This is a genomic window from Pseudomonas jinjuensis, from assembly GCF_900103845.1.
Classification (GTDB): domain Bacteria; phylum Pseudomonadota; class Gammaproteobacteria; order Pseudomonadales; family Pseudomonadaceae; genus Pseudomonas; species Pseudomonas jinjuensis.
In genome coordinates, this window is the sequence record NZ_FNIJ01000005.1 from 287055 (window position 1) to 338389 (window position 51335).

A 51335-nucleotide genomic window follows, 5' to 3' on the forward strand; every position below is an offset into this window, starting at 1 on the left:
GCCCGAGGACCTCGGTGGACTCGACGGCGACGCCGTGGCCGTCGGCGCGCTGATGGAAGTGTCCGGCAGCCGCCTGCTGCTGGAGCCCCTGCTGTCCTGCGCGGTGCTGGCCACCGGTCTGCTGCGCCGGCTGGGTTCGGTCTGCCAGCAGGCGGAACTGCTGCCTGCGATCGCCGAAGGTCGCCTGAAGCTGGTGCTGGCCGGCGGCGCCACGAGCGCGCCGACCTGCAACTACCGCGCCGGCCGTCTGCACGGTCGCGTGCAGGCCGTGCTGCACGGTGATATCGCCGACCAGCTGCTGGTCCCGGCACGTGACGAGGACGGCATCCTGCGGGTGCTTCTGGTGGACGCCAATGCACCTGGCGTCGAGCGCCAGGTCTTCCGCCTGGTGGACGGTCGCGGCGCGGCGAATGTCCGCTTCAACGCGGCTGCAGCCCAGCCGCTGGGGCCGCCGGAGCGGGTCGAGGACGCCGCGTCGGCCCTCGGCGAAACCGCCGACGAAGCCAGCGTCGCGCTGTGCGCCGAGGCGCTGGGCATTGCCACCAGCCTGCTGCGCAGCACCAACGAATACCTGAAGGTGCGCAGGCAGTTCGGCAAGGCCCTGGCCGAGAACCAGGCGCTGCAGCACCGCATGTCCGAGCTGTACCTGCTGTGCGAGGAAATCCGCGCGCTGACCCGCGCCGCCCAGCGGTCCATGCCGCTGCCCGCCGCGCAACGCGCGCGCCTGCTCAGCGGCGCCCGCACCTATGTGCTGCAGGCCGCGCAGAAGATCGGCAACGAAGCCATCCAGCTGCACGGCGGCGTCGGCATCACCGAGGAGCTGGAAGTCAGCCACCATTTCCGCCGCCTGATGGTCAATGCGCAGCTGTTCGGCAATCGCGACGCGCACTTCCTGCGCTTCGTCGACCTGTCCCTGGAAAATGTTCGGGAGACCCACCATGCGTGACGACATCAGCGGCTGGCAGGTACGCCAGGACCCGGCGCTGCAGCAGCGCTACGCCGGCTGCAGCGAATGGATGGGGCGCAGCATCGCCGAGTCCGCGACCGAGATCGCCCGCGTCGATCCCGGCTGCATCACCCATGTCTTCGATGGCGAACCCTGCCGCGTCGACGAACTCCTGCGCGACGCCCGCCATCTCGCCGGCGCGCTGCACCGGCGCGGACTGCGGGCGGGCGATACCATCGCCTTCCAGCTGCCGAACTGGCGCGAGACGGCGGTCATCGACCTGGCCGCCAGCCTGCTCGGGCTGGTGATCGTGCCCATCGTGCCGATCTATCGCGACGCCGAAGTGGCCTACATGCTGGCCAACTGCGGCGCCAAGGCGGTGTTCTTCCCGGGGAGCTATCGCGGCTTCGACTTCGCCGAAATGATGTGGCGGATTTCCCGCGAACTGCCGCAGCTGCGTCTGCTGGTCAGCGTGCGCCTCGACGGTGGCGCGGGCAGCTACGAGCAGCTGCTGAGCGAACAGCAGGTCCTGCCGGAACTGCCGCCGGCCGACCCGGACGCGATCAAGCTGGTGCTCTACACCTCCGGCACCACCGGCCGGCCGAAGGCCGTGCTGCACTCGCACAACACCGGCCCGACGCGCCTCAAGCGTGCCTTCGAGCACTGGTCGGACGGCTCGCCGCAGGTGCTGCTGATGGCCTCGCCGGTCACCCACGTCACCGGTCTCAGCGCGCTCGAACTGCCGTTCTACCTGAACGCGCGCACGGTGTTCATGGACCGCTGGGACGCCCGCGCGGCGCTGGACATCATCGACCGGGAGCAGGTCACCATCAGCCTTGGCGCCACGCCGTTCCTCCAGGAACTGCTGGCCGAGGCGGAACAGCAGGGCCGCCGCCTGCCGAGCCTGAAGCGCTTCGCCTGCGGTGGCGCCGAGGTGCCGCCGGCGCTGATCCAGCGTGTCGGCGAAGTGCTGGAGAACTGCCGTGCCTTCCGCGTATTCGGTTCCAGCGAGGCGCCGCTGGTGACCCTCGGTTTCGTTGGCGCGGACCAGCTGGAGCAGGCCGCGACCACCGACGGCGAGATCAGGGACTACGAAGTCCGTTTCGTCGACGAGCAGGGCGCCGACGTGGAGGAGGGCGCCGAGGGTGAAATCCTCGTCCGCGGCCCGGCCATGTTCCTCGGTTATGCCGACCCCGAGCAGACCGCCGAATCCTTCGATGCGCAGGGCTATTTCGCCACCGGCGACCTCGGCCGCCGCATCGATAGCAACGCCATCGTCATCACCGGGCGCAAGAAGGACCTGATCAACCGCGGCGGCGAGAAGATCAGCGCCAAGGAAGTCGAGGACATCCTCCACCAGCACCCGGCCGTCGACGAGGCTGCCGTGGTCGCCATGCCGCATCCGCGTCTCGGCGAGACGCTGTGCGTCTACCTGATCCTGCATCCGGGCCAGGCCCTGCAGCTCGACCAGTTGCTGGAGCATGTGCAGCGCGCCGGTGTGGCGCGGCAGAAGTATCCCGAGCACCTGGTGGTGGTCGAAGAGTTTCCGCGTACGGCGTCCGGCAAGATCCGCAAGGACCGTCTGCGCGCCGATATCCGTGAGCGCCTGGCGGCGCAGTGTTGAGACCGCGAGAGGTAGCAGAGATGGAATCCACGTATCTGGATGTGCGCGTCGCCCGCAAGACGGCCGAGGCGCTGGATATAGTCTCCCTTGAACTCGAACCGCTCGCCGGCGGCGGCCTGCCGGCCTTCAGCGCCGGTTCCCACATCGACGTGGAAATTCGCCCGGGGCTGGTGCGCCAGTATTCGCTGTGCAACGACCCGACCGAGCAGCATCGCTATGTGATCGGCGTGCTGCGCGATCCCGCCTCGCGCGGCGGTTCCGTCGCGGTGCACGCCGACCTGCACGAAGGCCAGCAGATCCGCATCAGCCCGCCGCGCAACCACTTCCCGCTGGTGCAGAGCCGGCGCTCCCTGTTGCTGGCCGGCGGCATCGGCGTCACGCCGATCCTGTGCATGGCCGAGCGCCTGGCCAGCAGTGGCGCCGAGTTCGAGATGCATTACGGCGCGCGCAGTGCCGAGCGCATGGCGTTCCGCGAGCGCATCGAGCAATCGGGTTTTGCCGAACGCGTGCATTTCCACCTGGATGACGGCCCGGCCGAGCAGGCGCTGAACCTGCCCGCCGTGCTGGATGCCCAGGGGCCGGAGGCGCATCTGTATGTGTGCGGCCCGGGTGGCTTCATCGACTTCGTGCGTGCCAGCGCCCGCGCCGCCGGTTGGGCCGACGAGCGCGTGCACTTCGAGTTCTTCGCCGCCAGGGCGGTGGATACCTCCGCCGACAGCAGCTTCGAAGTGCAGGTCGCCAGTACCGGCAAGGTCTACACCGTCGGCGAGGATGACACCATCGCTTCGGTGCTCGAGGCCGCCGGCGTGGAGCTTCCGCTGTCGTGCCAGCAGGGCATCTGCGGTTCGTGCATCACCCGCGTACTGGACGGCCAGCCGGATCACCGTGACCAGGTGCTGACCGACAAGGAACGTAACGAGGAAAACTGGTTCACGCCGTGCTGCTCGCGGGCGAAGAGTCCGAGGCTGGTGCTGGATATCTGAGCTCCACCGGGCGGAGGCTGCTGCGGTCTTCGCCCACCCCGCAGGTTCCGGGCCCGGGTTTGCTTGTTCCCCTCTCGGGCAAGCCCGGTGCACGGATGCCGGATCGGCCCGGCATCCGCATGGAGCTGGCGGTTTTGCCCGGCGGTTCGAGGGGGCTCAGGCCCCCGAGAACTTCGCCGGGCGCTTTTCCAGGAAGGCGCTTACCGCTTCACGGAAGTCGGTGCTGGCGATGCAGCGACCGAACGCCTGCTTTTCCGCTTCCATCTGCTGCCCCATGTCGCGCTCGAAGGATTGTCGCAGCAGTTTCTTCAACTGCCCCTGCGCCAGTGGCGCGTTCTGCGCGAGACGCCCGGCCAGCGCGCGGGTGGCATCGGCCAGTTGATCCGCTGGCACCACGCGATTGAGCAGACCGAGTTGCAGCGCACCAGCCGCATCGACCGGTTCGCCGAGCAGGGCGATCTCCATGGCCCTGCGCTGGCCGACCAGCCGCGGAAGGCTCCACGAGGCACCGAGATCGCAGCTCGCGGCGAGGGCCAGATAGGCGAAGCTGAAGCGGCAGTTGTCGGCGCCGATGGTCAGGTCGCAGGCCAGCGCCATGCTCAGGCCCGCGCCGGCTACCGGACCGTGCAGGCTGCCCAGCACCGCTGCGTCTAGGCTGGCGAGCAGTTGCAGCGCCTCGTTCATCGGCTCGATCAGCGTGGCGCAGACCGTCTCCGGTGCATCGCGGAACTGCGCGATATCGCCGCCGGCCATGAAACCGCGGCCTTCGCCGGACAGCACCGCCACGCGCACATCCGGCCGCGCCGCCACCTCGCGGCAGGCGAGGAGGAAGTCGCGGGCAAGGCTGGTGTCGATGGCGTTGAGCGCCTGCGGGCGGTTGAAGCGGATGCTGCAGATCGGACCGTCGAAGTCGAGCAGGACGGGGGAATTGCTCATCGGATTCACTCCAGAAGAGGGAAGGGCAGTCAGGCGTAGTCGTAGAAACCGCGCCCGCTCTTGCGGCCCAGGTAGCCGGCAGCGACCATCTCGCGCAGCAGCGGGGCAGGGCGGTACTTGGAGTCGTTGAAGCCGTCGTAGAACACCTGCATCACCGCCAGCAGGGTATCCAGGCCGATCAGGTCGGCCAGGGCCAGCGGGCCGATGGGATGGTTGCAGCCCAGGCACATGCCCTGGTCGATTTCCTCGGCGCTGGCCAGCCCCTCCTGCAGGACGAACACCGCCTCGTTGAGCATTGGCACCAGGATGCGGTTGACCGCGAAGCCCGGGCTGTTGCGCACGCTGATGGCGGTCTTGTTGATCCGCTCGACGAAGGCCACCGCCTGCGCCTGGGTTTCATCGCTGGTCTGCAGGCCGCGGATCAGTTCGACCAGCGCCATCATCGGCACCGGGTTGAAGAAGTGCATGCCGATGAAGCGTTCCGGCCGGGGCACCGCTGCGGCCAGCTTGCTGATGGAAATCGACGAGGTGTTGCTGGCGATCAGCGCATCCGGGCGGACCACGCTGCCGAGGTCGGCGAGCAACCTGAGCTTCAACTCCTCGTTCTCGGTGGCCGCCTCGATGACCAGGTCGACGTCGGCCAACATCTGCCGGTCGGTGGTTGCGGTCAGCAGTTCCAGGGCATCCAGGCTTGCCTCGGCGCTGAGCAGGTTCTTCTTCGTCATCCGCTCCAGGCTGCCGCGAATGGTCTGCCTGCCGCGCTCCAGGGCGTTCTCGGAAATATCCAGCATGAACACCTGCAGCCCGGCCATCGCGCACACCTGCGCGATGCCGTTGCCCATGGTGCCCGCGCCGATCACTCCAACCTTGTTGATCTGCACAGTCTCTCTCCCTTGTTCAAACGCGTTCGAAGATCGCGGCGATGCCCTGGCCGCCACCGATGCACATGGTCGTCAGCGCATAGCGGCCACGGATGCGCTGCAGCTCGTGGATGGCCTTGGTGGCGATGATCGCGCCGGTGGCGCCGACCGGATGGCCGAGGGAAATGCCCGAGCCGTTGGGGTTCACCTTCGCCGGGTCCAGCCCCAGTTCGTTGATCACGGCGCAGGCCTGGGCGGCGAAGGCTTCGTTGGCCTCGATGACGTCGATCTGCTCCAGGGCGATGCCGGTCTTCTCCAGCACCAGGCGGGTGGCGGAAACCGGGCCCATGCCCATGTACGCCGGGTCGAGGCCGGTATGCGCGTAGCCGACCAGCCGCGCCAGCGGGGTCAGGCCGAGGGCGGCGGCCTTGCGTTCCTCGGCGAGGACCAGGGCGCCGGCGCCGTCGTTGAGGCCGGAAGCGTTGCCGGCGGTCACGCTGCCTTCCTGGTCGAACACCGGGCGCATCGCCGCGAGCTGTTCGGCGCTGACGTCGGCGCGTACGTGCTCGTCGGTGGCGAAGCTGAGGGTGCCCTTGCGGGTGCGGATCTCGATCGGGACGATCTGCTCCTGGAAGTAGCCCTTGGCGATGGCGCGGGCGGCGCGGCGCTGGCTTTCCAGGGCGAGGGCGTCCTGCATCTCGCGGGTGATGCCGTAGCGGCGGGCGATGTTCTCGGCGGTGATGCCCATGTGCGTGCGCGCCCAGGGGTCGTGCAGGATGCCGTTCATGTAGTCGATGCAGGCGCCGTCGCCCAGCCGACCGCCCCAGCGCATCGACGGGAGGATGAACGGGCCGCGGCTCATGCTCTCGGCACCGGCGCCGATGGCGATGTCGGTATCGCCGAGAAGGATGCTCTGCGCGGCGGAGACGATCGCCTGCAGGCCGGAACCGCACAGGCGGTTGACGTTGAACGCAGGGGTTTCCTGCGGGACGCCGGCATCCATCGCGGCGATGCGGCTGAGGTAGGCGTCGCGCGGTTCGGTGGGGATGACGTTGCCCATCACCACATGGCCGACGTCGGCCGGGGCGGTGCCGGCGCGCTCGATGGCGGCCTTGCAGGCGGCGGTGGCCAGGGTGGTCATGGGAGTGTCCTTCAGGGAGCCGCCGAAGGAGCCGATTGCGGTGCGCGCGGCACCTACCACGAGGATTTGACGTTGTGCCATTTGACCGTCCGATTGTTGTTGTCAGGTGGGTTGCAAGCGAGCCATGGCGCAGCTTGGTTGTGCGTCGATTAAAAAACAATATTGTTCGTTTGTAAAATGGCGCGCCTTCCTCTAGAGTGAAAACCGATCCCGGAACGATCCGCCAGAAACGTCCCGGCGATGCTCTGATCAACCTGCCCTCGACGGCAGGACGTGGTAGCTCGATGTTTTGACAAGCCGAAGAAGGGGCGAGTCGGCCCCGAGAGATGCAGAGATGAAAACAAGAACAATGATCACCTGTTTTGCCCTGGCCGGTTTCGTATCGCTGGTCATCATTCCTCCGCTTGCCCAACCCGCCTACAAGCGGACCGACTACCGGGCCTGCCCGGGAAGCTCCTTGCCGTGCGCATTGCCTGCGAGCTTCACCGGCTGGCCGCAATTCCCCTGAGACGCGCCTGATTTCGTGAGGCGGTCTCGCACCGCCTCCGATCCGGGTCCGTTTCGCTGGCCGACAGACGTCGGTAATCCATGCATTCGCCATATCCGCACTTTTACGCGGAGGCATCCGCACGCCTGATCGAGAGGAACCATGACTGCATTCCGATTCGCCCTGAACAGCGCCGACCTGCCGCCCGGCAAGAGCAAGGCCGTCGACCTCGACGGACAGAGCGTGCTGCTGTGCAACGTGGCCGGCGAAGTCTTCGCCGTGGAGAACCGCTGCACCCACCAGGGTGCGGAGCTGGAGGGCGGGCGCATCCGCAACGGGATGATCGCCTGCCCGCTGCATGGCGTGCTGTTCGACGTGCGCACCGGTTGCGGCAAGGGGCCGCTCGGCCGCGTGCCGCTGCGCACCTTCGCCGTGCAGGTGGTCGATGGCCGCATCGAAGTGGCCGGGCAGTCCGCCGTGGAAACGGCCTGAGCAACGCAGGACCAGAGGTAGGAAATGTCGAACTTGAACCAGCCCGGCGCCGTGACGGACCGGGTCAGCTTGGATGCCGCCGGTGAACGACTGGCGCAGTACCTGGAAGGGCAGACCGGTGCAGCGGTGTCGCTCGAGTCCATCGAGCGCCTGTCCGGCGGTGCGATCCAGGAGAACTGGCTGCTGCGCGCGCAGGTGAATGGCGAGGCGCGGCGCTGGGTACTGCGCACCGATTCGCCTTCCGCGGTGGCCAGCAGCATGACCCGTGCGCAGGAGTTCGCCGTGCTCGGCGCGGCGCATCGCGCCGGGGTCAAGGTGCCCGAGCCGCTCTGGCTGTGCCGGGACGATGCGCTGCTCGGCCGCGACTTCTTCATCATGCAGGCGTTGGCCGGCACGGCCAGCGGCTTCCGCCTGACCGGAGATCGTTCGCTGGACGACGCGCGCCCGCAGCTGTGCCGCGAACTGGGCGCCAACCTCGCACGTCTGCATCGCATCCAGCCGTCCGAGGCGTCGCTGGACTTCCTGCCGCCGCCGGCCAGCGAGCCGATCCAGCACGCCATCGACGAGTGCCGCGGATTCCTCGACGAGATTCCGGGGTGCTATCCGGCCCTCGAATGGGGCCTGCGCTGGTGCGAGGTGCACAAGCCGCAGGAACGTCCGGCCAACCTGATCCACCGCGATTACCGCACCGGCAACTACATGGTCGACCAGGGCCGCCTGAGCGGCGTGCTGGACTGGGAGTTCACCGGCTGGGGCGACGCCCGCGAAGACCTCGGCTGGTTCACCGCCCGCTGCTGGCGCTTCGCCCGGCATGACCGCGAAGCCGGCGGCATGGGTGAGCTGGAAGACTTCCTCGGTGGCTACCGCGAAGTCGCAGGCTGGGCGCCGACAGCGGTGGAGCTGGTCTACTGGCAGGTCCTCGCGCACTTGCGCTGGGCGGTGATCGCCCTGCAGCAGGCGCAGCGCCACCTGTCCGGCCAGCAATCCTCGCTGGAACTGGCGCTCACCGGGCGCATGGTCCCGGAACTGGAGCACGAAATCCTCGCCCTGACAGGAGCACCGCAATGAGCCGTTCCGATGCCCAGGACCTGCTGTCCACCGCGCGCCAAACGCTGTTGGAGCAGCTGCTGCCCGCGTTGCCCGCCGGCCTGCATTACGAAGCGCGCATGATCGCCAGCGCCATGGCCATGGCGGCGCGGGAGATGGCCCTGGAGCCGGAGCGCCGAGAGGTGGAAGCGGCGAGCCTGGCCCGCGCGCTTGGCCGTGAGGACTCCGCCATGCCGGTCGAGACCCGCGAGCACCTGTGCCGGCGAATTCGCCAGGGTGATTTCGACCGACCCGGCGTGGCCCGGGACGAACTGCTGGGCGCGCTGCGGGAGATGAACCGCGCCGACCTGCGCATCAGCAATCCCAAGGTGCTCGGTCATGTCTGATGCCGTTCCCATTGTGCGTCGCCGCTGCTATCTGGTCCGGCATGGCCATGTCGACTACTTCGATGCCGACGGCCGTCCGCTGGACCCGCGCTTCGTGCCGCTGTCGCTGCGCGGCAGGGAACAGGCCGCGGCCCTCGGCAAGGTGCTCGACGGAACGACCTTCGATCGTGCCCTGTGCTCCACCTATCCGCGCACCCGGCAGACCCTGGAACTGATGTTGGGCGAGCGCAGGATGCTGGTCGAGGAGCTGGCCTCCCTGCGGGAAATCCGTGCAGGCCGTCTGCGCGAGATTCCCGAGCAGAGCCGCCAGCGTGAAATAGCCGGGGCATATCGCCTGGCAGCCATGGAGGGGGCGGCCTTCCTGCGTGGCGAAGCCTGGGCCGACTTCCAGCAGCGCGTGCTCGGCACTTTCTTCGGCCTGCTCGACGATCCGCACTGGAACAGACTGCTGATGGTGACTCACGACGCCGTCAACCGCGTGCTGCTCGGCTGGGCCAGCGGCTCCGGGCTGGCCGGCATCGCCGCCTTCGAACAGGACAACGCCTGCCTCAACGTGCTCGACATCGACATGCGCGGCGGCGAAGTGCTCGGCGCGATCATCCGTACCCTCAACTACACGCCCTACGATCCGCACAAGAACGGCATCCATCACACCGTGATGGAGCACGTGCTGCAGCGCATCGGCCAACCGGCCCGCCATACCGAACCTTCCAGCCTGGAGTAGGAATGCCCATGAATTTCGCAATGTCCGAGGAACTGCTCGCCCTGCAAGCCAGGGTGCGCCGCTTCATCGCCGAAGAAGTCATCCCGATGGAGAACGACCCGCGCTGCGGCGCCCACGGTCCCTCCGCGGAGCTGCGCCAGGAACTGGTGGAGAAGGCCCGCCGCCATGGCCTGCTGACGCCCCATGCGTCCCGCGAGATGGGCGGCCTGGGTCTGTCCCATGTGGAAAAGGCGGTGGTCTTCGAAGAGGCCGGCTATTCCACCCTGGGGCCGATCGCACTGAACATCCATGCGCCGGACGAAGGCAACATCCACCTGCTGGAAGTGGTCGCCTCGCCTGAACAGAAGGACCGCTGGCTGCGCCCGATGGTGCAGGGCCACATCCGCTCCTGCTTCGCCATGACCGAGCCGGAAGGCGCCGGTTCCGATCCGTCGATGCTCAACACCACCGCCGTGCGCGATGGCGACGACTACCTCATCAACGGCAGCAAGTGGCTGATCACCGGCGCCCAGGGCGCGAGCGTCTGCATCATCATGGCGCGCATGGAGGACGGCAGCGCCACCATGTTCCTCACCGACACCGACCGCCCCGGCTTCATCCTCGAACGCATGATGGATTCGCTGGACAGCTGCTTCGCCGGCGGCCACGGCGTGCTGCGTTTCGAGAACCTGCGCATTCCCGCCAGCGACGTGCTCGGCGAGATCGGCAAGGGCTTCCGCTACGCCCAGGTGCGCCTGGCGCCGGCGCGGCTGACCCACTGCATGCGCTGGCTCGGCCAGGCCCGCCGCGCCCACGACGTGGCCTGCGCCTATGCGCGCAAGCGCGAATCCTTCGGCCGCAAGCTCGGCGAACACCAGGGCGTCGGCTTCATGCTGGCGGACAATGAGATGGACATGCACGCCACCCGCCTGGTCATCCAGCATTGCGCCTGGGTGCTGGACCAGGGCGATCGTGGCAGTAGCGAGTCGAGCATGGCCAAGGTGATCAGCGCCGACAGCATATGGCGGGTTATCGACCGCAGCGTGCAGGTGCTCGGCGGCCGTGGCATGACCAGCGAGACCATCGCCGAACGCATCTTCCGCGACGCCCGTGCGTTCCGTGTCTATGACGGCCCGAACGAGGTGCATCGCATGAGCCTGGCGAGGAAGATCCTCGCCCGCGAAGGCGACTGCTAGCGAACATGCCCGCCCGCGGATGGGCTATGCCGCTGGCTCCAGCCAATAGTTTTCATGCCTGAAAGCTGGCTGCAAGAAAATCAAGTGCTTATGGCCTCTGAGCTTTGCCATCGCGCGGATACCGCCAGGAAGCGCTGATAAGTAGAGAAAGAAGGAGAGCGGGGACAGGAGCCCCTGCGAGGAGCAGGGGTGCTAGGCGCTGGCCGTGCAGGCGGATGCCGGGTGCCGACGCGGATCGGCGCCTACACCGGCTTCTACATGTCACTCGACCACGCCGATCCCGACCATTTCAGTACGGTCCTGGATGATGAGTGCACCGACGTTCTCGGCTGCCATCATCATCTGGAGCGCTTCGAATATGGTGGCGTTCGGCGAAATGGAATGGATATCGGCTCGTGGTTTGTTGGCCAGAGTTTGTTTGACGGTTCTCATGCGGGGCCTGATTGCAATGGTGTTGCCCCCGCCCAGGCGGGCGAGGGCGCTGTTGGGTTGGATAGTTCGAGGTGTCAGCCTGAGGCTCAGAAGGCCTTGGTCAGAACAAGCCTTACCAGGTCCCCCTCGAAGTCGTTGTCGACCTTGTATTCCCGGTAGGCTGCCAGATTCAGACCGAGGCCCGCTTCCGGCCAGAAGCGGGCGACCTCCAGGCCGAGGGCATGTCGCTCTGCGTCGCCAGCGCCCTGTTGCCATTGGTCATGACCGACCACGCCGAACTCCACTCCGCTATCCAGGCGCTTACCCAATCCCCATTCGACGAGAAATTCGTCCTCGACGTCCGGGTCGTCGGCCAGCTCGTAGCGAGACAGGACGCTGAGGGAGACATCCTTGCGCTCCGTCAGATAGAGGTTGCCGCCAAGGGTCAGCATCAGTTCGGCAAAGCCGAGTCCCGGGTCGGCGGGCTCGTTGTCGCGCCCTGTTGGCGACCAGATGCCTGCACCCGCCACGGCATCCCAGCGTTCTCCGTGCCAGCCCAGTACGCTGCCGACGAAGACATCTCCGACACCCCAGGCCGAGTCATCGAGCGCTCCCGAGTTCAGCTGCAAGTCCTTGCGGATGATCGGGACGATGGCCTCGAAGGCCAGATCACCACCCAGCACTTGCTGTTCGGTGACCCAGACCAGACGGTTGGCCAGGGCGTCGACCCGGGCCTCGCTATCCGGGAGGGTGTCGTGATGGTCGGCCTGGTAGTGCACGGCATAGCCTCTGTAGTAGACGCCCGGGGGCGGAACGACCGCGCCATTCAGGCCTTCGACGCCGGGGCTGTAGTGACTGCCCGCGGATGCCAGGAGTGGAAGCAGGAGGCTGGCGGCAGCCAGAACGAGTGAGGAGTGAGTCGTGTGCATCGTGTTTTCCGTTATGTCAGCGGAAACCGCTGATGGAGTTGTTGTTGTGGCGGCGCATTTGCAGAGCGGCAGTGGTGGGACGTCAGCGACCGTCGACCTTGCGCTTGGAGACACCGCCGACCCCGTAGTGCTGTTTGGGCATGTCGTTGAGGATGATCCGCACCGAATCGCGGGGCGCATTCAGGGCGCGATGGCAGGCCTCCGTCACTTCGTGGATCAGTTGTTCCTTCTGCTCGTCCGAGCGGCCTTCGACGAGGTTGATGGTGATGATGGGCATGGAGTCTCCTTGCCATTTGCTTGCTGCGGGGAACAGTCCGGACGCGCGCCTTTCTGGAGGACATCGATTCCGGACGGAGGGTTTTCGTGGATGAGCGAAGCCGGAGGCCGTGCCCTGGTGCCGGGCACGGCCTCGTGTCGTGGTACCCGGATCAGGTGGCTTCGAGAGCGGACGCCATGCGTGCCGGTGCCGTCTCGCGAAGGGACAGGGTCACCAGCAACCCGGCGGACATGGCTGCCAGTGCGAGCAGCGGGGTGTACTGCACGCCGTGGTGGTGTGCGACGTAGCCGGCGAGGCCGGGGGCGATGCCGCCGCCGAAGATTTCACCGACGCCGACCACGAAGCCCGAGGCCGTGGACATCAGCGTGGCAGGCACCGACTCGGTGGTGGTGGGGCCCACGGTCAGGCAGATCAGGCCGAAATCGAAGAACACGGTGAAGAACAGCCAGAGGAAGAGGCGGGTGGTGTCGGCCCCGGTATTGATCAGCAGATAGAGCGATACCACGCCGCCAATGACCGAAAACACCATGACCGGCTTGCGTCCGATCCGGTCCGAGAGGCTCGGCAACAGGATGGTGCCGACGGCACCGCCGAAGCCGATGGCGGAAAGCACGTAGCCCATCTGCTCCAGATCGAGGCCCAGGTGATCCAGCAGGTAGTTGGGCAGGAAGGCGCCCAGTACCACCAGCACCGTCAGCCAGCACATCATGCCGAGGATGTTCAACGGCACGTTGCGGCTGCGGAACACCTCGGTCCAGTGGTGCTGCCCCGCATCGTGGGTGCTGGTATGCGCAGCCGCCGTGGCGGCATCGGTATTGCGCAGGACCCGGTACAGCAGATAGCCGACCAGGAGGCCCGGGGCCATCACCAGGGCGAAGACCCAGTGCCAGTCCATGTGATGCAACAGCTGGGTGGCGAGGATGGGCGCCAGGGCCAGGCCGAAGAGCGGCATCGCCGCCTGCTGGATGCCCAGGTTCAAGCCGTGGCGGCTCGGCCGGGAAGCTTCCAGGGTGGCGACGATGCTGGCTGGCGTGTAGGCGCCCTCGGCGGCACCGATGACTGCGCGAATCAGCAGCAGGCTGAGCAGTCCCGTGGCCAGGCCACTGCATCCCGCCAGCAGGGAGAAGAGTATGACGGCGGGAATGATGACCGCGCGATGGCCGAAGCGGTCGGACAGCTTGCCCATGAACAGGGACGAGATGCCCCAGGTCACGGCGAGGATGCCGGTGATCAACCCCAGGTCCTGATAATCCAGGCCTAGGTCCCGCATCATGACCGGGAACAGCGGCATGATCATGAAGCGGTCGATGCTGACAAGGCCGAAGCCGAGGGCGAGGAGGGTGACGGCCTTCCATTCGTAGGAGGCGTCAGCCGGACGAGCGACGTGCTGTTTCATCTTGGGTTCCACTCTTGTTCTTGTAGTAGGAGCGTGCCGGCACCTTGGGGCCGACACGGATGTCACGCTTTGGCTTGTGTCAGGCTGCGGCCATGACGAAGTCGAAATCGGCTATCCAGCGGGTCGCGCCCGTGGTGTTCGGCTCGAATGACTGGATCAGCGATGCCTTGACCCCGAACACGGTGTCGGATTCAAGGTACGGGTCGCCCTCGACGAAGGTGTGGGTGACGATGCGCTGGTAACCCTCGGCCTCGACCAGGAAATGCATGTGCGCCGGCCGCCACGGATGCCGGCCGAGCCGCGCCAGTAGCTGGCCTACCGGGCCGTCGTCGGGGATGGGGTAGGACACCGGCTTGATGCCGCGGAACTGGTAACGCCCATCGGCGCCGGTGATGAAGCGCCCACGGTTGTTCCATGGCGGCTGCACTTCGGGCTGCTGGACGTCGTAGTAGCCCTCGGCGTTGTCCGACCAAACGTCCAGTACGGCACCCGCGATGGGTTGGCCGTCGAGGTCGAGAATGCGTCCTTCGTAGAGGCAGCTTTCGCCTTTCTCATCCAGAGAGATCGTGTCGCCCATGTTGCGAGTAGGGGCTCCGTCCACATGGAAGGGCCCGAACACCGTATTTTCCGTAGCGCCCAGTGGGCGTCGGTGATTGATGGCGTCCACCAGCATGGAGACGCCCAGGGTGTCGCTGAGCAGGATGAACTCCTGCCGATGTTCGGAGCAGATCTGTCCGCAGCGGGTCAGGAAGTCGATGGCCGTGGCCCACTCGGCTTCGGTCAGTTCCACATCCCTGATGAACCCGTGGAGATGTTCGATCAGTGACGTCATGACAGTGCGCAGGCGCGGGTGGATGTCGTCCCCCATGCGCGCGTTCACGCTCTGGGCCGAGCCGGCTTCGGTGAAGTATTCGATCATGTGATGCACCTTGTGTTCTGCCTGTGGCTGCAATGTCAGGGCGGGGCACTGTCTTTCGGAGCGCCCCGGTCGCATCAGTCCGGGCGTGCGCCGGACCAGGCCCTCTGCAGCAGTTCGCGGATCGCCTCCCGTTCCACCGGTCGCGGATTCCAGTAGGGGTTGCGCACAGCCAGGTCGGCGGCACGATCCAGGTCGGCTTCGTCGAGCCCGAGGTCCTTCAGCGCCAGAGGGGCGCCCAGGGAGGCGGCGAAATCGTGAAGGCCGACTCCCAGGTTGCCGCCGAAGAGTTCGGCGACCGGGCGCAAGGCATCGGCCGCGGCGACCTGGTTGTAGGCAGCCGTGTGCGGCAGCATCACGGCATGGGTTTCGGCATGGGGCAGGTTGAAGCTGCCGCCCAGGGTGTGGCAGAGCTTGTGGTGCAGGGCCATGCCGACAGTGCCGAGCACCGTGCCGCACAGCCAGGCGCCGTAGAGTGCGGTGCTACGTGGCGCGAGTTGATCGGGCTGGCGTACGACGCCTGGCAGTGCTTCCTTCAATGCGCGAATGCCCTCCGTGGCCATCAGAGAGGTGATCGGATTGCGGTTGCGTGCATAGAGCCCTTCCACGGCGTGCGCCATGGCATTGAGGGCGCTGGTAACGCTCATGGGCACCGGCAATCCCAGGGTGAGTTCGGGGTCGTAGATCACCACCTCCGGCAGGATGCTCGGCGAACTCACGGTGGTCTTGAGGCCGTTCTCGGTCTGCCCGAGGATCGGCGTCACCTCGGAGCCGGCGTAGGTGGTCGGTATCACCACCTGGGGTGCGTCGTTGCGATAGGCGATGGCCTTGCCCAGGCCGATGGTCGAACCCCCGCCCAGGGCCACGACACAGTCCGCGCCGAGTTCGGCGAAGCGCGTCATCGCCGCTTCGGTTACCTCGACCGGGGTGTGCATGGTGGCGTGGGGGTATACGCCGACGCCCAGACCACCCAGGGCGTCGTTGAGGCATTCGGCCTCCGCCACCTGGGCTGGGGTGGAAAGCACCAGAGCGCGTCGGCAACCCAGTGAGGTGATCTCCTCTGCGACCTGTCGCGAGCTGCCCGCACCAAAAATGACGCGAGCGGGATGATTGGCATAAATGAAGTCATGCATGGAAAGAAACTCCGGAAAGTTCGGTCAGGCGCAGGCGGCGTTGCTTGCCAGGTCAGGAAGGGCTGAGGTCAGGTGCAGTTGCTGCAGCAGGCTGTCCACCTGGTGGCGGAGGGACTCGGCCGAGACCGCGCTGGCCGCGACATAGAAGTCCGGGCGAATCACCAGGAAGCGGGCATCGATGCTGGCCAGCCAGGCGGCATAGGTGCCTTCGACATCTGCCACCTCGCAGGCAGTGCCCACCGGGCCAAGGGTGACGAATCGGGCGTCCAGTCGTTCCAGGGCCTGTACCTGTTCGGTGCCGAGCGCCTGGCGCGGTGATTGGCCATAGCCGATCACCAGCCAGCCACGCCCGACGACTTCGTCGAAGCGGCCGCAGCGCTCACCAGCTCGAACGATGCCCTGTACCGAAAGCTCACCGGCATGGCCGGCATCAGGGAACCAGATGCCGGGCCCCAGCGAGGCCTTGTCGGTCGGCACCGGCTTCCGGCCGGATGCCTCCAGGTCGGCCTTCATCCGCTGGTCGCGCGCGGCGGCTTCCTCCGGGTCGGTGATGCAGATGATGCGGCCCAGTTCCATGGAGAACTCGATGTAATGCTTGGCGTGCTCGCGGCGCTCGCTGGTGTAGCTGTCGAGTACTTCTTCGCCCATGACCCCGGAGAGGATGGCGTCCAGGCGCCAGCCCAGGGCCACCGCATCCCGCAGTCCGGCGCACATGCCTTCGCCGGCGAAGGGCGGCATCAGGTGAGCCGCGTCGCCCGCGATCAGGCCGCGACCGTTGCGCCATGACTCCGCCCAGCGTGCCTGGAAGCGATAGACCGCACTGCGCTCGAGGGTCGAGTTCGCCGGGGTCAGACCCCAGGGGGACATCAGCTCCCAGGCCGTTTCGGGGGAGGACAGGGTCTCGGCGGATTCGCCGGGCAGGGCCATGAATTCCCAACGCAGCCGGCCCGGGCCGCCGGGGACGATGGTGGTGGGGCGCTTCGGATCGCACAGCTGCCAGTGCACCGGGTCGAGCACGCGCTCCTCGTGGGGGATCATGTCGAGGATCAGCCAGTCGTAGAAGAACCCGTGATCCGTGAAGCTGAGGTCCAGGGCCTGGCGGACGAAGCTGTTGGCGCCGTCGGCGCCGACCACGTAGCGGGCACGAATGCGCGTGGGATCGCCGGATTTTTCGCTGCTGCCTTGCAGCCAGATGCCATCTTCGTCCTGGCTAAGGGAATTGGCTTCCCAGCCACGAATCAGGCGAATGCTCGGGATACCCTGGGCAATGTCCAGCAGACGCTTTTCCAGGTCCGGTTGGTAGAACCAGTAGCGCACCCGCCAGCCGGACGCCGAGGTGCTCTTCCAGTCGACGATCTGCAGGTCTTCGCCGTCGGCATTGCGCCAGTAGTAGAGCTCGTCGTGGTAATTGATCGCCGGATCGTTGTCGGAGTCGATCCCGAGACAGGCGAGGATCCGCGCGATCTCATGGTCGAAGGTCACGGCACGCGGACGGTCATAGGGCTGCGGCCAGCGCTCCACCAGGCTGACCCGGTGGCCCTTCCTGCCCAGCAGAATTGCCAGCAGGGTTCCGACAGGACCGGCGCCGACGATCGCTACATCCGCGTCGTAGTCGGCGGTTTCGTGGCTGGTGTGGTTCGGCATCTTCATTGTCATTGTTGTCGTTCTCCGGATGCCGGACTGCCACGTCCGACATCGTCTTCTTGTTAGTGGGCAGTCCTTCCTGGACGCTGGGACGGTCTCCGTTCCATCCCTGGCGCTATGCGCTTGTCATGGAGATATCAAGCCTCGTGCCAACGTCTTTGAGTGATTTTTTTGTCTTTTAAAAACAAGTACTTAATATTTTTTTCAACGGCCAGGTCCACGCGGATCGATTGAGGGTAATCAACATATTTGTTAGTTTCAGGATGCCGAATAACAAATATGTGAATAGCTATGGGCGTACGTAACTTCCCCAAGGATCTGACCCGCCAATTCAGGATGGAGCCCGACAAGGGCAAGATCTGGCTCGGCCAGCAGCGCGCCTTCCTCATGCAATTGCCGGCCTTCGCCGCGTTCCGCCGCGAGTTGATCGCCGAGATCGGCGTGGCTCATGCACGTCGCCTTCTGGGGCGGATGGGCTATGCCGCTGGCTCCAGCGATGCCGAACTGGCGCGTGAGTTGCGCGGAGATGAAAGCGACCATGCGTTCATGGCCGGGCCGCTTCTGCATGCCATGGAAGGGGTGACGCGGGTGGAGACGCTGCGCATGGAGGTGGACGTGGAGTCCGGCCATCACGTCGTCGAGCAGATCTGGCACGACTCCATCGAAGCCAGCGCCCACCTGGCTCACCTGCCCGTGTCGGCGGAGCCGGTCTGCTGGATGCAGGTTGGCCATGCGTCCGGCTTCAACAGCGCCTTCTTCGGGCGCACGGTGCTGTTCCGCGAGGTGGAATGCCGGGGCATGGGCCACGCGCACTGCCGCATCATCGGCAAGCCCATCGAGGAGTGGGGCGCTGATGCGGACGAGCTGGGCCTCTTCGGCTCAACCGACTACGTCAACGCCTCGCTCATGGACCCGGTGCTGGATGAGGCCCTGGCGGTATCCGACCTGATCGGCGCCGATCCCAGTTTCCTCGCCACCTGCCGCCGCATCGAGAAGATCGCCATGCGGGATGTGACAGTGCTGTTCCAGGGCGAAACCGGCGTCGGCAAGGAACGTTTCGCTCGCCTCCTGCATCAGCTCAGCCATCGCGCGGACAAGCCGTTCGTGGCCGTCAACTGCGCGGCACTGCCGGAAACCCTGATCGAGTCGGAACTGTTCGGAGTGGAGAAGGGCGCCTTCACCGGCGCCAACCGCAGCCGCCCCGGACGCTTCGAACTGGCCAACGGCGGCACCCTTTTCCTCGACGAGATCGGGACCCTGACGCCGGTGGCCCAGGAAAAGCTGCTGCGCGTGCTGCAGGAACGGGAAGTGGACCGGCTGGGTGGCGACGCTCCGCGCCCGGTGGACATCCGGGTCATCGCCGCCACCAATGCGAATCTGGAGGACGATGTTCGCCAGGGCCGCTTCCGCGAAGACCTGTTCTACCGCATCAACGTGGTGCCCATTCACATTCCGGCCCTGCGCGAACGGCGCAATGACATCCCCCTGCTGATTCGTCACTTCATCAAGCGCTTCTCCACCCAGCACCAGCGCTCCATCAAGGGCCTTACCCGGGCGGCGGTCCGGGCTCTGCTCCAGTACGACTATCCGGGCAATGTTCGCGAGCTGGAGAACATCATCGAGCGGGGCGTGGTGCTGGCAGACGAGAATGAGCCGATCGGCCTCAGCGAATTGTTCCTGGCACCGCCGCGCGAGCCAGCCCCGATGCCCGCCGCCGACGCGCCGCCACGGCGCCAGGCGGTGATCGAAGAGTGGCTGGACGAGCACTCGCTGGAAGAGCTGATCGAAGCATCGGTGAATCGGTCCATGGGCCGCGCCGGCGGCAATGTCGCCGGAGCTGCTCGGCTGCTGGGCGTCACTCGCCGGCAGTTGGAGCACCGCCTGAAAAAACAGCAGGGGTAGCACTGCTTCCTGGGGCCATCTCAACGCCGGCCGCGGTGCCGCGAGACTCTAGGCGTCTTTGGGGCGATGGCTGCCGGTTACGATCGGCAGAATCGGCCAGAAGCTGCCGGCGGGCGGAGCAGTTAAGAGTCTGAGTCGTGTCGATCCCCTAAGCATGACAGTCCCGAATCGGCACCTGTTTCGGTTCTTCCTTCACCGCTCCTGTCATTAGAAATTCTAATTTTGTATTAGGTAAAATCATTAGGTCTGATAAGGCGTGACAGGTAGAAATACCAGGCGGGATCAACCAAGCGGTCTCTCGCAGCCTTGCGTAAATCGGCGTTTGCCGAGATCCAATCCAATGAGGAGAAAAACATGAAGTCCAGGATTCAACGACTATTCACCACCATGCGGGTGCTCTCTGTCGCATGGGGGGACTACAACAAAAGGAACCTGATTCGTCGTTAGACGCGCCTTGTTAGAACCTGCAAGAGGAAACGTTTTTGATGTTGTCCGTTGCCCCCGTTATCGACCCCCAAATTGCTGCGCTCGCCCCTGGCTTCAGGGCGCTGAGCCTGTGTGTCGAAGCCGCCCCGATCGTTAATCCGGACTTTGCCGCGAAGGCTCTGGCTGGTGCCTGTCAGGCGCTTGCTGCGGGGAGGCCTGCCTGGGCTGAAGCCCATCTTTCGGCATGGGACGAGGTATTTCGTCAGTTCGGTGCCAAGCCCCAGCGCACACCGTGTTCAGCCGCGGCATTGCGCAAACGGGCTCTGCGCGACGGCGGCCTGCCGAGCATCGATCCGATCGTCGATCTCTACAACGCGATCAGCCTGCAGTATGCGATTCCAGTCGGAGGTGAAAACCTCGCTGCCTATGTGGGTACGCCCAGGTTGGTAATCGCCGATGGAAGCGAGTCGTTCGACACCCTGAAGGATGGGCAACTGGTACATGAGCATCCAGAAGCGGGCGAAGTCATCTGGCGAGATGACCAGGGCGTTACCTGCCGTCGATGGAACTGGCGCCAAGGTGTCAGAACCCGCTTGGGGTCGGATGCCCTGCAGATGTGGTTCATCCTGGAAAGCCTTCCCGAAATGCCGCTCGAGGCGCTGCAGGAAGCAGGGGCGCGATTGATTGAAGGGTTGGAAGTGATGATGCCGGGAGCGGTTATCGAGCATTCGCTTTTAGCCCCGTGAGGGAGCGCTGCTTGGCTGGATCGCGACGATGACCCTTGGGTTGGGTGCGGATGCTTCGTCAGCGACCGTTACAATTACCTTCGCCAGTTGCGCGGTACTGAGCATCACAATCTTCTGTGGCTATGCGCTCGTCTTCTCTACCGCAACTATGGTGCGGGCATACCGCCACGCGCGCCGATGGATTGAAGGCACTCTTGCAATGGTCTTTGGAGCAGCCGGATTAAAGATGCTGCTCTCTCGCTCCTAATCTGTTGGTTTTGGGAAGTGCATTAACCTCAGTCGGAGAATGTCCGCTTCTGGCCGATTCTGTTGAAAAAGGAAGTCTTTGCTGGAGCCGCCTTTCAATCGTTCAAAAAACGCACGGCTTTGGCGTTGCTACGCGAAATCTGAAGCAGACCGGGCGGGCGCAGAACTGCTTCAGATTTCAACGTCCGCGGCCTACTTTCGCAGGCAGAAATCGCAGAGGGACTTTTTCAACACAATCTGCCAGCAGCAGTCATTCAGCTTGAGCTTCGGGAGGCTTGATTCGCGAAGTCTTCAGCTAGGTCGACATGGCCAGAAGACTGTTGCGAGTTCATGTATCGCAGGCTGGGCGACTGTCCGCAGTTTCGACGCCAGGCAGCGACGCCAAGAATCCTTTGCCCATCAGCATCGAGGGTGTGTAGTACCCGCGCGCCTGGCTCCCAATGCAGTGGCTGGAGATTGCCAGCGCGGTTTCGACCGTCAGGGTGTAGACGCTTGGTGCCGAAAAGGTCATGGCGACTTTTCTGCCATCGGCAGCAACCGCCTCGCCCCAGAACTGGGTCCGGTGAACGGCTCTCTGGGTTTCGTCAGGCCCGCCGGGGAAGATCTTTTCGGCCAGGCGCATGAGCCAGCGCTGAACCCTGGGTAACGTCAAGGCCCCTCTGAATGGCGAAGTCAGGCGCATCAGGATGCCCAGGCTCAGCGGCAGGGCCGTGTACACCATGCCATCCGGGGTGTTCGTCGATATTCCGGCCGTATAGACATCGGCCCACGGAATGGTCACGCCCCAGCGGCTGCGATCCCGAAACGGAATCCGCCGAATGCGATAGGCGTTGGCAACGGTCTTGAGCTGGTGTCCACGCCTTACCAGGCCGCCCATCTCGATGCCTTCCACCAGTGTCTTGATGGTGCCCACACTGGGGCGGGTGCCGAAGGAAAACGCCAGGTCGATGCGGGTCGCCTCAGGCAGTCGATCCTTGAGGCTCGCGGCCAGGCAGTCAGTGGGGACGATGTCGAAGCCGGCGCCGGGACAGAGAATGATGCCGGCTTCCCGGGCGCGCTCATCAAGTTGGTGGCACGCCTGGAAGACCGGGACTTCTCCGGTTATGTCCACGTAATGCACGCCGGCCGCCAGGCAGGCATTTACCAGTGCCTGCGCCGTCGACGAGAAGGGCCCCGCGCAGTTCAGCACGACACCGATGCCCTGAATGCTGGATGCGGCTTGCTGCACATCGAACGCGCGGTATTCAAGGTTCAGCTCGTCGGCCAGCGGGCGCAGTTTGGCTGCCGAGCGACCCGCGATGACGATATCCAGTCTGCGCCTTGCCGCTTCACGGACCATCAACTCACCGGTATAGCCATAGGCACCGTAGATCAAGATTCTTGCGTTCATGGATCATCTACCGTCGGTATCGCGGTTGTCGCGAAAAGAAGGCGTACCGCCCAGGGTCCGCCTGAAGAAAGCGATCTGGTCGGTCACCGCGGTTTCAAAACCTGCGCCGACATAGACAGCGAAATGCCCCATGCCCTCGTATCGGCGCAACTCGCCTTTGTTCGCGAGTTCGGCAACACGGACAGCCGCTTTGGGCGAAACGACCGAGTCCTCCATGCAGGCCTGAACCAGAATCGGACAGCGCAGTTGTTTCGCAAGCGTTATCGGGCGGTACAGGGAGAGCGTCAGGGCGAAACGCGCGCTCATCTGATTGCGCCAACCGGATGTGGCGATGGCCTGGTAACCGTCCCATGCCTCCGGTGAGCTCAAGGCCGCGAAGTCCCCGTGACGTCCCACCACGGGTATCAGCAGCGGGTCTTTGCCTATCAGGCCATGCAGCTGATCGACCAGCCCCAGGGCGCTCAGCTGAAGCAGGTTGCCCAGCCCTGCATAACCCAGGAACATGCCCACCGAGGCAAGGCCATCCATCATCGGATTCTGCGCTACGACGGCCGCGATCCTGTGGTCCCTGGCGGCGATGCTGGTGACATGGCCCCCCGAGAACGAAGTGCCCCACAGCGCGATGCGTGCAGGATCGACGCCGCCCTGGCAGCGAGCGAAAGCGATGGCGGCCCGCCAATCGGCGAGCTGGTTCGCTACCGTGAGCAACTGCCGGGGTTTGCCGCCGCTATCCCCGAAATAACGGTAGTCGAAGACCAGAACCCGATAGCCCTCGGCGACGAACCGCTCCGCGAACGGCGCCAGGCCCGAAGCTCGGGTGCCGCCCAGGCCATGGGCCATGACGATGCAGGGCAGGGCTTCCGAGCCTGCGTCCGCCGGGTGATAGAACCATGCCCTGCATTGAGTCTCCTGGCTGGCGAAGGAGACGTTCATGCGCTTGAACCGAGGCGACTTCATCGTTGCGCCTCCGCATCACGCCGAACGCAACCGGCTGACCGAGGCCACGCCAGTCGCTCGCTCGAACTGCAGGATGCCGTCCTCGATCGGCTGCTCTAGCAGCATCTGCGAGTCGCGCTCGTAGTGCATCAGCACCTTCCAGGGCAGCTTCCTGCCCTGGCGGGGCATGATCTCCTTGGCCCGTTGCACGTAGCCGGACTGCAGGGTGTCCAGCATGCCGATCCCGAGGGAGCAATCGTCCCGGTCCTTCGGTGTCACCACGGCGATGTCATGGGCTTCCATATGGCGCAGCAGGCGGCAGATGTATTCGCCGGCCAGGTCGGCCTTGAGGGTCCAGGGGGCATTGGTGTAGCCGAAGATCCAGGCCATGTTCGGTACGTTCTGGATCAGCAGCCCCTTGTACGTCATGGCATCGCGCAATTGTCTGGACTGCCCGTCGACCCGCATGTCGATGCCGCCGAGCATCAGCAGGTTGAGCCCTGTCGCCGTGACGATGATGTCGGCGTCGATCTGCTTCCCCGACTTCAGTCGGATGCCCGTTTCCGTCAGGGTATCGATGTGATCGGTGACGACCGACGCTCGCCCGTTCTTCAGGGCCTTGAAAAGATCGGCATCGGGAACGGCACACAGGCGTTCGTCCCAGGGCATGTATTTGGGCGTGAAGTGCGCCATGTCGACGCTCGGCCCCAGATGTCGGCGGGTCTGCCACAGGAAGAAACGGCGCATTGCCCTCGGCCAGCGGCGGCAGGCCTCGTAGAGCCAGCGCTGGAGCAGGATGTTGCGTTGACGGGCGAAGCCATAGACCCACTTCGACGGCAGGAAACGCTCAAGAACGGCGGAGATCCTGTCGAGTCCGGGGATGGAAAATATGTACGACGGGGAGCGTTGGAGCATGGTGACATGGGCCGCCTTGTCGGCCATGGCCGGCACAAGGGTTACCGCGGTCGCGCCGCTGCCGATGACCACGACCGTCTTGCCGCTGTAGTCGAGATCTTCCGGCCAGTGCTGAGGATGGATCCTGATGCCCTTGAACCTGTCTTCACCGGGAAACCTGGGCAGGAAGCCGGCATCGTGATCGTAATAACCGGTGCAACTGATGAAGAAGTCGCAGGTGTATTGGCGCGCTTCTCCGCTGGCCTCATCGATGGCGTCGAGCGTCCACTGGCGCTGCTGGCTGGACCAGTCGGCGCGCAGGATTTTCAACCCGTAGTGAATCTTCTTGTCCACACCGAACTGCTTGGCGGTATCGGCGATGTACTGGCGAATGGCAGGTCCATCGGCGAGCACCTTCAATTCGTTCCAGGGACGGAATTGATAGCCAAAACTGAACATGTCCGAATCCGAACGAATACCCGGATAGCGGAACAGGTCCCAGGTTCCGCCCAACTGCTTGCGCCGTTCCAGGATGGCCAGTTTCTTGTGGGGAAATGCACGCTGTACATGGCACGCCGTACCGATGCCGGAGAGGCCGGCGCCAACGATCAGGACGTCGAAATGCTGCGCTTTCATGGGAGTCTCCAAAGACCGTTCTTGTTCTGTGAAGGCCATACTGCACCGACCCTGTCGCCTTGCTCTTGATCCTGCGAGACATTCTTTTTACCCTGCGAGACATGTCAGAAATGGTCCGGTCCGCAGGTATGAAAGGCTTCTCCAGGCTCTTGCGCGAGCTTGGCGTGAACCCGCAGCCGTTGCTCGGCAAGCATGGCCTGCCGCAGGACCTGGGCGAGAATGACGATGAAATGGTGTCGCTGCGCGCGATCGTCGCCCTCATGGAGGACAGTGCGGCGGTAACCGGTTGCAGCGATCTGGGATTGAAGCTGGCCGCGCACCAGGACATCCAGGTACTGGGGCCACTGGCAACGGCCATCCAGCATTCGGCAAGCGTGCGCGAAGCCTTGAACACGGCATCGCACTACCTGTTCGTGCACAGTCCTGCCTTGGTGTTCAGCGTGCTCGAGTCCAGCAGCCTGGTTGCCGGCGCGGTAGAGCTGCGCATGGAGGTCGTGCTTTCGCGCCTGTCATCCAGGCGGCAAACGCTCGATCAGTGCCTGGGCGTAGTGCATCGCGTGGTCAAGTTCTTTGCGGGGAGCCAGTACCAACTGCTCGCCGTTGCGCTGCCGCATACCCCGCTGGCTGATCTCCAGGCCTACAAGAGCTTCTTCGGCGCGCCGGTTCATACAGATCAGGAATACGCCGCGTTGCATGTTTCGCCCAAAACGCTCAACAGCGGTCTGGCGGATGTGAATGCCGCACTCAGGACCGTTGCGCTGGACTACCTGGAGCGGCAATACGGTGATCCGAACCTGTCGATGACCGATCGGGTTCGGCGGGCACTCCGCTCCACATTGAGTTCGACGGGGGGAAGCAAGTCGGCCATCGCCGACCTGCTCTTCGTTCACCCGCGCACGCTGCAACGCAGGTTGGCGGCCGAGGATGCGACGTTCGACGCCATTCGCGATGAAGTCAGGCGCGAGGCCGCCGAGCGCTACCTCAACGAGACGCGCATTCCACTGGCCCAACTGGCCAGCCTGCTCGGCCTTGCGGATCAGTCCGTGCTGACCCGCCTGTGCCTGCGCTGGTTCGACACCACGCCCTCGGCGATGCGCAAGCGCAGCAGGGCACTTCAGGCCGGCGATTCCCAGCGGCTGAGATAGGCCTCGCTCGCTCTTACCGCTTCGGCACAGATTGCCTCGGAGATCATGCCGTCCTTGGCGTAGCCGTGCTTCATGCAGGCAAACGCGATCTCGACGGCCAGCGTGGCGACATCCGGCTCGGCGGGCAGCACCGGGCCATCGCCGAAGCCCGCCAGCCGCTCGCGAAGCAGCTTGCCCATGGCCTCGTTCTTGACGGCATGCGCGTGCCGGTCGTCCTCGGTGAACCCGCCCCTGAGCAGCAGGATGCTGGCCACCGGGAACCGGTTGTAGTAGCTCGCCACCGCCTCGATCAGTCGAGCCCCCCAGGTGCGCCAACTGTCGGCGGCGGCCAGATCCGTCCCCTCCATCACCTCTACCAGGCGCTCCATGTGCAGCGCCGCCAGACGAGAGAAGATGGCGTACTTGTCCGGGAAAAAGGGGTAGATCGCCGCGCGTGGAACCTCTGCGGCTTCCGCGATTGCGGGAATGGAGGTCTTCTCGGGACCTATCTCCTCCAAGAGCCGCTCCGCCACCTGCAGAACCTTGTTCATGCGGCTGGCGGAACGCTCCTGCCTGGGGCGGCGGGAACTCCGTTGAGCGCTATCGCTTGCTGGTAAATCCGACATAAGTTAGATTTTCCGTGTTTCTGACATTTGTCGGATTCTAGCAGCTGTCGCGGCTGCACCGCACATTCCACGAGGACAGAGCACCATGACCTACGCAGAGCAGCCCAACTGGCGCGAGATTCAGCGCTTCCTACCCGAGTCGTACCAGTTGCAGCCGGGAGATGAGCCGAGCGAGGAATGGTGGAATTGGCGGCAACACAGAATCCACCTGGACTGCTACCGCAATCCCGAGGCGCCACTGAAGGTGATCCTGCTCCATGGCGTGGGCACCAATGGCCGGCAGATGACGACGATACTCGGGGCCCCACTCGCCAGACGTGGCCTGGAGACCATCGCGGTGGACATGCCGGAATATGGCGTCACCCAGGTGGGGCGTGGCAAGCCCGTGCGCTACGACGACTGGGTGCAGGCCGGGTCCGACCTGGTCGACCGTGAGCTGGCAAGGGACTCGCGCCCCATCTTCCTCTATGGCCTGAGCGCTGGCGGGATGGAGGCCTACCACATCGCGGCGCTGAACCGGAAAGTGCAAGGCATCATCGGCATGACCTTCCTCGACCAGCGCATCCAGCAGGTGCGTGATGAAACCGCCCGCAACCTGATGATGAGCCGCCTGGGCGTTCCTCTGGCGAAGCTCAGCGCAGCGACGCCCCTTGCAGGGATGCGGATGCCGATGTCCCTCGCCAGCAAGATGTCGACCCTGGTGAACGACAAGGCGGCGCTGAACGCCTGCCTGGCGGACAAGACGTCGGCGGGCAAGTGGGTCACCATGGCTTTCCTTGCCTCCTATGGCAGCTACCGGCCAAGGCTGGAACCCGAAGACTTCGACGTTTGCCCTATCCTGCTGACCCAGCCCGCCGAAGACAAGTGGACGCCCCTGCACCTGAGCGAGCTGGTGCTGAAGCGAATCAACCGGGTGCCGGTAACGACCGTGATGCTGGAAAACGCCGGGCACTATCCCTTGGAACTGGCTGGGCTGGACCAGATGGTTGATGCGGTATTCGACTTCTGCAAAAGCAACATGCCGCTTCGCTGAGCAGCCCTCCCGGCGACAGATGATTCCCGTGTTATTGCGCTGAGTCATCGTTCAAGGTGAACGGCGGAGCTCTCACAGCCATTTGCATGTGGCAGCCTCCGCCTTGATGCGACAGGCAGTGTTTGACTGAAAGCGGACCGCTTCCCAATGTAAAAAGGCCGGTGAGCAAATGCTCGCCGGCCCTTTCGACTGCTTCTCTTCACCGCCATCCCTGGCGGCTCCGAGGTTCTCGCTTGTTACACTCCGCACTCGCTTGGTGCGTTCGTTTCACTTTGAAGTGAAAAAATTCCAATTCATCGTGAAAAATTCCGGTCAGTCCCAGCTCAGCGCACCGCCAGTCTGGTACTCGATAACGCGGGTCTCGAAGAAGTTCTTCTCCTTCTTCAAATCCATGATTTCGGACATCCACGGGAACGGGTTGGTCGCGCCCGGGTATTCCTCTTTCAGGCCGATCTGGGTCAGGCGGCGGTTGGCGATGAATTTGAGGTAGTCCTCCATCATCGCCGCGTTCATGCCCAGGACGCCGCGCGGCATGGTATCGCGGGCGTATTCGATCTCGAGCTGGGTGCCCTGCAGGATCATCTGGGTCGCTTCGTCCTTCATCGCGGCGTCCCACAGGTGCGGGTTTTCGATCTTGATCTGGTTGATCACGTCGATGCCGAAGTTCAGGTGCATGGATTCGTCGCGCAGGATGTACTGGAACTGCTCGGCGGTGCCGGTCATCTTGTTGCGACGGCCCATGGAGAGGATCTGGGTGAAGCCGCAGTAGAAGAAGATGCCTTCCAGCACGCAGTAGTAGGCGATCAGGTTGCGCAGGAACTGGCGGTCGGTTTCCGGGGTGCCGGTCTGGAACTGCGGATCGGAGATCGAGCGGGTGTACTTGAGACCCCAGGACGCCTTCTTCGCGACCGAAGGAATCTCGTGGTACATGTTGAAGATCTCGCCCTCGTCCATGCCCAGCGACTCGATGCAGTACTGGTAGGCGTGGGTGTGGATCGCTTCCTCGAAGGCCTGGCGCAGGATGTACTGGCGGCACTCGGGGTTGGTGATCAGGCGGTAGACGGCCAGCACCAGGTTGTTCGCCACCAGCGAGTCGGCGGTGGAGAAGAAGCCGAGGTTGCGCATGACGATGCGGCGCTCGTCTTCGGACAGGCCGTCCTTGCTCTTCCACAGGGCGATGTCCGCGTTCATGTTCACTTCCTGCGGCATCCAGTGGTTGGCACAACCATCCAGATACTTCTGCCAGGCCCAGTCGTACTTGAACGGCACGAGCTGGTTGAGGTCGGCGCGGGCGTTGATCATCTGCTTGTCGCCGACCTGTACGCGGGCGGCGGAGCCTTCGAGGTCGTCGAGGCCTTCCTGGATGTCCAGGTCGTTCAGGGCTTTCTTGGCGCGGGCCACGGCTTCGGAGTCGCCGGCCGCTACGGCGCGGGCGTCTTCGACGGAGCCGGCGGCTTCGTTGTCGAGCTTGTCGATGGCCTGGGCAGCGGCCTGTACTACGGTGGACGCCGGCTTGGCTTCGGCGGCGTCTTCCTTGTCGAATTCGTCCCAGCTGAGCATTGGTTCCTCTCCTGGTCTGGTAGACCGGTCCGGGCCGGTCTGGGTAACGGGTGGCGTGGGGGCACGCGAAAGCTTTGAAGTGGGGGAGGGGAAGAGCCCCTCACCCTAACCCTCTCCCGGAGGGAGAGGGGATTGTCCGTGCGTGCGGTGGGGTTCACCGCACGTGGCGAAGCCTTATTGGCAGGCTTCGCAGTCCGGATTGTCGATCGAGCAAGCCTGCGGGACCGGGGCCGGCTTCGGCTCTGCAGCCGCAGCGGCTTGCAGGCCGTCGTTGCCACCGGCCGACACGGCGTTCAGCTTGCCGGTGTTGATGGTCGACTTCTCGGTGCTGGTCGCGGCCAGGGCACGGAGGTAGTAGGTGGTCTTCAGACCGCGGTACCAGGCCATGCGGTAGGTCACGTCGAGCTTCTTGCCCGAGGCGCCGGCGATGTACAGGTTCAGCGACTGCGCCTGATCGATCCACTTCTGGCGGCGGCTGGCGGCGTCGACGATCCACTTGGTCTCGACTTCGAAGGCGGTGGCGTACAGGTCCTTCAGGTCTTGCGGGATACGCTCGATCTGCTGCACGGAGCCGTCGTAGTACTTCAGGTCGTTGACCATGACCGGGTCCCACAGGCCGCGCGCCTTCAGGTCGCGAACCAGGTAGGGGTTGATCACGGTGAACTCGCCGGAGAGGTTCGATTTCACGTACAGGTTCTGGTAGGTCGGCTCGATGGACTGCGATACGCCGGTGATGTTGGCGATGGTCGCGGTCGGCGCGATGGCCATGATGTTCGAGTTACGGATGCCTTTCTGTACGCGAGCACGGACCGGAGCCCAGTCGAGGGATTCGGTCAGGTCGACGTCGATGTACTTCTGGCCACGGGCTTCGATGAGGATCTGCTGGGAGTCCAGCGGCAGGATGCCCTTGGACCAAAGCGAGCCGTCGAAGGTCTCGTAGGCGCCACGCTCGTCGGCCAGGTCACAGGAAGCCTGGATGGCGAAGTAGCTCACCGCTTCCATGGACTTGTCGGCGAACTCGATGGCCGCGTCGGAGCCGTAGGCGATGTGCTGCAGGTACAGCGCGTCCTGGAAGCCCATGATGCCGAGGCCGACCGGACGGTGCTTGAGGTTCGAGTTGCGCGCCTGCGGGACCGAGTAGTAGTTGATGTCGATGACGTTATCGAGCATGCGCACGGCGGTCTTCACGGTCTTCTCGAGCTTGGCGGTGTCCAGCTTGCCGTCGACGATGTGGTTGACCAGGTTGATCGAGCCCAGGTTGCAGACCGCGATCTCGTCCTTGTTGGTGTTCAGGGTGATCTCGGTGCACAGGTTCGAGCTGTGCACCACGCCCACGTGCTGCTGCGGGCTGCGCAGGTTGCACGGGTCCTTGAAGGTCAGCCACGGGTGGCCGGTCTCGAACAGCATGGAGAGCATCTTGCGCCACAGGTCCTTGGCCTGGACGACCTTGAACACCTTGATCTTGTTGTACTCGGTCAGGGCTTCGTAATACTCGTAGCGCTCTTCGAAGGCCTTGCCGGTCAGATCGTGCAGGTCCGGTACTTCGGACGGGGAGAACAGGGTCCACTTGCCGTCGTCGAACACGCGCTTCATGAACAGGTCCGGAATCCAGTTCGCGGTGTTCATGTCGTGGGTGCGGCGGCGGTCGTCACCGGTGTTCTTGCGCAGTTCGAGGAATTCCTCGATGTCCAGGTGCCAGGTTTCCAGGTAGGCGCAGACGGCGCCCTTGCGCTTGCCGCCCTGGTTCACGGCGACGGCGGTGTCGTTCACCACTTTCAGGAACGGAACCACGCCCTGGGACTTGCCGTTGGTGCCCTTGATGTAGGAGCCCAGCGCGCGCACCGGCGTCCAGTCGTTGCCCAGGCCGCCGGCGAATTTCGACAGCATGGCGTTGTCGTGGATGGCGCTGTAGATGCCAGACAGGTCGTCCGGAACGGTGGTCAGGTAGCAGCTGGAGAGCTGCGGACGCAGGGTGCCGGCGTTGAACAGGGTCGGGGTGGACGACATGTAGTCGAACGAGGACAGCAGGTTGTAGAACTCGATGGCGCGTTCTTCCTTCTGCGGCTCCTCGATGGCCAGGCCCATGGCCACGCGCATGAAGAAGACCTGCGGCAGTTCGAAGCGGATGCCGTCCTTGTGAATGAAGTAGCGGTCGTACAGGGTCTGCAGGCCGAGGTAGGTGAACTGCTGGTCGCGCTCGTGGTTGATGGCGCGGCCGAGTTTCTCCAGGTCGAATTCCTTCAGCTTGGGATCGAGCAGCTCGAACTCGGCGCCTTTTTCCACGTAGGCCGGCAGGGCTTGGGCATAGAGGTCGGCCATCTCGTGGTGGGTGGCGCTTTCGGCGACGCCGAGGAAGCCCAGGGCTTCGGCGCGCAGGGTGTCCATCAGCAGGCGGGCGGTGACGTAGGAGTAGTTCGGCTCGCGCTCGACCAGGGTGCGGGCGGTCATCACCAGGGCGGTGTTGACGTCCTTCTCGGCCACGCCGTCGTAGAGGTTCTTCAGGGTCTCGCGCTGGATCAGGTCGCCATCGACTTCGGCCAGGCCTTCGCAGGCTTCGCTGATGATGGTGTTCAGGCGGCCCATGTCGAGCGGCTGCAGGTTGCCGTCGGCGCGGGTGATGCGGATGCTCGGGTGCGGCTGGGCGATCTCGCCGGCGCCACGCTTGCGCTCCTGCGCGCGGGCTTCGCGGTAGATCACGTAGTCGCGGGCGACCTTCTGCTCGCCGGCGCGCATCAGCGCCAGTTCGACCTGGTCCTGGATTTCCTCGATGTGGATGGTGCCACCCGACGGCATGCGGCGCTTGAAGGTCGCGGTGACCTGCTCGGTCAGGCGGGCGACGGTTTCATGGATGCGCGACGAGGCGGCGGCGGTGCCGCCTTCCACGGCGAGGAACGCCTTGGTGATGGCTACGGTGATCTTGTCATCGGTGTAGGGGACTACGGTGCCGTTGCGCTTGATCACGCGCAGCTGGCCCGGCGCGGTGGCGGCCAGATCCTGGGAGGATTCGGCGCCCTGCGGCACGGCTGCCTGCGGGTTCTCGCGAGTGGTGTCGGTCTGCATGGGTGGTTGTCTCCACATTCTCGTAATGGTGTGTTGCCGGCGCCGGGGCGCCTTCCTTTAACAAACAGCGAAACAAAAAAAGCCTGAGCAGCCGGCGCGATGCCGGACGCGGGAACTGAAACAAAGGGGAAAGGACTCGAATGCCTCCCTGGCCAAGTCGGGTTCGGCTTTACGGGCCGGGACCACAATACCTAGTGGTTTTGAATGACTGATTGCAACCTCTGTACCGCATTTCCATCGACATGGATCGCTCCTTGCGGTCTGTGCCGCGCGGGACCTCGATACGTCTGGAACTACGTTGTGAGCGGACCGGAGGAGCCGTTGAACAGGCTCGGGAAATTCGACTTCTTATAGTGTCCGGTCTGTAGTGGCAACCCCAAGATATAGGGGTGGGCCGCAACGGGGATACAAGATAATGCGCTTGGGCGGGCTTTGCAAGGCAGGTTTCCGGGGAAAACCTGTGGATAAAATGTGGGTGAAATGTGTGTGACTGGCTGGGCACGGCGAATGATCGAAGGATCAGGTTTTTCTGCCCGTTCGTCGTTACCGGGCGGGCCACCACGGTGCTTGCGGGGTACCGCGGCGGGGCAGGACCCTAACACAATATCTTGTGGTTTTGCCTCATTTCTGGCACGCCGGTGCGATAGGCGAGGCGGTTGGCTACAATGCTGCGGTTTCGTGGGGATTCGGTTGTTCCCCGGTTTGCGTGCAGGAGAGGGTATGGAGCAAGAAGCGCGGATTCTCATCGTCGAGGACGACCAGCGCCTGGCGGAGCTGACCCAGGACTATCTGGAAAGCAACGGCCTGCAGGTGTCGGTCGAATCCAATGGTGCGCTGGCGGTCGAGCGGGTGCTGGCCGAGCGGCCGGACCTGGTGGTGCTCGACCTGATGCTGCCGGGCGAGGACGGCCTGTCGATCTGCCGGCGCGTCCGTCCGGAATACGACGGCCCGATCCTGATGCTCACCGCGCGTACCGACGACATGGACCAGGTGCAGGGCCTGGAAATGGGTGCCGACGACTACGTCTGCAAGCCGGTGCGCCCGCGCCTGCTGCTGGCGCGCATCCGCGCCCTGCTGCGGCGCAAGGAGTCCGCCGAACCGGCACAGGGCGCTGTGGCGAGCAAGCGCCTGACCTTCGGCCAGCTGACCATCGACAACGCCATGCGCGAGGCCTGGCTCGGCGAGCAGACCATCGAACTGACCAGCGCCGAATTCGACCTGCTCTGGCTGCTGGCCTCCAACGCCGGGCGCATCCTGTCCCGCGAGGAAATCTTCAATTCCCTGCGCGGCATCGAGTACGACGGCCAGGACCGCTCCATCGACGTGCGCATCTCGCGCATCCGCCCGAAGATCGGCGACGACCCGATGCACCCGCGGCAGATCAAGACGGTGCGCAGCAAGGGCTACCTGTTCGTGGGTGAGGTGTGAGTTGTCTGCCGGACCTTTGCGTTCGCGGGGATGACGCCCGCATGAGGCCAGTCACCGCCATCTTCCCCGCGCACGCGGGGACCCAGTAAACAAATGAAATCGATCTTCCTGCGCATCTATGGCGGCGTGCTGCTGGCGCTGGTGCTGGTCGGCGCGCTGGGCGTGCTGACCCTGCACATCGTCAACGAGGTGCGCAGCGAGCGCTACCGCGAGGACCTGGCGCGCGGCACCTTCCGCCTGATGGCCGACGACCTGCGCACCATGAGCGAGTCCGAGCGGCGCCGCATGCTGACGCAGTGGAGCCGGCTGATGGGCATTCCGCTGAAGCTGGTGCCCCTCGACTCGCTGACGGTTTCCGGCCGCGACCGGGCACGGCTGGTCAACGACCAGGTACTGGTGCGCGAGGGCGGCCCGCACGATTTCCGCGTGATGACCCAGGTCAGCGCGCCGGAGGGGCTGGTCCTCCAGGGCGAGGTCGAGCAGATCAGCGAGCAGCTGGCGCGCGCCACCATCTACCTGCTGATGGACGACCTGCAGGGCTATCCGGCCAGCCAGCAGCCCTATCACCTGGCGCGGATCGTCCGCGACAAGCGCTTCGGCTTCGACGTGCACCTGCGCGACCTCAAGGACGTCGACCTCGACGACGACCAGAGCCGCCGCGTGGAGGAGGGCGACACGGTGCTGGCGCTGGGCAAGGACGGCGATTCGATCCGCGTGCTGGCGGGCATCCTCAATACGCCCTGGACCCTGCAGCTGGGCCCGATCTTCCAGATGAACCCCTATCCGCCGCAGTTGCTGGCGCTGATCGCCGCGGCGGCGCTGAGCCTGATCGGCTTCATCGTCTACCTGCTGGTCAGCCGCCTGGAGACGCGCCTGAGCGGCCTGGAAAGCGCGGCGGCGCGGATCGCCCGCGGCAGCCTCGACGCCCGGGTGGAAGTGCGCGGCGCGGATGCGGTGAGCCGGCTGGCCGGCTCGTTCAACCACATGGCCGAGCAGATCCACAACCTCGTCAGCATCCAGCGCGAGCTGGTGCGCGCGGTGTCCCACGAACTGCGCACGCCGGTGGCGCGCCTGCGCTTCGGCCTGGAGATGGTCGAATCGGCGGAGTCGGACGACACCCGGCGCAAGTACATGGAAGGCATGGACGGAGACATCCAGGAACTCGATACCCTGGTCGACGAGATGCTGACCTACGCGCGCCTGGAGCAGGGCTCGCCGCCGATGACCTTCGAGAGCCTGGAGCTGGGCGTGCTGGTCGAGCGGGTCGCCGCGGAGGTCGCCCCGCTGCGCCGGGAAGTGCAGATCACCTGCGAGGCCGGCGTGCTGGTGCCCTACGACCAGGGCAGCTGGATCGAGGCGGAGCCGCGCTACCTGCAGCGCGCCCTGCAGAACCTGATCGGCAACGCCCTGCGCTACGCCGACGGGCGGGTGCGGGTGAGCTACCGGGTGAGCATCGACCGCTGCCGGGTGGACGTCGAGGACGACGGGCCGGGGGTGCCGGAAGAGCGCTGGGAGCGCCTGTTCACGCCGTTCTTCCGCGTCGACGACAGCCGCACCCGGGTCACCGGCGGCCACGGCCTCGGGCTTTCCATCGTGCGGCGGATCATGCGCTGGCATGGCGGGCGGGCGCACATCAGCCGCAGCCAGGCGCTGGGCGGGGCGTGCTTCAGCCTGGTGTGGCCGCGGCGGCAGAGGAAGGCGGACTAGGTCCCGGTCGACTCTTCCCGCCCGGCCCGCCTCACCCCGAAGCGCATCCGATACTCCTTCGGCGCCAACCCGACGATGCGCTGGAACACCTTCCGGAACGCCCCGGGGTCCTGGTAGCCCACTTCCCAGGCGATCTGGTCGACGCTGCGCTGGGTGAACTCCAGCAGTTCGCGGCCCCTGGCAACGCGCAGCTGCTGGCAGTACTCGGTCGGCTTCAACCCGGTGGCCTGCTGGAAGCGGCGCAGGAAGGTGCGCTCGCCGAGGCCCGCCTGCGCCGCCATGGCGCCCAGCGAGACTTCCCGCCCGCCCTGTTTCTGCAGCCAGTGCTGGACCTTGAGCACCGCCGCGTCGCCGTGGGTCAGTGGCGGCGCGAAGCGGCTGAAATAGCGCTGCGACTGGCGGCTGAGGTCGACCACCAGGAAATGCGCGGTGGCCGAGGCGATCGACGGCGACAGCAGGCGGCCGACCAGCGCCAGGCCGAGATCGGTCCAGGCCATCAGACCGCCGGCGGTGATGATGTCGCCGTCGTCGACGATCAACTGGTCGGCGTCCACCTCGACGGCCGGGAAGCGTTCGGCCAGCGCCCTGGCCGAGCCCCAGTGGGTGGTGGCGCGGCGTCCGTCGAGCAGGCCGGTCTGCGCCAGCACGAAGGCGCCGGCGCAGACCGAGCCGAGCGTCGCCCCGGCGGCATGCTGCCGGCGCAGCCACTGGCTGAACGGCTGCAGGGCCCCGGCCTCAGGCAGGGCGTCGAGGCTGGGCGGCAGGATCACCACGCTCATCCGGCCGGCGCTTTGCGGATGACTGTCGAACACGCAGCGGATTTCCCCGGACTGCGCGTCCGCCGCCCAGTGCCGCACCCGCAGGACCGGCAGTGGGGTATCGGAGTGTTCGGCGGCCATGCGGTTGGCCACGCCGAACAGATCGGTCAGGCCGTGCACCGCGGCGAGCTGCGCGCCGGGGTAGAGGAGCAGGCCGATTTCCAGCGTATCGTTGCGCGCGCCCATGTCAGTTTTCGCCTCGAATATGTCGATCCCGCCAATCCTCGGCCAGTCGCCCCGGGGTTATCAATAGGCGCATGGGACGACCGCTCCCCCAACCAGAGGAAAACGACATGACCAGGCAAGCGCTCATCGTGGTGGACATCCAGAACGACTACTTCCCCGGCGGCAAGTGGACCCTCAGCGGCATCGACGCGGCCTCCGACAACGCCGCCCGCCTGATCGCCGCGGCCCGCCAGGCCGGCGACATGGTGGTGCACATCCGCCACGAGTTCGCCAGCAGCGATGCGCCGTTCTTCGCCCCCGGCACGCCGGGCGCGGAAATCCACCCCAAGGTACGCAACCAGGGCGACGAGCCGGTGATCCTGAAGAACTTCGTCAACTCCTTCCACCAGACCGACCTGAAGCCGCTGCTCGACAGCCACGGCATCGAGGAAGTGGTAATCGTCGGAAATATGAGTCACATGTGCGTCGACGCCGTCACGCGCGCCGCAGTCGACTACGGTTACAGGGCCACGGTGATTCACGATGCCTGTGCTTCGCGTGACCTCGAGTTCAACGGGGTGGTGGTGCCGGCGGAGCAGGTCCATGCAGCCTTCATGGCCTCTCTCGCCTTCGCCTACGCGCAGGTGCTCTCCACCGAGCAGTACCTGGGAACGCAGCGCTAGCGCCCTGCACGGGCCATCACCGGGCGAACCCGTGGACGCAGTTCGCCGCCGCATGCCGACCGGCGGCGCCACGCCATAGTGGCGGCTGGGCCCGGTTCTGGGCCTGCCGCCATGTTCCGTGCATGCGACGGGCCACCGGCCACGGCCGGCCGCCCGCACTCCCTGGAAGAGGAGGGCGCAAGATGAGCTACATCACCACCCGGGACGGCACAGAGATCTACTACAAGGACTGGGGCTCCGGTCAGCCGATCGTGTTCAGTCATGGCTGGCCGCTGTGCTCCGACAGCTGGGAATCGCAGATGCTGTTCCTCGCTGACCACGGCTTCCGCTGCATTGCCCACGACCGCCGCGGACATGGCCGTTCCAGCCAGCCCTGGTACGGCAACGAAATGAACACCTACGCCGACGACCTGGCGCAACTCATCGAAACCCTGGAACTGAAGAACGTCGTGCTGGTCGGTTTTTCCACCGGTGGCGGCGAGGTCAGCCGCTACATCGGCCGCCACGGCAGCCGGCGGGTGGCCAGGGTCGGGCTGATTTCCGCCGTGCCGCCGCTGATGCTGCTGACCGAGCAGAATCCCAAGGGCCTGCCGCTCAAGGTCTTCGACGAACTGCGCAGCGCCTCGCTGGCCGACCGCTCGCAGCTCTACCGGGACATCGCCAGCGGCCCGTTCTTCGGCTACAACCGCCCGGGAGCCAGGCCTTCCCAGGGCGTCATCGATGCGTTCTGGATGCAGGGCATGATGGCCGGACACAAGAGCGCCTACGACTGCATCAGGGCCTTCTCGGAAACCGACTTCAGCGAGGACCTGAAGAAGTTCGACATCCCGACCCTGGTGCTGCACGGCGACGACGACCAGATCGTGCCGATCCAGGCCGCCGGGCTGGAGTCCGCCAGGCTGGTGCCGAACGCCCGGCTGATCGTCTACCAGGGCGCGCCGCACGGGCTGGCCGAGACCCACAAGGACCGGCTGAACGTGGATCTGCTGGAGTTCATCAAGAGCTAGGAGGAATCCGATGAGTACCACCCAGGGCGTGCGCGACAGCGCACTGACGGTCACCACACCGGACGGCGAGTTCCATGCCTTCGTCGCGCTGCCGGCCGCCACGCCGGCGCCGGTGGTGGTGGTGATCCAGGAAATCTTCGGCATCAACGACGACCTCAAGGAAACCTGCCGCACGCTCGCCGGCCAGGGCTACCTCGCGGTATGCCCGGACCTGTTCTGGCGCCAGGAGCCGGGCGTCAGCATCACCGACAAGACCCAGGCCGAATGGGACAAGGCGATCAAGCTGTACCAGGGCTTCGACGTCGACAACGGCGTGTCCGACATCATCGCCAGCATCGCCACCGCGCTGAAGCGGCCCGACGCGGTCACCCGGGTCGGTGTCGTGGGCTTCTGCCTGGGCGGCCTGCTGTCCTACCTGACCGCCACCCGCACCAAGGTGGATGGCGCCGTGTCGTACTACGGCGTGGGCATCGACCAGCACCTGGACGAGGCCTCGAACATCAAGCACGGCCTGCTCATGCACATCGCCGAGGAGGACGAGTTCGTGCCCCCGGCGGCGCGGCAGAAGATAGTCGCGAAACTGGGCGGCAACCGGCAGATCGAGATCCACACCTATCCCGGCTGCAACCACGCCTTCGCCCGCAACGGCGGGGTGCACTACGACGATGCCGCGGCGAAGCTGGCCAACGGGCGCACGGCGAAGTTCTTCGAGCAGCACCTGAAGGGGGCGTGAAGCCCGTTCACAGGGATGACGTAGGGCGGGCGAAGCCCGCCACCAATGCATAATTGCGGGTTGCACCCGCCCTACGGGTTTCCGCTGTTTCCGGGATCACTCCCGCGTCGGAAACGGGTGGATGAGGCTTCTTTCATCCACCATTGCGGGGCCGCCGGCGCGGCCATGGTGGATCGGTGGAGCGTGATCCACCATACGCCCTGGCCTTGCCCACGGGGCCAAGATTTCCCGAGCTCACTCCCGCGTCAGGTAATGCACGCTGAACCAGCGGTTCGGGTCGGTCCAGTGCGCCGCCGGGCGGAAGCCCGAAGAGGCGGCCAGTTCGCGGAAGGTCTCCGGGGCGTACTTGCAGGAGTTCTCCGTGTGCAGGCTTTCGCCCTCGCGGAACATGAAGCGCCGGCCTTCCAGGCGCAGCGTCTGCGCGCGGCGGCTGACCAGGTGCATCTCGATGCGCGATTCGGCTTCGTTGTAGAAGGCGTGGTGGCGGAAGCGCGCGGGGTCCAGATCGGTGTCCAGCTCGCGGCGGATGCGTTCCAGCAGGTTCAGGTTGAAGGCGGCGGTGACCCCGGCGCTGTCGTTGTAGGCGGCTTCCAGCACGCTGCGCTCCTTCGGCTGGTCGACGCCGATCAGCAGCCCGCCGCTGCGCGGCAGCAGGCGGTGCAGGTTGCGCAGGAAGATGCGCGCCTCGGCGGGGGTGAAGTTGCCGATGCTGGAGCCGGGGAAGAAGGCCACCGGCCGGCCGCCGTCCAGCGCTCCGGGCAGCGCCAGCGGTCGGGAGAAGTCGGCGTGCAGCGCGTGCACGCTGAGCCAGGGATAGTCGTCGGCCAGGCGCTGCGTGCTGCTGAGCAGGAAGTCGCGGGAGATGTCGATGCCCAGGTAGCGCGCCGGGCGCAGCGCCTCCAGCAGCAGGCGGACCTTGCGGCTGGCGCCGCTGCCCAGTTCCACCAGGGTGACGCCCGGGCCGAGGCGGTCGGCGATTTCATCGGCGTTGGCGGCGAGGATGCCTTCCTCGGTGCGCGTCAGGTAGTACTCGGGCAGGTGGGTGATCTCCTCGAACAGCTCGGAGCCGCGCCGGTCATAGAAGAATTTCGGCGCCAGGCGCTTGGGTTCGGCAGCGAAACCGGCCAGGACTTCGTCGCGCAACGAGGCGCAGTCGTCCTGCGCAAGACGGTCGTGAAAGCTGATCGCGAGTGCCATTCAGGCCTCCTTGGCCAGGCGCAGTCCGGCGAATTGCCAGCGCATGGCGGGGTAGAAGAAGTTGCGATAGGTACTGCGGATGTGGTCTCGGGGTGTGGCGCAACAGCCGCCGCGCAGCACCATCTGTCCGGACATGAACTTGCCGTTGTACTCGCCCAGGCTGCCGGACAGCGGCTTGAAGCGCGGGTAGGGGCGGAAGGCGCTGCCGGTCCATTCCCAGACGTCGCCGAACATCTGCTGCAGGGCATCGGGGGCGTCCATCGCGGCGACCGGCTGCAGGTGGTCGTTCTCGACGAAATTGCCCCCGGGCGGCAGGTGCGCCGCCGCCACTTCCCATTCCGCCTCGCTGGGCAGCCGCGCGCCGGCCCAGCTGGCGTAGGCGTCGGCCTCGTAGAAGCTGAGGTGGCAGACCGGCGCTTCCAGGTCGAGCGGGCGCAGGCCGCCGAGGGTCATCTCGTACCAGGCCTCGTCCTCGTGCAGCCAGTACAGCGGCGCGCGCCAGCCATCCTGGCGCACCAGGTTCCAGCCGTCGGAGAGCCACAGCTCGCTGCGCGCGTAGCCGCCGTCGATGATGAAGTCGAGGTACTCGGCGTTGCTCACCGGCCGGCTGGCCAGTTGGAAGTCGCCGACGAACTCGCGGTGGCGCGGCGACTCGCAATCGAAGGCGAAACCGTCGCCGCCGTGGCCGATGCTCTGCACGCCGCCGGCGAAGCCATGCCAGCGCAGCGGCGCGGCCGGGATCGTCGGCGCCGGCGCCAGGTCGCCGCGATAGACCGGGTGCAACGGGTTCTGCGCGAGGATGTGCTTGATGTCCATGAACAGCAGCTCCTGGTGCTGCTGCTCGTGCTGCAGGCCCAGCTCGACGCGGCGCGCGATCTCCCGCGCGTGCTCGGCCGGCGGCGCGGCGAGCAGTTCGCCCATGGCCCGGTCGACATGCGCGCGGAAGGCCATCACCTCGGCCACCCCGGGTCGCGAGATCAGCCCCCGCCGCGCGCGGGTGAAGGGCGTGCCGTGGGTTTCGTAGTAGGAGTTGAACAGGTGGTCGTAGAGCGGTTCCGGCGTGCGGTAGCCGGGCAGGAAGGGCTTGAGGACGAAGGCCTCGAAGAACCAGGTGACATGCGCCAGGTGCCATTTCGGCGGGCTGACGTCGGGCATGCTCTGGACCACATGGTCCTCGGCGCTGAGCGGGGCGCAGATCGCCTCGCTGGCCGCGCGTACGCGCTGGTAGCGCTGCGGCAGCGGCTCCCGGGAATGGGCATCTTCCTGTTCCGATATCGCGCTTGCGAGATGGCGCATGGCGCTTCTCCTTTGCGGGACGCGGTGATCGCGTCTATTTGGAACCGACACGGCGGCATATCGAAAGTTGCAATTGGAATGAGGCGACGGCCGGTAGGGGGGGCGTCGGCCGTTCGTGGGTGGATGGTGCTTTTCCATCCACCCTTGGCGAGGTCTGCGGCCTCGATGGTTTCATGGTTCCCGCGCTCCCGCGTAGGAACGATAAACGCGGGGATCCAATGAACCGTGTAGGAGCGGGCCATGCCCGCGACCGGTCGCGCCCAGGTGCGCTCCTGCTGGCGATCCGATCTCCATCCACATGCAAAGCCCTCAGCAGCTCAATCCCAGTCGCTCATGCCATTCGGCGATGGATTCCTCCGGATAACCATCGAACAACTGGTCGCCCGGCCGCGCGCTCACCTCGACCCAGGGCGCCTTCGAATCCAGCAGCAGGTGGGTGTGCTCCGGCGGCACCGGCAGCGGCGTGTCGATGGCCGAGGCGAAGGGGTGGACCAGTTCCGGCCAGGTCGGGTCGTAGAGCCACAGGGCGCTGCCGCAGACCTTGCAGAAATGCCGCTGCGCGCTGCTGGTGATGGCCCGGCTGGAGCCCTCGCGGCGGATCTTCGCCTGGTAGACGGTGAGGTTCTTCGCACCGCGTACCTTCAGGCTGCGGTAGTCGCCGCCGAGGTTGATGGCGTAGCCGCCTCCGCCCTGGGTCTTGCGGCAGATCGAGCAGTAGCAGCGCTGGTAGGGGTAGGGATGGGCGCTCTCCAAGGTGAAGCTGACGGCGCCGCAGTGGCAGGAGCCTTCGAGAAGCATGGCGCATTCTCCGCGTATCCAGCCCGGATCGGACATGAAGACGATAGTCGCGTCTGCCGGCTGGAATTCTGCAGCTCGTCATTATATATTTTCATATATTGTATTTTTGTAGAGTGATCACGATGTCAGCCATCGAACAACCGGATCTCGCGCGTCTGCACCAGTCCGCGGATGAGGCCGCGCGCCTGCTCAAGGCGCTGGGCAATCCCGACCGCCTGCTGCTGCTGTGCATGCTGTCGCAGGAGGAAAGCCACGTCGGCGGGCTGGAGGAGCGCACGGGCATCGGTCAGCCGACGCTGTCCCAGCAGTTGGCCGTGCTGCGTCGCGAAGGGCTGGTGGACACCCGCAAGGAAGGCAAGCAGGTCTACTACCGGATCAGCAGTCCCCAGGCACTGGCGGTGATCCAGACGCTGTACCGGCTGTTCTGTGCGGAGGAGGCCCGATGAGCATCGACTGGAATGCCTTCACGCCATGGAGCGCGCTGGCGGGTGGTGTGCTGATCGGCCTGGCCGCCGGGGCGTTCGCCCTGCTCAATGGGCGCGTGGCGGGCATCAGCGGCCTGCTCGGCGGTCTGCTCGCGCGCGGCGGGGAAGGACGCGGGGAGCGCCTGTTCTTCCTTCTCGGCCTGTTGGCTGCGCCGCTGCTCTGGCTGGCCTGGCGGCCGCTGCCGACGCTGCGCTTCGACGCTGCCTGGCCTGCTCTGCTCGCTGCCGGACTGCTGGTCGGGCTCGGCAGCCGCCTCGGCGCCGGCTGCACCAGTGGCCATGGCGTCTGTGGCCTGGCCCGGCTGTCGCCGCGTTCGCTGCTGGCGACCCTGTGCTTCATGGGCAGCGGTTTCGCCAGCGTATTCGTCATCCGCCATCTGCTGGGGAGCTGAGCGCATGAACCGTCTGACAGCCTTTCTCTGCGGCCTGCTCTTCGGCCTTGGCCTGTTGCTGGCCGGCATGGCCGACCCGGCCAAGGTGCTGGCGTTCCTCGACCTCGCCGGCGCCTGGGACCCCTCGCTGGCGCTGGTGATGGCGGGCGCCATCGGCGCGGCGCTGCTGCCTTTCGCCTGGGCGCGGCGGCGTTCGCGCAATTTCCTGGGCGGGGCGATGCAGCTGCCGCAGACGCGGCGGCTGGACACCCGCCTGGTCCTGGGAAGCATGGTATTCGGCGTCGGCTGGGGCATCGCGGGCATCTGCCCGGGGCCGGCACTGGTCGGCCTTGGCGCCGGTTACTGGCAGTCGGCGCTGTTCTGCCTGGCGATGCTGGGCGGGATGGGCATCCATGAATGGCTGCAGCGGCAAGCAGGAGGCAGGGCATGAACGCTCAGATCGAGGCTTTCTTCGACCCGCGGACATACACCTACAGCTACGTGGTGCGCGATCCGGCGAGCGACGCCTGCGCCATCGTCGATCCGGTGCTGGACTACGATGCCGCCGCCGGGCGCATCGGCCATGCCAGCGCCGACCCGGTGATCGCCCATGTCCGCGAGCAGGGCCTGCGCGTCGAATGGCTGCTGGAAACCCATGCCCACGCCGATCATCTGTCGGCTGCCGCCTACCTCCAGCGGCAGTTGGGCGGGCGTGTCGCCATCGGAGCGGGAATCACCCGCGTGCAGCGTACCTTCGCCGGATTGTTCAACTGGGGGGAGGAATTCCGTACCGATGGCAGCCAGTTCGACCGCCTGCTGGAGGATGGCGAGGAACTGCGGATCGGCAACCTGACGCTGCGCGTGTGGCATACCCCTGGACACACGCCGTCCTGCGTGAGCTATCTGGTGGGGGATGCGGCCTTCGTCGGCGATACGCTGTTCATGCCCGACTACGGTACCGCGCGCTGCGACTTCCCCGGCGGCGATGCGCGCATGCTGTATCGCTCGATCCAGCGCCTGTTCAGCCTGCCGGACAGCACCCGGCTGTTCATGTGCCACGACTACAAGGCACCGGGGCGGGAGCATTTCCGCCACGAAACCAGCGTGGCCGAACAGCGCCGCGACAACCTGCACGTGCGCGCGGGTATCGACGAGGAAACCTTCGTCGCCATGCGCCAGGCACGCGATGCCACCCTTGCGATGCCGGCGCTGATGCTGCCGGCGATCCAGGTGAACATGCGCGCCGGCCACCGTCCTCCGGCCGAGAGCAATGGCGTGCACTATCTGAAGATTCCGCTCGACCAGCTCTGAGTCGGTCCGGAGGAGGTATTCCCTCCAGCCTCGATTTTCCCGTTCCGCATGTATTGACCTCGCGGTCAATGAATGCAGAATGTCGCGGCGCTCATCGTTATGTAATTTTTGCTATAACGGGTGGCGAGCAGGATTTTCTCAAGCTGGAACACCGAGGATCACATGGGACTACCTGGCAATCAGATGAAACACCGTTTCGCCCGCCTCACGCTGGCCATCGCCTCCTGCCTGGCTTTCCATTCCGCCCTGGCCGACGAGGTGCAGGTCGCCGTGGCGGCCAACTTCACCGCGCCGATCCAGGCCATCGCCAGGGACTTCGAGAAGGACACCGGGCACAAGCTGGTTGCGGCCTACGGCGCCACCGGGCAGTTCTACGCGCAGATCAAGAACGGCGCTCCGTTCGAGGTGTTCCTGGCGGCCGACGACAGCACCCCGGCGAAGCTGGAGCAGGAGAAGGAAATCGTCCCCGGCTCGCGCTTCACCTATGCCACGGGCAGCCTGGCGCTGTGGTCGCCGAAGGAGGGCTACGTCGATGACCAGGGTGCGGTGCTGAAGAAGAACGAGTTCCGCCACCTCTCCATCGCCAACCCGAAGACCGCGCCCTACGGCCTGGCAGCGACCCAGGTGCTGGACAAGCTGGGCCTGAAGGACAAGCTCGCCGGCAAGATCGTCGAGGGGCAGAACATCAGCCAGGCCTACCAGTTCGTTTCCAGCGGCAACGCCGAGCTGGGCTTCGTGGCCTTGTCGCAGATCTACAAGGATGGCAAGGTCAGCGGCGGTTCGGCCTGGATCGTGCCGGCCGACATGCACGAGCCGATCCGCCAGGATGCGGTGATCCTCAACAAGGGCAAGGACAACGCCGCGGCCAAGGCTCTGGTGGAATACCTGAAAGGACCGAAGGCAGCCGAGGTCATCAAGTCCTACGGCTATCAGTTGTAAGGCAGGGAACACTCGATGCCACTCACCTCGGCGGATATCTCGGCCATCGTTCTCACCCTCGAGCTGGCGTCGCTGACCACCCTGATCCTGCTGCTGATCGGCACGCCGATCGCCTGGTGGCTGGCGCGCACCCGTTCCTGGCTGAAAGGCCCGCTGGGGGCAGTGGTGGCGTTGCCGCTGGTGCTGCCGCCGACGGTGATCGGCTTCTACCTGCTCGTCGCCATGGGGCCGGACGGATTCATCGGCCAGCTCACCCAGGGCATGGGCATCGGCCTGCTGCCGTTCAGCTTCGCCGGGCTGGTGGTGGGTTCGGTGTTCTACTCGCTGCCCTTCGTGGTACAGCCGCTGCAGAACGCCTTCGAGGCCATCGGCACGCGCCCGCTGGAGGCCGCCGCGACGCTGCGGGCGAGCCCGCTGGACTGCTTCTTCAGCGTGGTCCTGCCGCTGGCGCGGCCGGGCTTCGTCACCGCCGCGATCCTCGGCTTCGCCCATACGGTGGGCGAGTTCGGCGTGGTGCTGATGATCGGCGGCAACATCCCGGGGAAGACCCGCGTGGTCTCGGTGCAGATTTTCGACCACGTCGAGGCCATGGAGTACGCCCAGGCGCACTGGCTGGCCGGCGGCATGGTGGTGTTCTCCTTCTTCGTGCTGCTGGCGGTGTATGCCAGTCGCCGTTCCCAGTCATGGACCTGACATGAGCATCGAGGCGCGTTTTCGTCTGGACTACCAGGGCTTCGGCCTGGACGTCGACCTGCAGCTGCCCGGGCGCGGGGTGAGCGCGCTGTTCGGCCATTCCGGCTCGGGCAAGACCACCTGCCTGCGCTGCGTGGCCGGCCTTGAGCGAGCCGCCAGCGGCTATCTGGCGGTGAACGGCGAGGTCTGGCAGGACAGCGCCCGGCGCCTGTTCCTGCCGCCGCACAAACGCGCCATCGGCTACGTGTTCCAGGACGCCAATCTGTTCGAGCACCTGTCGGTGCGGCGCAACCTCACCTACGGCATGAAGCGCGTGCCGCGCGACTGGCACCGCGTCGAACTGGAGCAGGCCACCGAACTGCTCGGCATCGGCCACCTGCTGCAGCGCATGCCGCGCAATCTTTCCGGTGGCGAACGGCAGCGCGTCGGCATGGCCCGGGCGCTGCTGACCAGCCCGCGCCTGCTGCTGATGGACGAACCGCTGGCGGCGCTGGACCTCAAGCGCAAGGCGGAAATCCTGCCGTACCTGGAGCGCCTGCACGACGAACTGGATATCCCGATCCTCTACGTCAGCCACTCGCCGGACGAGGTGGCGCGGCTGGCCGACCACCTGGTGCTGCTGGAAGAGGGCCGCGTGCGCGCCAGCGGTCCGGTCGGCGCGACCCTGGCGCGTACCGACCTGCCGATCTCCCTGCTGGAGGACGCTGGCGTGGTGGTGGAAGGCCGGGTGCTCGGCCACGACGCCGTCTACGGCCTGCTCGACCTCGGCCTGCCCGGCAGCGACCAGCGCATCCGCCTGGCCCACGCCGCGCTGGAGCCGGGCAGGGCGCTGCGGATCAAGGTGCAGGCGCGGGACGTCAGCCTGGGCCTGGAACGCCAGGCGCACAGCAGCATCCTCAACGTGCTGCCGGCGACGGTGACGGAGATCGCCGCCACCGATACGCCGGCGCATCTGCTGGTGAAGCTGGACGTGGCCGGCACGCCGCTGCTGGCGCGGATCACCCGCTATTCCCATGACCAGCTGGGAGTACGCGCGGGGCTGGCGGTCTGGGCGCAGATCAAGTCGGTGGCGGTGCTGGCGTAGGGGAGGCTCCGCGTCCTGTGTAGGAGCAACTGTCTTCGCACCATGGCGAGCCGCTGGCGTAGGGCGAATGAAGCGGAACGCTTCATCCGCCGATAAGGCCGCGCCGATGGGATGGCGGATAGCGCTGGCGCGCTATGCCCTACGTGGCTGTTCAGGGCCCGCTGGACGCCATACCTGTAGGAGCCAGGGGGACGCCTAGTTCTTGCTGGCGAACCAGGTTTTCCCTCAACGTCGGCGTGGAAGGAGAACACGGCAATCGCCAGCAAGCTGGCTCCTACAGGTTCTGTGCGTGCCTCAGGAGCGACGCGACTCCATGTAGGAGCGGGCCATGCCCGCGAGTCGCACGCATGGCGTGCTCCTACACGTAGGGAGAATGATGTGGAATGCTTCATCCGCCGGTAGTCCGCGGCGGATAACGCTGGCGCGTTATGCGCCCTACCCACAACGGTCTCCGCCGACCTGTAGGCGGGCCATGTCCGCGACATCGCGCGTTCCCGCAGAAATAAAAAAAGGGCGACTTTCGTCGCCCCGTCCCAAGTGTGAAACCGTTCGGCTCAGCGTGCGTTGCGCAGGGCCTCGATGCGTTCTTCCAGCGGCGGGTGGCTCATGAACAGGCCGGCTAGGCCGTGCTTCAGGTTGCCGTTGATGCCGAAGGCCTGCAGGGTGTCCGGCATCTGCACCGGCACGCCCTGTTCGGCGCGCAGGCGCTGCAGCGCGGCGATCATCGCGCCGGTACCGGCCAGGTGGGCGCCGGCGGCGTCGGCGCGGTATTCGCGCTTGCGCGAGAACCACATGACGATGATGCTCGCCAGGATGCCCAGCACCAGTTCCGCGAAGATGGTCGCGACGAAGTAGCCGATGCCCGGGCCGTCCTCGTTCTTCAGGATCGCCTTGTCGACGAAGTTGCCGAAGATGCGTGCGAAGAACATCACGAAGGTGTTCACCACACCCTGGATCAGCGCCAGGGTGACCATGTCGCCGTTGGCCACGTGGCCGATCTCGTGGGCCAGCACGGCCTTCACTTCTTCCGGCGAGAAGCGTTCCAGCAGGCCCTGGCTGACGGCCACCAGGGCGTCGTTCCGGTTCCAGCCGGTGGCGAAGGCGTTGGCCTCGTAGGCAGGGAAGATGCCCACTTCCGGCATCTTGATGCCGGCTTCGCGGGAGAGTTCTTCCACGGTCTGCAGCAGCCATTGTTCATGGCGGGTGCGCGGCTGGCTGATGATTTCGGTGCCGGTGCTCATCTTCGCCATCCACTTGGAGATGAACAGCGAGACCAGCGACCCGGCGAAGCCGAATACGGCACAGAAGATCAGGAGGCTGCCGTAGTTCTGGCCGGTGAACCGGTCCACGCCGAGCAGTTTCAGGGTGATGCTGGCGATCACCAGAACTGCCAGGTTGGTGGCCAGGAACAGCAGAATGCGCATCATGGTGTAAAGCTTCTCCTCGACTAAGGGATTTCCGGGCGCACGGACGCTCCGGAGAGTGGCTGAAAGTATGCGGCTATATAGGGTTCGCCCCCCAGCCGATTCAACCCGGGGACTATTTCAAACTGTGTCTCTATGCCGGCCCGGAGCCACTTTCGAAGAATAGCCGGGTCAGGCGCGCGATGCGTTCGCCGTGGCGACTGGCCAGCGCCTCGCGCAACTGATAGGCGAGGGTGGCGCGGTCGCGTTGCACGCTGGGCGGCAGGCCTTCCTCGGTGTGCGCGGCATGGGGCAGGACGCGGGTCAGGCGCAGGAAGGCCTTTTCGGTGAGGACCGCCTGGTCCAGCGCCTCGTAGCGGATGGTCGACTCGTAGCGCAGGTAGCCTTCCTCGGCCAGCCACAGCAGGGCGCCGAGGCAGCTCTGGTGGCGGGCGCTGGGCAGGCCAAATTCGTCGGGTTCCTCGCGGCCGATCAGGTCCTCGACATAGAGGGTCATCCGCCGCGGGAACGCCTGGTAGAGGGAAAGCAGCCCGGCAGCGGCGTCCCGGTAGAAGTCGTCGATCTGCAGATCCATGGGCACGCTGCCGGGTGTCGATTACTGGCGGTAGGTCTTGAGGAAGTTGCCGATGCGGCCGATGGCCTGTTCCAGGTCGTCGACGCGGGGCAGGGTGACTACCCGGAAGTGATCCGGCCATGGCCAGTTGAAGGCGGTGCCCTGGACGATCAGCAGTTTCTCGGAGAGCAGCAGATCGAGGACGAACTTCTCGTCGTTGTGGATCGGGCAGACCTTCGGGTCGATCTTCGGGAAGGCGTAGAGCGCGCCCATCGGCTTGACGCAACTGACCCCGGGGATGTCGTTGAGCAGTTCCCAGGCGCGGTTGCGCTGCTCGAACAGGCGGCCGTGCGGCAGCACCAGGTCGTTGATGCTCTGGTAGCCGCCGAGCGCGGTCTGGATCGCGTGCTGCGCCGGCACGTTGGCGCACAGGCGCATGTTGGCGAGGATGTCGAGGCCCTCGATGTAGCCCTGCGCCTTGTGCTTCGGCCCGGAGATCGCCACCCAGCCGGAGCGGAAGCCGGCCACGCGGTAGGACTTGGACAGGCCGTTGAAGGTCAGGCAGAGCACGTCCGGCGCCAGGGAGGCGGTGGAGATGTGCTGGGCCTCGTCGTAGAGGATCTTGTCGTAGATCTCGTCGGAGAACAGCACCAGGTTGTGCTGGCGGGCCAGCTCGACGATGTCCTGCAGGACTTCCTTCGAGTACACCGCGCCGGTCGGGTTGTTCGGGTTGATCAGCACCAGCGCCTTGGTGTTGGCGGTGATCTTCGCCTTCATGTCGTCGACGTCGGGGAACCAGCCGGCCTGCTCGTCGCACAGGTAGTGCACCGGCTTGCCGCCGGCGAGGGCCACGGCGGCGGTCCACAGCGGATAGTCCGGCGCCGGGATCAGCACCTCGTCACCGTTGTTCAGCAGCGCCTGCATGGCCATCACGATCAGTTCGGACACGCCGTTGCCGAGGTAGATGTCCTCGATGCCGACGCCTTCCACCTGCTTCTGCTGGTAGTACTGCATCACCGCCTTGCGCGCGCTGAACAGGCCCTTGGAGTCGCTGTAGCCCTGGGCGGTCGGCAGGTTGCGGATGACGTCCTGGAGGATTTCGTCCGGGGCCTCGAAACCGAACGGCGCCGGGTTGCCGATGTTCAGCTTGAGGATGCGGTGGCCTTCCTCTTCCAGGCGTTTGGCGTGCTTGAGCACGGGCCCGCGGATGTCGTAGCAGACGTTGGCGAGCTTGTTCGATTTGCTGACCTGCATGATGTGGAGTTCCCGAAGTGGACGAACCCCGCGAACAGCGAAGGAGCGCATGCGGCGCTCGACTTGGCAGGCTGTGACGCGGGTGACAGACTGGCTGCGATGAACTGCTCGGAAATTGCCTGCGCTTTGTGTCCTGTAAACTGAAAATCCCCAGGAAAACGGAGATATGAACGGAAAAACGCCTTTTTTCAGGCGTTTTTATCGTTGAGAGCTCCTTGCGCGGCAGATTCTGAATCAGCCCCTGAAGCCACGCATCATACGTGCGGCCCGGTCCCGGGAAAAGAGAGCGATCGGGCTTTTTTCCGCTAGCGAGGTACAGCGATGGACAAGACCGAAAAACCCCTGGAAGCCTGGCGCGAGGAACTCACCGACCAGCAGTTCCATGTCTGCCGCCTGGGCGGTACCGAACGCGCCTTCACCGGCGAGTATTACGCCACCAAGACGCCCGGCATCTACCACTGCGTCTGCTGCGGCGCGGCGCTGTTCGATTCCGATGCCAAGTACGATTCCGGCAGCGGCTGGCCGAGCTATTTCCAGCCGGTCTCGGCGGAGGCCATCGCCGAATACGAGGATTCCAGCCACGGCTTGCAGCGCATCGAGGTGCGCTGCAAGCAGTGTGAGGCGCACCTGGGCCATGTGTTCCCCGACGGCCCGCGTCCCACCGGGCTGCGCTACTGCATCAACTCGGCGTCGCTGAAGCTGGTGCCGAAAGAGTGACCTCAAGGGCCCGCCACCGAGCGGGCCTTTGCTTTTCTGCTCTTCGTAGGAGCGAGCTTGCTCGCGAAAGTGTTCGGCAGCGGGTTCATTGGTTCGCGAGCAAGCTCGCTCCTACAGTGGACTGCGGCATTCCCACGCGGGAGCGTGGAAACCATGAAATATGTCGCGGGCATGGCCCTCTCCTACAGGTTTCGGCACTCGCTATACGCACGGCACGAACTGTAGGGTGGATCACGCTCCATCGATCCACCATGGCCGCGCATGCGGCCCCGCAATGGTGGATGGAAAAGCGCCATCCACCCTCATCCCCGCAGCACACCGAACCTGTAGGAGCCAGCTTGCTGGCGATCCGAGGTACCAGCCGGCAACGCTGTGCACAGGGAAACCAATTGATCGCCAGCAAGCTGGCTCCTACGAAAACAGAGCCGTACCCCGACCGGTAGAAGCGCGCCATGCGCGCGATTCGCGGGCATGGCCCGCTCCTACACGGCCCATTGGATCCCCGCGTTCGCGAGGACGACGGGGGTTGGGAGTCGCACGGAGTTACCCGAGAAATCCGTCATTACTCGCTGCGCTCGCCCTTCGG

The 51335-nt window shown here is 65.4% G+C and carries 49 protein-coding genes (1 of these 49 only partly in view); 26 read left to right on the forward strand and 23 right to left on the reverse strand.

Translation table 11 applies throughout. The features are described 5' to 3' along the window. The 3 genes in view from BLR75_RS09415 to BLR75_RS09425 are tightly spaced (at most 20 nt apart) and all read left to right on the forward strand, a layout consistent with a single transcriptional unit that may run on beyond the window. A protein-coding gene (locus tag BLR75_RS09415) for an acyl-CoA dehydrogenase family protein (RefSeq protein ID WP_084310517.1) crosses the window boundary here: on the forward strand, positions 1–946 show its 3' portion. It extends 167 nt beyond the left edge of the window; only the last 946 of its 1113 coding nucleotides appear in the window; the start codon falls outside the window, past its left edge; the stop codon is at positions 944–946. Further along, positions 939–2570, forward strand: a complete 1632-nt coding sequence (locus tag BLR75_RS09420; RefSeq protein ID WP_084310516.1) for an AMP-binding protein — start codon at positions 939–941, stop codon at positions 2568–2570. The genes BLR75_RS09415 and BLR75_RS09420 overlap by 8 nt, the downstream gene beginning before the upstream one ends. 20 nt (positions 2571–2590) lie before the next feature. Then, positions 2591–3553, forward strand: coding sequence for a PDR/VanB family oxidoreductase (locus BLR75_RS09425; protein ID WP_084310515.1), 963 nt, complete (start codon positions 2591–2593; stop codon positions 3551–3553). Between the two features lie 156 nt (positions 3554–3709). Here the strand turns inward: BLR75_RS09425 and BLR75_RS09430 are convergent, their stop codons facing one another. The 3 genes from BLR75_RS09430 to BLR75_RS09440 are packed head-to-tail and all read right to left on the reverse strand — an operon-like array spanning position 3710 to position 6571. Next, positions 3710–4489, reverse strand: coding sequence for an enoyl-CoA hydratase/isomerase family protein (locus BLR75_RS09430; RefSeq protein ID WP_084310514.1), 780 nt, complete (start codon positions 4487–4489; stop codon positions 3710–3712). Positions 4490–4518: 29 nt separating this feature from the next. Next, positions 4519–5370 carry a 3-hydroxybutyryl-CoA dehydrogenase gene (locus BLR75_RS09435; protein WP_217633599.1) on the reverse strand — a complete coding sequence of 284 codons (852 nt, stop codon included), beginning with the start codon at positions 5368–5370 and terminating at the stop codon, positions 4519–4521. Positions 5371–5386: 16 nt separating this feature from the next. Next, positions 5387–6571 carry an acetyl-CoA C-acyltransferase family protein gene (locus BLR75_RS09440; protein ID WP_084310513.1) on the reverse strand — a complete coding sequence of 395 codons (1185 nt, stop codon included), beginning with the start codon at positions 6569–6571 and terminating at the stop codon, positions 5387–5389. 253 nt (positions 6572–6824) lie between these two features. Between BLR75_RS09440 and BLR75_RS26705 the strand changes: the two genes are divergently transcribed. The 6 genes from BLR75_RS26705 (at position 6825) to BLR75_RS09465 (ending at position 10801) form a co-directional block, all read left to right on the forward strand. Further along, on the forward strand, positions 6825–6998 hold the full coding sequence (locus tag BLR75_RS26705; RefSeq protein WP_169720217.1) for a hypothetical protein: 174 nt from the start codon (positions 6825–6827) through the stop codon (positions 6996–6998). Between the two features lie 141 nt (positions 6999–7139). After that, positions 7140–7469, forward strand: coding sequence for a Rieske (2Fe-2S) protein (locus tag BLR75_RS09445; protein WP_084310512.1), 330 nt, complete (start codon positions 7140–7142; stop codon positions 7467–7469). A 24-nt stretch (positions 7470–7493) separates the two neighbouring features. After that, positions 7494–8537: a phosphotransferase family protein gene (locus BLR75_RS09450; RefSeq protein ID WP_084310511.1), complete on the forward strand. Its 1044-nt coding sequence runs from the start codon at positions 7494–7496 to the stop codon at positions 8535–8537. Next, on the forward strand, positions 8534–8902 hold the full coding sequence (locus BLR75_RS09455) for a DUF6285 domain-containing protein (RefSeq protein ID WP_084310510.1): 369 nt from the start codon (positions 8534–8536) through the stop codon (positions 8900–8902). Before BLR75_RS09450 ends, BLR75_RS09455 begins: the two co-directional genes overlap by 4 nt. Further along, on the forward strand, positions 8895–9626 hold the full coding sequence (locus tag BLR75_RS09460; protein WP_084310509.1) for a histidine phosphatase family protein: 732 nt from the start codon (positions 8895–8897) through the stop codon (positions 9624–9626). Before BLR75_RS09455 ends, BLR75_RS09460 begins: the two co-directional genes overlap by 8 nt. 8 nt (positions 9627–9634) lie before the next feature. Next, positions 9635–10801 carry an acyl-CoA dehydrogenase family protein gene (locus tag BLR75_RS09465; RefSeq protein WP_084310675.1) on the forward strand — a complete coding sequence of 389 codons (1167 nt, stop codon included), beginning with the start codon at positions 9635–9637 and terminating at the stop codon, positions 10799–10801. Positions 10802–11062: 261 nt separating this feature from the next. On the opposite strand, the gene BLR75_RS26455 is transcribed toward BLR75_RS09465, so the two are convergent. The 7 genes from BLR75_RS26455 to mhpA all read right to left on the reverse strand — a co-directional run bounded on the left by BLR75_RS26455 (position 11063) and on the right by mhpA (position 17519). Then, a complete protein-coding gene (locus BLR75_RS26455; protein WP_139207006.1) occupies positions 11063–11233 on the reverse strand; it encodes a CBS domain-containing protein in 171 nt (56 codons plus the stop codon). Positions 11234–11319: 86 nt separating this feature from the next. Further along, positions 11320–12141, reverse strand: coding sequence for a SphA family protein (locus BLR75_RS09470; protein ID WP_169720216.1), 822 nt, complete (start codon positions 12139–12141; stop codon positions 11320–11322). Positions 12142–12223: 82 nt separating this feature from the next. Beyond that, positions 12224–12418, reverse strand: a complete 195-nt coding sequence (locus BLR75_RS09475; protein ID WP_084310507.1) for a 2-hydroxymuconate tautomerase — start codon at positions 12416–12418, stop codon at positions 12224–12226. Between the two features lie 151 nt (positions 12419–12569). Continuing rightward, a complete protein-coding gene (locus BLR75_RS09480; protein WP_084310506.1) occupies positions 12570–13814 on the reverse strand; it encodes an MFS transporter in 1245 nt (414 codons plus the stop codon). 79 nt (positions 13815–13893) lie between these two features. Further along, positions 13894–14733 carry an intradiol ring-cleavage dioxygenase gene (locus BLR75_RS09485; protein ID WP_084310505.1) on the reverse strand — a complete coding sequence of 280 codons (840 nt, stop codon included), beginning with the start codon at positions 14731–14733 and terminating at the stop codon, positions 13894–13896. A gap of 74 nt (positions 14734–14807) precedes the next feature. Then, on the reverse strand, positions 14808–15863 hold the full coding sequence (locus tag BLR75_RS09490; RefSeq protein ID WP_084310504.1) for a maleylacetate reductase: 1056 nt from the start codon (positions 15861–15863) through the stop codon (positions 14808–14810). 24 nt (positions 15864–15887) lie between these two features. Beyond that, positions 15888–17519, reverse strand: a complete 1632-nt coding sequence (gene mhpA, locus BLR75_RS09495; RefSeq protein WP_217633600.1) for a bifunctional 3-(3-hydroxy-phenyl)propionate/3-hydroxycinnamic acid hydroxylase MhpA — start codon at positions 17517–17519, stop codon at positions 15888–15890. A gap of 279 nt (positions 17520–17798) precedes the next feature. Between mhpA and BLR75_RS09500 the strand changes: the two genes are divergently transcribed. Then, positions 17799–19409 carry a sigma-54-dependent Fis family transcriptional regulator gene (locus BLR75_RS09500; protein ID WP_084310503.1) on the forward strand — a complete coding sequence of 537 codons (1611 nt, stop codon included), beginning with the start codon at positions 17799–17801 and terminating at the stop codon, positions 19407–19409. A gap of 485 nt (positions 19410–19894) precedes the next feature. Continuing rightward, positions 19895–20581, forward strand: a complete 687-nt coding sequence (locus BLR75_RS09505) for a B3/B4 domain-containing protein (RefSeq protein ID WP_084310502.1) — start codon at positions 19895–19897, stop codon at positions 20579–20581. Positions 20582–21155: 574 nt separating this feature from the next. Here BLR75_RS09505 and BLR75_RS09515 read toward each other — a convergent pair. From BLR75_RS09515 to BLR75_RS09525, 3 genes are read right to left on the reverse strand one after another with little or no spacing between them, the layout of a single operon-like run. Further along, on the reverse strand, positions 21156–22217 hold the full coding sequence (locus tag BLR75_RS09515) for a saccharopine dehydrogenase family protein (protein ID WP_084310501.1): 1062 nt from the start codon (positions 22215–22217) through the stop codon (positions 21156–21158). Between the two features lie 3 nt (positions 22218–22220). Continuing rightward, positions 22221–23150, reverse strand: coding sequence for an alpha/beta hydrolase (locus BLR75_RS09520; protein ID WP_217633601.1), 930 nt, complete (start codon positions 23148–23150; stop codon positions 22221–22223). Between the two features lie 39 nt (positions 23151–23189). Beyond that, entirely contained in the window at positions 23190–24683 is a 1494-nt protein-coding gene (locus tag BLR75_RS09525; RefSeq protein WP_084315444.1) for a flavin-containing monooxygenase, read from the reverse strand. 128 nt (positions 24684–24811) lie between these two features. Between BLR75_RS09525 and BLR75_RS09530 the strand changes: the two genes are divergently transcribed. Then, positions 24812–25828 (forward strand): AraC family transcriptional regulator, encoded by a 1017-nt coding sequence (locus BLR75_RS09530; protein ID WP_217633602.1) that lies wholly within the window; start codon positions 24812–24814, stop codon positions 25826–25828. Here the strand turns inward: BLR75_RS09530 and BLR75_RS09535 are convergent. Continuing rightward, positions 25798–26358, reverse strand: coding sequence for a TetR/AcrR family transcriptional regulator (locus BLR75_RS09535; protein ID WP_217633603.1), 561 nt, complete (start codon positions 26356–26358; stop codon positions 25798–25800). The two genes, BLR75_RS09530 and BLR75_RS09535, sit on opposite strands and share 31 nt — an antisense overlap. 160 nt (positions 26359–26518) lie before the next feature. Here BLR75_RS09535 and BLR75_RS09540 point away from each other — a divergent pair, with 160 nt between their 5' ends. Then, on the forward strand, positions 26519–27466 hold the full coding sequence (locus tag BLR75_RS09540; RefSeq protein ID WP_084315447.1) for an alpha/beta hydrolase: 948 nt from the start codon (positions 26519–26521) through the stop codon (positions 27464–27466). Positions 27467–27778: 312 nt separating this feature from the next. Here the strand turns inward: BLR75_RS09540 and BLR75_RS09545 are convergent, their stop codons facing one another. Then, entirely contained in the window at positions 27779–29026 is a 1248-nt protein-coding gene (locus BLR75_RS09545; protein ID WP_084315449.1) for a ribonucleotide-diphosphate reductase subunit beta, read from the reverse strand. Between the two features lie 174 nt (positions 29027–29200). After that, positions 29201–32086 (reverse strand): ribonucleoside-diphosphate reductase subunit alpha, encoded by a 2886-nt coding sequence (locus BLR75_RS09550; RefSeq protein ID WP_084315451.1) that lies wholly within the window; start codon positions 32084–32086, stop codon positions 29201–29203. A 720-nt stretch (positions 32087–32806) separates the two neighbouring features. On the opposite strand from BLR75_RS09550, the gene BLR75_RS09555 reads away from it, so the two are divergent. Together BLR75_RS09555 and BLR75_RS09560 are read left to right on the forward strand one after the other, a co-directional pair. Beyond that, positions 32807–33514, forward strand: coding sequence for a response regulator (locus BLR75_RS09555; RefSeq protein WP_084315453.1), 708 nt, complete (start codon positions 32807–32809; stop codon positions 33512–33514). A gap of 93 nt (positions 33515–33607) precedes the next feature. Next, positions 33608–35221, forward strand: coding sequence for an ATP-binding protein (locus BLR75_RS09560; RefSeq protein WP_084315454.1), 1614 nt, complete (start codon positions 33608–33610; stop codon positions 35219–35221). Here BLR75_RS09560 and BLR75_RS09565 read toward each other — a convergent pair. Then, a complete protein-coding gene (locus tag BLR75_RS09565) occupies positions 35218–36225 on the reverse strand; it encodes a GlxA family transcriptional regulator (protein WP_084315456.1) in 1008 nt (335 codons plus the stop codon). The genes BLR75_RS09560 and BLR75_RS09565 overlap by 4 nt on opposite strands. Before the next feature lie 107 nt (positions 36226–36332). Between BLR75_RS09565 and BLR75_RS09570 the strand changes: the two genes are divergently transcribed. The 3 genes from BLR75_RS09570 to BLR75_RS09580 all read left to right on the forward strand — a co-directional run bounded on the left by BLR75_RS09570 (position 36333) and on the right by BLR75_RS09580 (position 38627). Further along, on the forward strand, positions 36333–36887 hold the full coding sequence (locus BLR75_RS09570) for a cysteine hydrolase family protein (protein WP_084315458.1): 555 nt from the start codon (positions 36333–36335) through the stop codon (positions 36885–36887). A 182-nt stretch (positions 36888–37069) separates the two neighbouring features. Next, positions 37070–37894, forward strand: a complete 825-nt coding sequence (locus tag BLR75_RS09575) for an alpha/beta fold hydrolase (protein WP_084315460.1) — start codon at positions 37070–37072, stop codon at positions 37892–37894. A 10-nt stretch (positions 37895–37904) separates the two neighbouring features. After that, positions 37905–38627, forward strand: a complete 723-nt coding sequence (locus BLR75_RS09580; protein ID WP_084315462.1) for a dienelactone hydrolase family protein — start codon at positions 37905–37907, stop codon at positions 38625–38627. 234 nt (positions 38628–38861) lie between these two features. Here the strand turns inward: BLR75_RS09580 and egtD are convergent, their stop codons facing one another. From egtD to BLR75_RS09595, 3 genes are all read right to left on the reverse strand, one after another. Continuing rightward, positions 38862–39824 carry an L-histidine N(alpha)-methyltransferase gene (egtD, locus tag BLR75_RS09585; protein WP_084315464.1) on the reverse strand — a complete coding sequence of 321 codons (963 nt, stop codon included), beginning with the start codon at positions 39822–39824 and terminating at the stop codon, positions 38862–38864. Beyond that, entirely contained in the window at positions 39825–41120 is a 1296-nt protein-coding gene (egtB, locus tag BLR75_RS09590) for an ergothioneine biosynthesis protein EgtB (RefSeq protein ID WP_084315466.1), read from the reverse strand. A 309-nt stretch (positions 41121–41429) separates the two neighbouring features. After that, positions 41430–41918, reverse strand: a complete 489-nt coding sequence (locus BLR75_RS09595; protein ID WP_084315467.1) for a GFA family protein — start codon at positions 41916–41918, stop codon at positions 41430–41432. Positions 41919–42040: 122 nt separating this feature from the next. Between BLR75_RS09595 and BLR75_RS09600 the strand changes: the two genes are divergently transcribed. The 7 genes from BLR75_RS09600 to modC all read left to right on the forward strand — a co-directional run bounded on the left by BLR75_RS09600 (position 42041) and on the right by modC (position 46801). Continuing rightward, a complete protein-coding gene (locus BLR75_RS09600) occupies positions 42041–42364 on the forward strand; it encodes an ArsR/SmtB family transcription factor (protein ID WP_084315469.1) in 324 nt (107 codons plus the stop codon). Further along, positions 42361–42795, forward strand: a complete 435-nt coding sequence (locus tag BLR75_RS09605; protein ID WP_084315471.1) for a YeeE/YedE family protein — start codon at positions 42361–42363, stop codon at positions 42793–42795. Before BLR75_RS09600 ends, BLR75_RS09605 begins: the two co-directional genes overlap by 4 nt. Before the next feature lie 4 nt (positions 42796–42799). Then, positions 42800–43225, forward strand: a complete 426-nt coding sequence (locus BLR75_RS09610) for a DUF6691 family protein (protein ID WP_084315473.1) — start codon at positions 42800–42802, stop codon at positions 43223–43225. After that, positions 43222–44085, forward strand: coding sequence for an MBL fold metallo-hydrolase (locus tag BLR75_RS09615; RefSeq protein ID WP_084315475.1), 864 nt, complete (start codon positions 43222–43224; stop codon positions 44083–44085). The genes BLR75_RS09610 and BLR75_RS09615 overlap by 4 nt, the downstream gene beginning before the upstream one ends. A 183-nt stretch (positions 44086–44268) precedes the next feature. Beyond that, positions 44269–45024, forward strand: coding sequence for a molybdate ABC transporter substrate-binding protein (gene modA / locus BLR75_RS09620; RefSeq protein WP_084315476.1), 756 nt, complete (start codon positions 44269–44271; stop codon positions 45022–45024). A gap of 15 nt (positions 45025–45039) precedes the next feature. After that, positions 45040–45717, forward strand: a complete 678-nt coding sequence (gene modB, locus BLR75_RS09625) for a molybdate ABC transporter permease subunit (RefSeq protein ID WP_084315478.1) — start codon at positions 45040–45042, stop codon at positions 45715–45717. 1 nt (position 45718) lies between these two features. Beyond that, positions 45719–46801 carry a molybdenum ABC transporter ATP-binding protein gene (gene modC, locus BLR75_RS09630; RefSeq protein ID WP_084315480.1) on the forward strand — a complete coding sequence of 361 codons (1083 nt, stop codon included), beginning with the start codon at positions 45719–45721 and terminating at the stop codon, positions 46799–46801. A gap of 554 nt (positions 46802–47355) precedes the next feature. On the opposite strand, the gene htpX is transcribed toward modC, so the two are convergent. The 3 genes from htpX to BLR75_RS09645 form a co-directional block, all read right to left on the reverse strand. Further along, entirely contained in the window at positions 47356–48228 is an 873-nt protein-coding gene (gene htpX / locus BLR75_RS09635; RefSeq protein ID WP_084315481.1) for a protease HtpX, read from the reverse strand. A gap of 130 nt (positions 48229–48358) precedes the next feature. Next, positions 48359–48799 (reverse strand): hypothetical protein, encoded by a 441-nt coding sequence (locus tag BLR75_RS09640; protein ID WP_084315483.1) that lies wholly within the window; start codon positions 48797–48799, stop codon positions 48359–48361. A 21-nt stretch (positions 48800–48820) separates the two neighbouring features. Beyond that, complete coding sequence (locus tag BLR75_RS09645) at positions 48821–50032, reverse strand: pyridoxal phosphate-dependent aminotransferase (protein WP_084315485.1); 1212 nt, start codon at positions 50030–50032, stop codon at positions 48821–48823. A 321-nt stretch (positions 50033–50353) separates the two neighbouring features. Here BLR75_RS09645 and msrB point away from each other — a divergent pair, with 321 nt between their 5' ends. Further along, complete coding sequence (msrB, locus tag BLR75_RS09650) at positions 50354–50749, forward strand: peptide-methionine (R)-S-oxide reductase MsrB (RefSeq protein WP_084315487.1); 396 nt, start codon at positions 50354–50356, stop codon at positions 50747–50749. Positions 50750–51335: the final 586 nt, after the last annotated feature.

Bases quoted from the DNA above. Each gene is read 5' to 3' on its own strand.
- BLR75_RS09420 (WP_084310516.1), top strand. From the start codon at position 939: ATGCGTGACGACATCAGCGGCTGGCAGGTACGCCAGGACCCGGCGCTG.
- BLR75_RS09425 (WP_084310515.1), top strand. From the start codon at position 2,591: ATGGAATCCACGTATCTGGATGTGCGCGTCGCCCGCAAGACGGCCGAG.
- BLR75_RS09430 (WP_084310514.1), bottom strand. From the start codon at position 4,489: ATGAGCAATTCCCCCGTCCTGCTCGACTTCGACGGTCCGATCTGCAGC.
- BLR75_RS09440 (WP_084310513.1), bottom strand. From the start codon at position 6,571: ATGGCACAACGTCAAATCCTCGTGGTAGGTGCCGCGCGCACCGCAATC.
- BLR75_RS26705 (WP_169720217.1), top strand. From the start codon at position 6,825: ATGAAAACAAGAACAATGATCACCTGTTTTGCCCTGGCCGGTTTCGTA.
- BLR75_RS09445 (WP_084310512.1), top strand. From the start codon at position 7,140: ATGACTGCATTCCGATTCGCCCTGAACAGCGCCGACCTGCCGCCCGGC.
- BLR75_RS09450 (WP_084310511.1), top strand. From the start codon at position 7,494: ATGTCGAACTTGAACCAGCCCGGCGCCGTGACGGACCGGGTCAGCTTG.
- BLR75_RS09455 (WP_084310510.1), top strand. From the start codon at position 8,534: ATGAGCCGTTCCGATGCCCAGGACCTGCTGTCCACCGCGCGCCAAACG.
- BLR75_RS09460 (WP_084310509.1), top strand. From the start codon at position 8,895: ATGTCTGATGCCGTTCCCATTGTGCGTCGCCGCTGCTATCTGGTCCGG.
- BLR75_RS09465 (WP_084310675.1), top strand. From the start codon at position 9,635: ATGAATTTCGCAATGTCCGAGGAACTGCTCGCCCTGCAAGCCAGGGTG.
- BLR75_RS26455 (WP_139207006.1), bottom strand. From the start codon at position 11,233: ATGAGAACCGTCAAACAAACTCTGGCCAACAAACCACGAGCCGATATC.
- BLR75_RS09470 (WP_169720216.1), bottom strand. From the start codon at position 12,141: ATGCACACGACTCACTCCTCACTCGTTCTGGCTGCCGCCAGCCTCCTG.
- BLR75_RS09475 (WP_084310507.1), bottom strand. From the start codon at position 12,418: ATGCCCATCATCACCATCAACCTCGTCGAAGGCCGCTCGGACGAGCAG.
- BLR75_RS09480 (WP_084310506.1), bottom strand. From the start codon at position 13,814: ATGAAACAGCACGTCGCTCGTCCGGCTGACGCCTCCTACGAATGGAAG.
- BLR75_RS09485 (WP_084310505.1), bottom strand. From the start codon at position 14,733: ATGATCGAATACTTCACCGAAGCCGGCTCGGCCCAGAGCGTGAACGCG.
- BLR75_RS09490 (WP_084310504.1), bottom strand. From the start codon at position 15,863: ATGCATGACTTCATTTATGCCAATCATCCCGCTCGCGTCATTTTTGGT.
- mhpA (WP_217633600.1), bottom strand. From the start codon at position 17,519: ATGACAATGAAGATGCCGAACCACACCAGCCACGAAACCGCCGACTAC.
- BLR75_RS09500 (WP_084310503.1), top strand. From the start codon at position 17,799: ATGGGCGTACGTAACTTCCCCAAGGATCTGACCCGCCAATTCAGGATG.
- BLR75_RS09505 (WP_084310502.1), top strand. From the start codon at position 19,895: ATGTTGTCCGTTGCCCCCGTTATCGACCCCCAAATTGCTGCGCTCGCC.
- BLR75_RS09515 (WP_084310501.1), bottom strand. From the start codon at position 22,217: ATGAACGCAAGAATCTTGATCTACGGTGCCTATGGCTATACCGGTGAG.
- BLR75_RS09520 (WP_217633601.1), bottom strand. From the start codon at position 23,150: ATGAACGTCTCCTTCGCCAGCCAGGAGACTCAATGCAGGGCATGGTTC.
- BLR75_RS09525 (WP_084315444.1), bottom strand. From the start codon at position 24,683: ATGAAAGCGCAGCATTTCGACGTCCTGATCGTTGGCGCCGGCCTCTCC.
- BLR75_RS09530 (WP_217633602.1), top strand. From the start codon at position 24,812: ATGAAAGGCTTCTCCAGGCTCTTGCGCGAGCTTGGCGTGAACCCGCAG.
- BLR75_RS09535 (WP_217633603.1), bottom strand. From the start codon at position 26,358: ATGAACAAGGTTCTGCAGGTGGCGGAGCGGCTCTTGGAGGAGATAGGT.
- BLR75_RS09540 (WP_084315447.1), top strand. From the start codon at position 26,519: ATGACCTACGCAGAGCAGCCCAACTGGCGCGAGATTCAGCGCTTCCTA.
- BLR75_RS09545 (WP_084315449.1), bottom strand. From the start codon at position 29,026: ATGCTCAGCTGGGACGAATTCGACAAGGAAGACGCCGCCGAAGCCAAG.
- BLR75_RS09550 (WP_084315451.1), bottom strand. From the start codon at position 32,086: ATGCAGACCGACACCACTCGCGAGAACCCGCAGGCAGCCGTGCCGCAG.
- BLR75_RS09555 (WP_084315453.1), top strand. From the start codon at position 32,807: ATGGAGCAAGAAGCGCGGATTCTCATCGTCGAGGACGACCAGCGCCTG.
- BLR75_RS09560 (WP_084315454.1), top strand. From the start codon at position 33,608: ATGAAATCGATCTTCCTGCGCATCTATGGCGGCGTGCTGCTGGCGCTG.
- BLR75_RS09565 (WP_084315456.1), bottom strand. From the start codon at position 36,225: ATGGGCGCGCGCAACGATACGCTGGAAATCGGCCTGCTCCTCTACCCC.
- BLR75_RS09570 (WP_084315458.1), top strand. From the start codon at position 36,333: ATGACCAGGCAAGCGCTCATCGTGGTGGACATCCAGAACGACTACTTC.
- BLR75_RS09575 (WP_084315460.1), top strand. From the start codon at position 37,070: ATGAGCTACATCACCACCCGGGACGGCACAGAGATCTACTACAAGGAC.
- BLR75_RS09580 (WP_084315462.1), top strand. From the start codon at position 37,905: ATGAGTACCACCCAGGGCGTGCGCGACAGCGCACTGACGGTCACCACA.
- egtD (WP_084315464.1), bottom strand. From the start codon at position 39,824: ATGGCACTCGCGATCAGCTTTCACGACCGTCTTGCGCAGGACGACTGC.
- egtB (WP_084315466.1), bottom strand. From the start codon at position 41,120: ATGCGCCATCTCGCAAGCGCGATATCGGAACAGGAAGATGCCCATTCC.
- BLR75_RS09595 (WP_084315467.1), bottom strand. From the start codon at position 41,918: ATGCTTCTCGAAGGCTCCTGCCACTGCGGCGCCGTCAGCTTCACCTTG.
- BLR75_RS09600 (WP_084315469.1), top strand. From the start codon at position 42,041: ATGTCAGCCATCGAACAACCGGATCTCGCGCGTCTGCACCAGTCCGCG.
- BLR75_RS09605 (WP_084315471.1), top strand. From the start codon at position 42,361: ATGAGCATCGACTGGAATGCCTTCACGCCATGGAGCGCGCTGGCGGGT.
- BLR75_RS09610 (WP_084315473.1), top strand. From the start codon at position 42,800: ATGAACCGTCTGACAGCCTTTCTCTGCGGCCTGCTCTTCGGCCTTGGC.
- BLR75_RS09615 (WP_084315475.1), top strand. From the start codon at position 43,222: ATGAACGCTCAGATCGAGGCTTTCTTCGACCCGCGGACATACACCTAC.
- modA (WP_084315476.1), top strand. From the start codon at position 44,269: ATGAAACACCGTTTCGCCCGCCTCACGCTGGCCATCGCCTCCTGCCTG.
- modB (WP_084315478.1), top strand. From the start codon at position 45,040: ATGCCACTCACCTCGGCGGATATCTCGGCCATCGTTCTCACCCTCGAG.
- modC (WP_084315480.1), top strand. From the start codon at position 45,719: ATGAGCATCGAGGCGCGTTTTCGTCTGGACTACCAGGGCTTCGGCCTG.
- htpX (WP_084315481.1), bottom strand. From the start codon at position 48,228: ATGATGCGCATTCTGCTGTTCCTGGCCACCAACCTGGCAGTTCTGGTG.
- BLR75_RS09640 (WP_084315483.1), bottom strand. From the start codon at position 48,799: ATGGATCTGCAGATCGACGACTTCTACCGGGACGCCGCTGCCGGGCTG.
- BLR75_RS09645 (WP_084315485.1), bottom strand. From the start codon at position 50,032: ATGCAGGTCAGCAAATCGAACAAGCTCGCCAACGTCTGCTACGACATC.
- msrB (WP_084315487.1), top strand. From the start codon at position 50,354: ATGGACAAGACCGAAAAACCCCTGGAAGCCTGGCGCGAGGAACTCACC.